Raw genomic sequence first — 57,671 nt, 5'->3', positions numbered from 1 at the left:
TCTTTTTTACGCATTACGATTTTTTCGAGCTCAGCCAGTTCACTTACGCTGACATTACCCGCAGTGAATCGATCCATTTTTAAATCGTGCCGGATTTTAGCCGCCGCTTTGGCATTGTAATTGGGCGTCGCTTTGTATCTTGCTAAAATATCATTCTGTGCACTTTGCCCTGTCCAACTGAGTAACTTTTGCGCAGTGCTCAACTCATGCCCTTCACAATTATCTAGAATGAATTGATATTTAGATTTCGCGTTACTTCCATACCCCGTGCTGCTTTCATTTTTTAAATCCAACCAAAGCCATTGAATACGGTCACAAGTACGCCACTCAGGATGAGCAAGAACCAAAGAATTGGCGTCACTTGTTCTGCGCTTCTTAACAAGATGGCGCAAACGTTCAAGAGACTCTTTGTATTCAATTTCCCCTTTGAGAGCGGGTGAAATATTCAGCCCTTTCGTTGCTTCTTTTGCTTGCTTCCAACCTTTGTTGTTAAGCACTTCCCAATACAAGCTTTCATCAAATTCTGATTGGGACTCTGAGCTAACCTCAACGACAATTCGCTCATCAAATACGGTAACGTCGTTTTGTTTTTGTGCATGTACCGGCAGAGACATCAGTGCTGCGATGGCAAGGTAGCGTTTCATTGGCAAATCCTTTCGTTGTAGGCAATGTGCGATAGCAGCACTAGGCTATCGGAGTAATAATCTTTTCCTTTGGGATACACAGAGATCCCGTTATGACGAGCACTCGGCTTGCTGGCGCGCTCCACCAACTGAGCGATAGCAGTTGCGCCTTCTGGCGGTGGATAAGGCGCTGACTCGCCTGTTGTCACGTCAACCCACGCTTTGTTACTGCTTTCTAACCAATTGCTGTAGAGCCAATTGAGCCGATGAGATCGCCCTCCCCACACAAGATGGAGCGGTACTCGGTAATTTGAGTAACTGAACTGAGGCGGAAAATTTTTAGCGGGTTGCCAACCATTCTTACTCACTTCCAACCAATCTGGTGGCAACAAATGGTGACCGTAGAGGTTTGCGTTGAGCATCGCTATGCCACTTTCCGACAACGCTTTCCACTGATTGCTGTATTGGCTGAAATCATCAAATGCGGGGAATACCCAATACGCTGGGTTGACAACCGTTCGCCTGCTGAATTCAAAACCGTAGCTACCTGGTAACAGAACCACTTCGCCTTTTCGACTTTTTAGGTGAGAGTGCTGTAGTTCCTGAATGATTTTCTTAGCGCTGGATTGATACCCATGGTTCGGCCAACGCTTACTCGCACGTAACAACGCCCAAGCAATAAGAATGTCGCCATCACTGGCGTTATTTTTGTCTGGCACATTGGGTGACTTAGACTGCCATTTCCATGAAAACAACGGGTCTTCATCTCGGCTTAAATGTTCCTGAGTCCATTTCCAAAGTTTATTGAACGTCTTTTGGTCATCGAAATACTCCGCAATGAGCATTCCGTAACCCTGGCCTTCGCTGTGCGAAATGTGTTTGTTGGCGTTATCTATAACGCGTCCATTTCGAGTAATAAAACTCGATTTGTAAGTACTCCACATACTTTTATCGCTATGACATTGCGATGATGCAAAACTAGAGCTACTCACCCAAAAAGATGAGAGCACCGACAAGACTAGAATGGATCGTTTCATCCGCATTTTCGCTCCTCAAGATAACGGGTAACAATCGAAGACATGCACCAAATAATGAGTAATGCCGCTAACGCCAACCCAACTGGGTAGCCAATGAAAATGGCTTTTATGAATTGGTGGATACTGCGTGAAAAGTCTCGCTCGCTTAACAAGCCGGACGGCGTTTGTGTTGGCTCACTAGTAAGGAATTCATCAAATTGCGATTCTGTACTTTCCAGCAATTGAATTCGATACCAGCCGTTACCATTGTTGTGTTTCACAAAAGCACGTTTTTCCGCTTCAAATTCAAAAGGCGACTCCACTACTGCATATTCTGATTCTTGTTGCCCTTGTCTTTCTTCATTTGCGATTTTCTGTTCATGAGCAACGTAATCAAAAAGTTGCTGCTTCACTTCAACCAATCGCCCCTCCTCTTGGATGCTTTGTTCACTGCTTTTCATTGGCTGACGAAGCATCACCTGAAATTCTCGTTGCTGTTTTTCAGTGTCGGTAATTAGCAAATCAGATGCGGTCTGCTGGGTTCGATGCGACACATAACTCAGCAGCCTCCATAGATTGTTCATTTGTATAGGATCAGATTTGTCGACGGTAATTTGCGCCGATTTACCATTGTTGTCCGTCAACGCCAGAAAGTCGCTAGGAGCGACTTGGTGGTTTTCCGTTGGAATAAAGTGAACCCAAGATCCCAGTTTCACGTTGGATTTTTCAGACATCGTCGCTGTGAATCGACGTTGCTGGCTACGAATGTCGATGGGACCATAAACTTCCACGCTCACCTTGTTGATCCCGGGTTTAAAATCTCGCATCGGAATATTCAAACGGTAATGCTGACTGTCGCGCCAATAACTGGATCGCAGTGTCATACTGCTGATGAACTTATCGTTCACTCGCAATATCATCGACCCTTCTCCCGGTGCAACGCGAGTGTGAGCAAGGAGCAAGTTAATTTTTGCGGTATCTTCAGTACCAAACAGGATATTGCTAGGCATCACCAATCGCAGCTCCAACGGCGAATGAGTTAGATCCGATTGGCTAGTCAATTCAGACAACTGGTAAGTCGCATCACTTTTTAGAAAACGATCTTGTGCAGTTTCAATTTTCTGAATCAGCATATGGCGCGTGTCGGGCAGGTCTCGGTTATTATTTGCAAATGCTTGCGCGGCACGTTTTACATCGAGATCGCTGTTACCGGAAACCACGAGTAACCACTCTATTCCCGTTTGCGATAGCCCTGTGCCTAAATAGGGACCAGTGATGCTTTGATAAATTGTGTTATCGATCCAACCCTGCTCTATCAGCGCTTCCTTATTACCAAATACAACTGTTGGCCCAGTTAAATCCGTACGAATTGTCCTTTGTATATTCGATATCCCTTCGGATCGATAGTCAAACTGATGATCTTCTGACCCGCTTCTTAATGCCCAACCTTGCACAATAGAGGCGGCTGTCCCTAACGCTAACGTTGGGTTGCGGTCAATTAGCGAAATCAAATGTACCTTAGAGTTGTAATTTTGATCGCTTTGCACCATCTCATCAAACGACAAAAGCGTTTGGCTTTCTAACGACGCACTTTCGGAATACGTGAGCGAGTAAAATGAATGCTCCCCACTCACAAGTGTGCTCAACGATGTAGAGTTAACCGTTGCTTTGGTGTCCTTAAGAAGGTGTTGCACTCGTAAAATTAGGTGCGGATTATCCTGAGAAACCAGTGCTGGTGGAATCTTAATACGTATAGTCTGGCGCTGACTGCGCTGCTTTAATTCAATGTTTGCTAACGTTTTATTGCCTGTCGCGACCCAAAGCAGAGTTTGGTCGATGTCGTTATTATTGGAAATCGACAATGACAACACGATTTCTTCCACCTCTTGTCCGTCTAGAATCGATATTGGAATAGAGATGGTTTGGTTTTGACCACGAAGTACAATGTCACCTTGGTTGTCGGTAGCATAGGCGAGTGGTACTTCTACCGTTTTATTTGCATGTGCCAAACAACTGGTGAACAACAACGCGAAAGCAAAAAGCCAGTTTACGTTAAAAAAATCATTAGCCTTGAAAAGCCAGTTCCCATTGAAATACCTATTCACCTTGAAACTCCTTTTTACTCTGAACCTTTGATGTTTCCACTTTTTGCTTTACGGACGTAGTCAATACTCGGGTAAGGTGTTGGCACGCCAAAGAGAAAAGCCCAACAACGGACGACAAAACGCCTTGCTTCAAACTTTCTTCATATTCCCTTCTCTGGCTCCATCGGCGGCTTTGCCCATATGCCTTAGCGTATTGAACTTGCATATCTTCAGCCTGCTGGCTAACCAAAACACAACTCACCTGAACGCCTTGCTGACCATTTTTAATCGCCACCACCCGCATATTTAGGCTGACGATTTTATAGCGTGGTTTTTGACCTTTCTCGGCTTGCCCACTCTCAGTAAAGTAAGAAACAGTGACAATATCGCCCGGCAAAATATCGTGCTCTACACTGCTTAAGGTCAGCTTCGCGCCTTTTAATGAAATGTCGTTCAGTGTGGCATTGAAGCTTTTGTCTCCATCTTTAATAACCGCTTTTTCATTCACCAGCAGCCTCGGTTCGCTTCTACGCTGCTGAGTTTCGAGCATTGCCCCTAAACACAGTACAATCAAAATCAAGTTGAAGGTGTTGAACAATATCACCAACATAAGCTGGCTTTGCTCGGCAGGAAAACTCACGTAGCGGTATATCCCCCACACCTCTGCCAGAACAACTAAACCAAAAAGACATGCCATGAAGGGCGTAAGCTTGGAGAACGACACTTTTTGCGTTGTTTCTCCCTTTGGCGTCACTACAAAACTGGGCTTCTTCGGTTTTAGCAATACAGAAAGCGTCGGTAAACAGAGGTATATCGACAGGGCAGTTTCGTAGAGTTCAGAGAAAAATGCGCGGCGCGTTTTGCCAAACAATCGTTGCGTTATCATGACGCTGATCACCAGATGGGGAACAACGTAAATCAGAAAATCTTTGGTGTTTCCGACAAATATCTGCAAATCAAACAGGAGATAAAGCAATGGTGATACAAGGAACACCGATCGGAAAATGGGGAAAAACCAGTATAGCGTTGAGTTTAGGTAACAAATACGCTGCGGAACCGATAAGCCTTTTTTAAACAAAGGGTTATTAAGCAAAAATATTTGAATCATGCCCTGAGCCCAGCGAGAGCGCTGTGTAACGTAAGCGCCAAACGTATCCGGAGACAACCCCGCTACCATAGCAATATTCAGGTACGCGCTGCTCCATCCATTGGAATGCATGTTTAACGCTGTGTCGGCATCTTCAGTGATAGTTTTGGTTGAGATACCTCCTACTTCTTCAAGCGCCACTCTGCGAATAACCGCCGCACTCCCACAAAAGAAGCAACCATTCCAGAAATCCATCCCAACCAGTGTCTTGTTGTAAAACATTTCGTTTTCTGATGGCACTTTATCTTCAATACCCAAGTTTCGTTCAACGGGTCCAGGAGTGACAAAGAAATGCGGTGTTTGGACAAAGCCGAGCTTTGGATCTTTCTGGAATAAACCTATCGTGTTCATTAGGAAATCACGCGTTGGTACGTGGTCGGCATCCAAAATCAAAAGAAGCTCACCCGATGTTTTTCCCAAGGCATGATTGATGTTTCCAGCTTTGGCCTGAACGTTCTTTTCTCGCGTGATGTAACTTGCACCAACGTCTTCACAAAATGCCTTCAGTGCTTCAGCTCTGCTATGTGCTTCACTCGCTTCCTCTGCATTCTCATTGCTTAGCTTTTGATGCGTACCGCCATCGTCCAAAACGTAAACACGGAAATTCCCTGGGTATTCCAACCGCGATGCGGCCAAAATGGTAGGACCAACAACATCCATAGGCTCGTTGTAGGTTGGGATGTAGATATCTACGGTAGGTAAATGCGCATCTTTGTTTAAAGGGACGCGTTTTCGCTCATAAGGTTTGACCGTGACAAACATCCCCATCATGTAAACCAAAATACCGTAGCATTCCGCTAAGAAAAGTAACATTGCAAACGGCAGATCTAGGCTACTTTCCCAAGGGAGTGTTTCTTGGAATCGCCAATAGATATAGCGAAACGAAATGAACGCACCAATAATGAGAATAAAAGTTGTTGCTCTCGTTGAGAGGTTTCTCGAAAGCAGCAATAGTAGAACAAACGCACTGGACGCAAGCCAAATATGCGTCTCTGTCGAAATGTTTAATGTTGCTAAAATGTACAAAGCGTAGAGTGCACAAAGCATCAGCAGGCCTTTAAAGATCTGCTTTGTTAAGCCGGGTTTCATATTAGTATTTCTCTAGAAGAATAGACGGTTTGTAATCTTCGATCCAAGTCAGGTCTTGGTTAGGGTCGGAAGTGCAATAGCGAGTAAATATGGAAATCCACTGCCCACTTTTTTTAGCGTTTTGACGGGCATAAAGGCAACGATCCCCACTCTTTTTCGTAACAGTCCAAGATTGAAAGGGACCCAGTGGATTCATTGATAATGACCCCACTTTCTCTGGGATCGTAAACGCAAACATACTCGGTGGCTGCTCTAACGGCACTTCTCCCAAAACTTGAATAACTAGGTTTTCCCCAGGCAAGTAAGTATCGTTCTTCAAACGAGTCCAAAACCATGTTTCAGATTGCCTGACTTGGCGATAACTGCGCTCAGTTTCTTGATTACCGACCAAAATTGGCAGCTCATTAGATTTAATCACCGTAGGATCATAAACACGATTCTGACGCACTTGTTGAGTGCTTTGACACCCAGTAGTTAGCAAAGTACTTACCACGCTTAGCAGAAATACTCTTTTAATGTTCATCAACATTTATCTCTTTTTTAACAACGAACCATTTTCGATTGCTCGCCGCATAAATTTATAACATGGGACGAATGTCGCTAATTCTTATAACAAAGATAATAAATGTCAAACAAATGAAAATTAAATATTGACAATCATAAATACAGTACAACGTAATATTGTTATTTATAATTCAATAATTTAGAGGTTCATCAAATTTAGTGAGAAGGATCGCAAATTGAAGGAAAGCCGTAAAAAACAGCAATTGAGCTAATAAGAAAAGAAATGAAATCTTTGGTTTGACATTGAATAGTTGTGAGATATAGAAAACTTAACTCTCTCATGAATAAGATTTACTCAGCAACTTGTCTCTATTGATTTATTTATAAGCACATTATTTCACAATCATTACATTAGCAACATTCGATACCTCAGAGGGTATTCGCATTTGAGCCCTATATAAATTTATTGGTTTATTTTGAATATTCGAGTGAGATCTCACTAATCAATTGATTAGGCATAATTTTGTAAATAATCAGAAAGTGTGATTAATATCTCAATTCTCAGTAGGGGAAAACGGATAGACGAATCAAATATTCATCTGAGTAATTTCTATATGCATGCCTTGCAACAATGAATAAAAACATTGTTTTAGGGTCAATTGGAAGCCTATTCATGCTATTTGAAACGATCCTCAAACCACCTCTAGGTGCTCATCTTTCGGTGGTTTAGCTATAGGGCTATTTTTGCTTGCTACGAGCCAATAGAACGCATTATCTGTTATCTCGAATTAAGGTTATTTACCCTCTTCGATCATTGCGATGATTTTGTATGCTTTTTCAAAGTGATCCAATTGGTGAGTTTGAATCCACCATGTGGCGGCTTCCATCAGTAATTCCGGATTGTCATTTTTATTCGCAAAAAACGCGTAAAAAGACACCCCTACATTTTCACCTTTCTGAGCAATTTTCTTATTGCATACCTGAATCAGTTTTTGCCTGAGTGAGTCGCGCATTAGGCATTCCTTAGTCTTAGTTATAATTGACTGCACTTTAGCCTATTTTTCAATATGTTATCAATATCATATTGAGAATATATTCATGTCACCCTCATCTCACTATTGATACATGAATAAATATTATATAAAAACCTCCTAATATTCTCACATTGTTCATTTTATGAGCTCAATTTATAGACTAAGTTATCCATTGCGTACTTGTTCACAAGTGCGCTTTACGACATCTTCATTGGTCGTTGTTGGATTGTAATCAATGGAATAACATCAACAATAACAAGGAGATAACATGCCTGATGAAACAAGTTCGGTCAATGAATTTGACAAATCAACGGCAAAATCCCGCAAAGTAAAACTGGATAAGCTGAACAATGTGGCGTTTACACCTTTGGAAGGGCAAGTCGCATTCATCAAAGAGCTAATAAAAAAGCCAGATGAAGCGCAAAAGTTCTTGTCTGATCCTAAGGCTTACTCAGTTGAACATGGAGTTTTGCTTCATCCTAACGTTGTGGCTAAAACCGTTAATCAGACACTTTTCGATGTCAATCTGGACATCGATTTTGCTGAGGAAGCGGGCATTCATGTGACCAAAGACATCATTGATATTCGCAACCGTTTCGAAAACAAACCCCCAACAGACTTAGCCGGTCCCGTTATTGGTGAAGGCCCAGGCTTAGCTGCGGCCGCGGCTGTTGTTGCTGCTGCGGCAGCGGTGGTCGTTGCTGCTGCTGTCGTTGTAACGATGGTGGTGACTCTTGTCAGAGCAGGTCGCGCAGCCGATTTGTATGAGTTGCAAGGGTTAGGAAGAGGCACGTTTTTACCCGGCCGAATCAAGTTCCATGATCGAACTGGAATTAGAGATGTCACAAGGCTGAGAAGCATCAACAGAGGTGCATTTATGCGCTAGGAGGCTCCATGCAACAAGCAGACATCATAACGTCACTTGTTCACTGGATGCCAATAAGATACAGCGGCTTAGTGGTCGAAACCACTAACCGCTGCAACGCTCAGTGTGCAATGTGCTATCAAAGTTCCGGTCCTAAAGGCTCGGATAGGCTAGGTCTTCACTCTATATCCATGGATAAGCTCCTCCAGGCTGTGCGTGAAGCACCCAAAATTGAAACATTAACTCGACGCTTACATATCGCAGGGGGTGAGGCATTCTTGCGCCATAAAGATGTTTTCTCGCTCGTCGAAACGGGTAGAGAAGCTGGCTTTCTCGACATCACAGTAACGACCAACGCGTATTGGGGTGAAAACGCGAAGAAAGCCCAACGAGTCGCCGACCAATTGAAAGAAGCGGGGCTTACCAGTGCAGAAATCAGTTGGGACTATTGGCATCTAGAACACATCAACCCTACCGCGGTATCAAATGCGCTTGTCGCTTTATCCAATGCGGGTATTGATATAAACCTTCGGCTGCTCACTACCAAGCAACATCATGTAGGAGAGGCTCTAGAGTTGCTCGCACCGGATGCGGTAGCGAGAGTCAATCGCATCACATCATCTCCCGTTTTCAGAACAGGACGTGCAGAGAAGCAAATCGAAAGTGAGGAGATATACGAGTCTGAAAATGCAGAATCAGGGAGTTGCCACAGTTCATTAAACTTAACCATTAATGCCGCAGGTTATGTTTCCCCTTGTTGTGCGGGCTTTGATCAAACTCAGCTTTACAAATTAGGGAACATTAACCAAGAGTCCATCGTAAACATTACGAACAGGATGAATAGAGATCCAATAATTCGAATGTTGGTGTTCTCTGGGCCAGGGACATTTCTTCCGGTATTAGAAGCCGCAGGTATCTCTGTGGGAGATAAGTTCACCAACATGTGTCAGCTGTGTTGGAAGATATTTTCTAACCCTGAGGCAGTGGAAGTTATAAAAAGTATCAGTGACGTCAGTACAAAATTAGCGCTATCTAAAATGCTGCAAAGTTTAGAAGAGCTAAAAGGAGAGGCGAATTATGGACAGAATTGAAATCACGGAGGTTAGCCCGATCAGTGCACAACCTTGGAAATGTGATACGCCCATGCAATGGCTTCGGTCATTAGTGATGATATCTCAGAGAAATTATGAAGTTGCCCCCTACGATGATTTCCTTAAATGGCTGAAAACCTACGACCAGTTTTTTCAGGAAAGTGTCGGTATTTCGAAAAACCGCAACATTCATTGTATGTACGACAGAGATGTGACTTTTTCTGGTGATAGTGTGGTGGCTAGGCTAGACGAAATTATCGACGTGAGTGCGGGTATTCACCAGGCTGGATTTGGTGTTAGCGTTACAGTTGAAGCCGCCGCTTTTCACATTGACTCAACACTCCTAAGGCGTATGCAGCAAGCGGATTCCATAGAACTGTTTTGTTTGGTTATCTTAGCAACAGACGTTAATACTCCAGAAAAGGCAAGCCATATAAAGGCAGGGCTAGAATCATTATCACGGGACAAAAACATCGCTTTTATTGCTTCGTATTCCGTGATGAGCCAACTCAATATTTTTGATGAGCAATGGCTGAATAGAGGGAATATTGAATGGTTTCAAGTAAACGAGACAATGGGTAACAACACAGACACCATGATGGCTTGTTTTCGAAGAATGAAACTGTGTGTTGACGATGATGGGTTAATTTACCCTTGTATGAGCTTGGTCGGGTTGGAAGAGTTTTGCTTAGGCGACATATACCAGCCATTGGAAGAAACCTTGTTAAGTAATCCCAAATCTCAAGATCTGATCAATCAATGGGCAACACAAGGTCCTCCTATCAATGAGCAAGAAAAGAGTATAGGCACCTCTCGGTATCCTGAAATGCCCAGTGCTTGTGCCGCACACTTGTATTCGGCGTTTGGCACTGAATGATTCCACCATCGCTTACTAACGCTTTGATCTCCGATTACCAATTGGAGATCAAAGCGCTCGAACCGCTTAACAAGGGCAGAGCGCAGCTCTATAAATTGCGTGACGCACACGGTGAGTGGGTAGTGAAGTATCAGAGCTCTCCACCCTTTACCCTTTCCCACGAAGCCGAAATATATCAATGGATTGAGCTACCCTATTGTGCCCCCAAAACCACGATTCACGGAAATGCATGGGGAAATGTCATCAATAGAGAAAGCCCCTTCGGGGAACCTACAAGCCAAGGTTATGTGTTGATTCGCCCATTTATTGAAGGTAAACACCCAGACAATACCCCCAACGATTTTTTCCTATTAGGGCAGTCTCTTGCTGAACTGCACGCTCGTTTTGACCAGATACCTACGCTAAAAACGCGTTGCTCTGAATTCGACATAAAAGCGCAAATCCAACAATGTGAGCAGTTTGTACGCTCCGATCCGACAAATGCGCTACATAAAAATGCCCTCCCTTTCAACGCACTTGCCCTTTTTGATGATCTATGGCGTGCCTACCATTCGTCTTTTTTGCAACGCGATCATAAGCTGCAACAAGAACATAAGTTACAGCAAGCTCCAAGCAAGGTCTGCATTGGTGATGCACATCGCCTTAACTGCATAGTGACGCCACAACATGAATGGCTTTGGATGGATTTTGAAGATGTGGTTTTAGCGCCAAGGGAATATGATCTTGCGACATTGATATGGTCGACACTCTCGCAACGGCTATCTTCCCCACTCTGGCATGCAGGGCTTTCAGGGTACTTAGAGCAAGTACAAAAACCAGAAGAAATAGACCTCAGTATATTGCCTTTACTTATTGCGATTCGTCAGTGTTGGTGGCTCAATTTGCACTACCAGAAGTACCAAGCGACACCCGATAAAAACATTGCGCATAAAATAGAACAAGGGTTACAACTCTTGTCATCCCTTTGCGAACAGATCTGAAAACGGCTTCCGAAGAAGCCGATAATGTAGAGATTCGCACGGCATGAGCACAAACTGCCTCGCTTGCGAATTTAAGGTCTGCTGACTTAGTTACACGTTTGGACTAAGTTCCAGTAACCCCAGTAATCGCTGAACGGGTTCACGCCCCACTGGCTAACGTTGGACTCGAACAGAGACCCGTTTGCAATCACACGATCACCTTGACGGTATTGTTTATACAGCTCCCAAGATGCCACACCTGAACATGCATCTGTAGGCGGTGTCGTTGTACCGCCATCTGGCGAAATACCCGATTTACGAGTGATCCAAGGGACAAATTGCGTGACATCTGCAAATGCCGTCGCGCTATCACACTGCGGTGATCCCCAGCTTACTGCCCCAAATACATAGAAGTCGCTGCCAGATTGTTTAACAAACGGTCCACCACTGTCACCATGACATGCCGTAGAACGCGTGTCGTAGCCACAAATGTTATCACTCGGAACCTGCCCTGAAGCGGTATTGTGACCAATAAAGTTACTGCACTGAGCGTTACTGATCACTGGTAAGTTTGTCGCTTTCAAAACTGGGCTACCCGCTCTAGAAGATCGCGTATAACGTCCCCAGCCAGAAACTTTTACATCACTGCCAGGAGATGCCAACTGCGCCTTCAATTCAGGAGTCGGTAACTTCGCAGGTTTGTACTTCGAATTCACCGATGAGGACAACCTCAATAGGGCAATATCTCGACCACGGGTGACATCACCACTCCACTGCTCGTGCACGTGAATGCGAGATACATTGTGGTATTCCCCCTGATTAGTGCGCAAGTCTGTAGCACCTATGAGAATTTGCATTTGGCTTGCTGATACTCCATCTAAACAGTGTGCGGCAGTCAGCACCCAGTTCGGCGCAATCAAGGTTCCGCCACAAAATTGGTTTTTGTTACGTGTTAATGCGACCTGATAAGGCACCGTTGAATGTGACACTTCCGAACCACCAATAATCCTTGGCTGGACACTGTCCTCTGCTGAGTTGGCTTCTGCTGCATAAGCTTGTGTAGCCCCTAATGCCCCCATCACTAAAACCGCGAGCAGTTTTTGTTTTCCTTTCATTTTGACTATCCTTTCAAACGATTGGTTATGCTCTTTCGAGCGAGTTAACGAGATTTGGATAAGCAGCCTCAATATGAAGCTGGCTTGAATGCGTTGATTCATAAATGCATCCGTTTTTAAATTGCATCAGTTCTTAAACGCATCGATCCTCAAATGCATTAGTTACAGGTTTGAATCATGTCCCAGTAACCCCAGTAATCACTGAATGGGTTGATGCCCCAATGGTTGGTGTTCGCCTCAAACAAGGTGCCATTTGCAATCGTGCGATCGCCTTGGCTGTATTGTTTGTACAGTTCCCATGAAGCAACACCTGAACAGGCGTCTGCTGGCGGTGTCGTCGTTCCACCATCCGGAGTCACGCCAGATTTTTGCGTGATCCAAGGAACAAACTTAGTCACGTTGGTGTAGGCGCTGCCCGTCGTACAATTTGCAGTTACCCAACTTGCTGCCCCAAATACGTAGTAGTCGTTGCCAGATTTCGTCGCAAATGGACCGCCACTGTCCCCATTACAGACACTGTTTTGGGGTTTATAACCACAAATAAAGTCGTCGCTTACTGGTCCTGAACCCATAACACGCTGACATTCTGCGTTTGAAATGATGGGTAAATCTGCCGCTTTAAGAACTGGGCTACCAGCATTGGAAGAGGTACTAAACCTACCCCACCCAGACCCTTTTAGCGTATTCCCAACGGAAGCAAGCTGAGCCTTTAATTGCGGTGTAGGCAGTTTGGCAATTTTGTACTTCGAGGACACTGGAGTTGAAAGCTTCAGCAATGCAATGTCACTGGTAAGCCTAGTTGCGTTATAGCGCTCATGGACATGAACCTGAGAGACATTGTGCTTTTCACCTTCTGATGTCCTAAGATCAGACACACCGATTCGAACTTGTACGCCACTTGCCGATTTACCTTGAACACAGTGAGCTGCCGTCAACACCCAATCTTGGGCAATGATGGTTCCCCCACAAAACTGAAAACCAGAAGGTGTTTGAAGTGCTACTTGATATGGAACGGTAGAATGCGCCACTTCTGAACCGCCAATAATGCGAGGACTCACTGAATTGTCGTCTGCCTGAACAAAAGCAGAACTGAATGCACCTGCAATTAATACGCTGAGAAGTTTTACTTGTACTTTCATTTTATTTCCTTAAATGTATTTATTTCCTATATACCCAGTAAAATCACTCATAATATTTTTAATAAAATCTCATCAAGCTCTTTACTGGTAGTCTCTGTACTTCACATGGAACCACTCAAATCAACTCAATCTAACCATTCACGAAAACAAGCCAGATTAGCTTTAGTGAAATAAAAACTGCCTGGAGTATAAATAAAGAATTTCAGGCATAATTATTCGCCTTAAGCGAATCAACGCTTAAGTTATTTAGTTATAATTTAGAATCAATTTTTTAGGAAAATATAACCCTAAACCCTAGGATTTGTACCCTAGAGCTGTAATTGATATTTATATCTACTATTTATATATTTAAAGTGACTAATTATTCCATTTAAATAACACCTCCTATTTTATTTAACTTATAAATTAATAGTTCAATTAAATTATCGAAAATTTAATCTAAGTACATACGAAAATCGTCAATCATTAATTTGATGTGAGTATAATCACACAATAAACACCAAATATAAGCATAAGCGGAATAGGGGTCACATATTTCTTGTATACTTAATAGTTGGCTCTTTTTAAAAAATATAAATAAATGAATTTAACTTATTGTATCTAATGACTTTAATCTCATAATTAAACTTTAAGCTCACTCTATTAAGGTAAATCTAATTTATTATTATTAAAATAAACAGAGAGAGGTATTTACAATAATCTTAGAAGAGCAAATAAAATACTAACTAAGACGTTACTTTCGAAAACCTCCGCTAGTAGCTTATATGCAGTGTTTTTCCATTTAAACATTTCAACTTTTAGCTCAATGGAATCAACATCGTATTATTATTTTAATATTTCATTTCTATTGCATTTTTTTATGAATGTAATTTAGTTTTTAAAAACTTGACTCTCTGTCCAGTTTTTGGATTTATCGCATAAATAACATTATTGCCTAACAAATTGATTACATTACTTTGCAAATCACGTCGCAAATTCTGAGTGCTGAAACATTGACCTCTCGAATAAAATATAAATAACTGATAGCTATATAAAATCTGTTATATCTCCATTAGGCTCAATATGCTCGTATCCAAAGCATATAGGGTAAGAATACATTTCTAAGAGGAACCACAATGAAACTTAAGCTACTAACCTCTACGCTAATCGCATTGTTTAGCTTCCCTACTTTTGCTGATAATTGCCCAAACTTTAGTGAACACAAGCAATACATAAACGGAGATGAAATTCAAAAAGACGGTGCTTTCTACAAAGCCAAAAATGACCCGCAAAAAGGCACGGATGTGAGCAGTTCATGGTTTTGGGAAAGCATTCCAGAGTGTCGTAGAGGCTTAACAACAGTGCTGCATGACCACCCTCAGCGATTCCGCAACGGCATCACGTCACAACGTATTCTTTCCGGTGATGGAATGACCAATTACACCGAGATAAACCCAAATATCGTGTATGTCGCCAACAAAATGGAAGGCGGCCAGCATGAGACATTGGTGAGAGCGACAGACGTTACTCTAAAGAACAAATTTTCGGTTGGACGCACCGAAACGTCTCTTAAAGCAGGCAGCCTTAAGTTCGAAGAGTTTGTTTATGGCAAACAAAGCGCTACAACTGTGAATGCGGATTCTGTGACCACATCACTGGTAGAGGCAGACAAAATGCTCATGACACCAATGGCCATCATAGGTGGGAGAAACGTAATGGCGTACATCCAATCGCTCGAAGCTCGAATTGCTGATCTTGAAAGCAAGCTCGCGCAAAAGTGATTTAGCGACAGTACTTAAACGTAAACCAGACCTCAGCTCTACCCTGAAAGCTGAGGTCTCGGGTTGTTCGACTACTTCTGAGAAAATTCGGTTTTGCAATACTCTATCAATTCGGTTAATGGCAGCTCTTTTGAAAACGCCCAGCCCTGACCATACTCCACACCCATCTCCGTCAAGATCCGATGCTGGATAGAGTTTTCTATTCCCTCTGCCACTAAAATTAAGTTTTCTTGTTTCGCAATAGCAACGATATGCTCGATCAATGATGAACGAATGGAAGCGTCTTCCATCTCTTGGATAAAGCTTCGGTCTATCTTCAGGCAGTGCGCATTCATCTTACGCAGTTGGTGCAGGTTGGAATAACCTGTACCAAAATCATCGATCGCTATTTGCATGCCTTTGTCGCGTAATACACGCAACTTATGCAGTGCAGAGCTGTCTTCCAATTCTTCACTTTCTGTTACTTCAAGTACCAAAATACCCTTAAAACTGTACTCACTTTCCTCCGTAGTGAGTTCCAAAATCGATTTCTGGTTCACATCGGTGGAGAATATGTTCACGTTCAGTTTGAAATCGATCGGCAGCCCTTCGATTTGATGAAGCTCATTGATGGCTTTCTTCATCATATTCTGCGTGAACTTCCAAGTTTGTCCCGTTTGAATAATGATCGGGATAAACTCAGTAGGGTATATACTGCCCTGACGATCAGTGAAGCGAGCCAGCATTTCTACACCAATCATTTTATTGGAGTTGAGATCAACAATTGGCTGATAAACGCAGTGGAAGCTATCTTGTTTAATGGCTTTGCGAATACGGTAGAGCTTTGAAGAGAGGTATCGCAGCCACTTAGCGTTTATCATATAGGCAAACAGCCCTATCAATAAGCTAGTTGCAATGGTGAATACTTGGAGCACAGCTGTATCACCGTCGGTTTTCTCGGGGTTAAATTGAATGGCTAAACAAAACCGGCTGACTTTATCGCAGCGTTTAACAACGTTATTTCCCTCGCCCTCTAGAAAATCGAAAGCGTTTGGCAATGGTTGTGCGAATAGCCCTTCCAATCCATCAAAATAAATCGGCTTGTTATTTCGTAGATATACCAGCTCCCATAAGAACCTATCATCAATCAATTCGCGCAGCGCACCTTCGTCCAACACGACATTGTAGTTACCCTTGCGAATCACCAGAGAATCGTAAGTATTATCCAGAATAATCAGCTTAACGTGTCTCCAAAACTTAAAGCCGGTTTTTGTTTCGAGGTGGGGCGTCGCTCCTCCCACAAACGGGGGTGATAACTTGCCTTTACCAGTGGTACAAAACAACGTTTGCTTTTCTAGATAGCCAATATCTTTGACGTAATCTGAAGTGAACAGCAACTTGCGCATCATTAGATTATGTTCTTCAGAACAGGTACGCAGATTGAGACGATTTAGGCGTGTTAAAACGTCTATAACCTCGCTGTGAACACTCCCTATCGTTTCAAGAACACTTTCTGCATCGTCGTTTTGTTCCAGCCACAAATAGTAGCTGACTGTGCCTTGTATAGAAAAATAACTTAAAAGAGAGATCATGGATGATATCGCGAAAGCTTTTAAGAAAAGGCGTTGCTCTCTTGATTTTGGTTTCATTTTGCCAACTTAGCCCGTTGTTCAAAAATAGTGCAATAGGAATATCTGCTATCACATCATAGATTTAGTCTTAGATTCTGTTGATCCAATAACCTATCCATCACTATTTTTAGCACATCGGAGTAGTTTTTTTGTCCGCAATGTTAACAAAATATGTGTATTGATATGAGCTAGGTTAATCATTCTCACTATTAACACTTCTTTGCTGGAATCTCATTTTTGAATAGCTTAATAACGATCACATACCACTCAAAGAGAGCGTTTACTCCATTGTATACTTCCATGGCATTTCAAATTGCTTAACAGTGCGTGACGCTCGATATTCCTGATGAAGCAAGTCCGCTGCGGCTAGTTGATCCTCTGTGAGTTTGTCTTTCACTGCTAGCTCTTCTTTTTCAATTCTTTTGCGTGTTCCAATTAACCTATCAGAGCCAATGGCATCCAGATAATTCAGGTAGTAACTGTACGATTTCACCAAATTGGTTTCGACTCTGGTTTTAGCAAAATTACCCGCGTACGCCTTGGCAAGAAGCGCCAGAGACGTTGCATCACCTTGATCGACCGCTTTTTCCATCCAAACAACGGCCTCATGAGTTTTATCGGTTTTAATCATCAGCTGTATGATTTTCTTAATTGCGGGGAGATACCCAGTTTCTGCTAGCTCCAGATACTGCTTTTTCACGGCTTTCATGCGATTACCTGGTAATACAAACCATTCCTCATAGCCCTGCTCTACCAGTTCTACTTCAGCGTATTGGGCAGGCAAATAACCTTGTTCTAGCGCTTTACCGAGCCAGATTTTTGCAAACTTATAGTCGTCTTCCCTATGTCGATAAAACAGCGTCAGCATGGCTTTACTGTTTCCTTTCTCTGCCGCTTTGTCTAATGCAGCAAGGTAGAGATTTTGCCACTTAATGCGCTGCTCTTCATCGCCTGCTCGATGAGTGTGTGCTAAACGCTGCATCGCCCAAACATTTCCACTGTCAGCAGACTGGAAGGTGTACTCGACAATTTCATCTTCCCGCCGCGCCGCATGCGGCAGTGTTGCCAGCTCATCTGCGTAAAGTAACGCCGCCATAGAGTGCCCTCCATCGGCAGCGTACTTCAAATAATGCAGCGCCTGCTCGTTGTGGTATTGCAACCTTAACGTACTGCCTTTTTCGAAGGCGTCTTGCGGCGAGATATCCTCGATTTCATTAATGGCAAAGCTACTCAGCGACACGCCAAGTAGCATTCCACTCAAAACACGGATCACCCCTTTCATTGCCCTACCACCGTCTCTTCTTGCTGTACGCCATCCACACTTTTAGCGGCAACCGCGGGATACTGCGCCACGCCTGAAAGTGCTTTCTGATAAGACGACAATTGCCAAACAATACGTGCAACACGCTCTTGTAGCACCGCAAGCTCCTCTTTGGCGAGATCGTAGTTTTGCTTATCGATTTGCTCCTGAATGTACGCATTCCGGCTGTATATCGGGGATAGGCTTAAAATGTATTGCTCTAACCTTTCAGCGCTTTCCTTATTCTTCGCATGTTTAGATCCACCGACTAAGTTCGCAGCCAATGTTCTCGCCGAATAAAAGCGCTCCAAATCACGCTCCAATTCCACTTTATAGGTTTGGCTTTGGGCTTCTACACGCTCTATCGCGTCTCCCACTTCAGAGTTATCAGGGAACAGCTCTTTCGCCTTATCTATCAACATAATGATATTGATGTATTGCTGATAAACGGTGATCTCAAGATCTTTGTCCATCGCATCCACCAGCGCCGAACGAATGATGTTTTGTTCATCCAGAGGCAATTCTGCCACCGACTCTTCTGTCATCTTCGACAGCAATTCTTCAGTTGGTGCCGACACGGTATTCTTCATGCCTTCGAAGGCATGACACACTTTTAACCGCTCAATTGAATAGTAATACGCCGCGCCTAGGGTCAGCGCCCACGCTAAAACAAACAAAAACATCCAAATATTTCGGCTTGTTTTTGGTGAGTTATCGCTAGGTAAGTCGGATACCGATGCACTAGGCCTTGTCACCGTTTCAATGCGATCAATGTGCTCGAAAATGGAGAAGGCGATACTTTCAAACTTCGGAAGTTCTTCCGGCTGAAAACGCTCACACAGTTCGTGCAAATCTTGTAATGCGCGTTCACAGCGATACAAATCGCGGATCTGATCCCTATTGGGCTTAATCAGCTTTAGATCCGATGTGACCTTGCTGGTCATCCACTGGATAATTTCTTGCTTGTGTCGGCTAGATAATGCCTTGTGCTCGCTGTCTTCCACATACGCGCCAAGCATAAGTTCAAGACCAGAGGCAAACCCTTTGATCCCTTCCACTTTAAAGCCCGCAACCGAGAAATAACTGGTCAGCAGAAAATCCATGCCGATTTCTGTGCCCAGCTTTACACATTCATTAAAAACCGATTCCCATTGAGTCGAACCAGAAAGAAACCCCATACGACCATTTATTTCATTGCGAATTTTCTGATAACGTTCGGAGTCCCTGAGCGACGGTTGGTCGCTCAGTATGGTGAAAATTCCATGGTCGATATAAATTCTGTTTGACACCAGAATACCTTTTTATTGATGGCGCAACGGCTGCGCCACGTACGACTAAAAAATCTAAGGGTATTACCCAATTAAAGGGGTAGCCCTAGGGCCTGTTGGCCTAATACAAGGTTCCAGACAATCGGAACGAATCAAACAACCGTTCTTTGAACGGGTTAACCGAGGCCTCTGAATACAAGCGATAAGACACATCTCCGCGATCAATCGCGAACTTGTAATCCACGCTGGTTAAGCTCCCCCCAACCACTTCACTTTTGTCTAACAAGCGGAACAATGCCCATGGTCCTTTTCGTTCCAAACTTCTCGGCGACAAATTACGCTTAGTCGGCACTAAGGTCACTTTCGATACCGAGCTTCCGCGTAGCGTGTTAGGCCAAATCAATTCCACGGTTTGTCGAGGTCCGTGGCTGTATTCCACGTACTGACCATCGATATTGATAACCGCGCGGCGCTTGTTCGACGTTAAGCGCACAGGCTCCAACGAGAACGCGACATCCAAGATGCCTTTGCGGTTAAAGAACGCACGCTGGATTTTTTTCGCTTGTTTTAGTTGTGCCAGTACTTCTGGGCGAATCAGTGATTGCTGCGCCGAGTCTTCCGATATCGAAATGCCTTCTTCAATGAACATTTTCAGCTGTTCGTTGTAGAAGCTATCCAACGTGCCGCTAGGCGAGAAAAACTCTTCGAAGTCTTCTAACGCCACATCTTTGCGCGAACCTTGATCGAACGGATAGCGAGCCGCAAATTTCTCTTGGAATACCGAATACACGTCACGCTGCCAGCGAATCTCGAGGTGCTTGATGGCCTCTTGTTTCACCACATACCAACTTTCATCGGCGATTTTCGTCACCATATTGTCGAGAGGGCTCGGCAAGCCCGACGCGATACGTTTTAGGGTATAGATTGGGTCTGCATTACTCAGGCTAATACGCGCTTTGGTGGCATCTAATGCTGCGCGGCCAACATCTGGTGCATCTTGAATGGCTTTTAAGTAATTCAGCAGTTGCACAACGGCGGTTTGCACTTCGTCGAAATACGCCGGTTGCGCACCTTGTGCATGCAGCATGGAGTTCAGCTCAGAAAACGGCGCGTGGATCATGGACGCCACTTTGTATTTTGGCGACTTCAGCAACTCTTCTTTGGCTTCTTCATTTTCCGGCAATTCACTGAACAAGCGCGTATTGTCTTCCAGTGCTTGAAGTAGGCGCGTGAAAGGTTGAGTACTGCCCGTTAAGTTATCCAGCACCAACACGGCGTTATTGATATCAACAAAGTATTTCACATCCACTTCATTCAACGCGTTACGCCACGTGTTGGTATAATCGACCACATACTGAGAGCGGATCTTATTTTTCAGGGCGATCTTGTCTGCCGCGCTGAATTCCGCCACTTGTGTTTGCCCAAGTACCCAACTGTCAATTAAAGCGAGTTCCGACACCGAATCCGATTGCTCGATGAAGTAACTATCGAAACCTTGTTTAGACAGCATACGTGGGATCATTAAGTTATCGCTGTCGATAACACGCTCCTCAAACACCACATCAAACACCGGACCTACTTGGTTACGCAGATTAATAGGCGCGCCAAGGTACGTCGATGAATTGGACTTCAAGTTACGGTAAACGCGCTGTTCAATCGACATCGCGCTCAAATCACGCTGCGCCTTCGCGATCATCCCTTCATAAGGGCGAACCGAGGCAATCGCTGCTTGATTGCCTTCCTTATACTGAGTCGCCAAATCGGTGTGGTTCATGGCGTAGTCTAAGTGCTCCAGCAAACGTTCTTGCGTGACACGATTACCCACAAACTGCTTTTGCCAGTTCTTAGAAAAGTAATCCATCACGAATTCTTTATAACGACCGCTTTTGTCGATCATCATTCGGAATACACGAAGCACTTCCAGTTGATGCTCTTCGTTTTCCGCATTCGAAAGCTCTAAAGCAATATCTTTCATCAATGACGGCAGGTAACGGCTTTCCAACAACGCCAAATACGTTTGTTCCACCTTAGGACCAATCATGTGCCCTTGGTACAAACCCATATCAGAAATGTATTCAGGTTTTTCACGGAAGAACCCAAATTCCAGCGTCGCTTCACGAATGGTATCCAACGGCTCCAAGATCTCTTTCTGATTCAGCTGTGAAAGGTCTTCTGGGTACTTATTTCTGAACTCGTTCACCTTGGCCAATACGGCATCGGCTTGATTGACGTTTTTGATGTAGTACCCATGCCAACTACCAAACAGCATAAAGGTGGCAATCAAACACACCACGCACGAAAGCAGCACAATTCTGCGTTTTTGCTTCGCGACTCGGAAGTTATCCGATGCCAAGCCAGCCTCGGGATACACAATTCGGTTAAACAGCTTTTGCGTAAAGTAAACGGTGGAATTTTTGGCATCTTGCGCACGATTTATCGCATGAGTTAAGCCGTAGCGACGTGACGCAGCATCGTCGAACGCATTCGAAGGCACCCCTTGCTGGAAAACAGAGGTAAAGTAGACACCCCGAACCAATGCCGAGGTTGAAAATTGATCGCTCCCTAACGCGTCTTGCAAGAATTCGTGAAGTACTTCTTTCAAACCCGAAATCTGACGGGTAAAGCCATAAATACTGCGACGCTCTGCGTTGTCCATTGTTTCAAGTAGCGACAAAGGCAACGACTCTTTTATACGCTCAATAAAGCGGCTGTAATCTTCGTCAAATTCGTGCAGCCATTTATCAAGGTTGTCGACGGAATCCAACGAAAAGGTAAAGCCCATCACTTCGTCGCGCTTACTTTTCGGGTAATGACGGAAGAAAGGTTCGAAGCCGTGCAGCAAGTCCATTTTGGTTAGCGTGACGTACACAGGCATACGGGTCGATAGGGTTTCCATCAACTCTCTAAGGCGTGTGCGCAGCAAACTTGCATAGGCTTTACGGCTCGATGTTGTGCCCGATGCTAACTGAGCAACATCAATGGCGATCACCACACCGTTCAGTGGGCGGCGGCTACGCGTTCGCTCCAACCATTCGATGAAGTGCATCCATAAGCGACGTTCCATTTGACCGTCGTTATCTTCATTGTTGTACCCCTGAGTTAACAGCTCACCATCAGGGTCTATCAATACGGACTCTTCACCGATCCACCAGTCAAAGCTGTATGGGTTTTCCGTCTTCTTACCTGACGCGCGCATCACTGTAGAGAACACAAAATTCTGGCCAGAGCGGTTAATCAAACTGGTTTTACCGGCGTTTTCCAATCCAATAACCAAATACCAAGGCAGTGCATACAAATGGTTGCGCTTGTTGAGGTTCTCCTTCATGTTGACCATGATTTGGTTTAACTCAACCTCTTGCCTTTCTTCGTATTGAAGAATCGGATCGGCTTTCAACTGTTCGTCGCGTTTAATACCCGCTTTAAAACGATTGAGTGCTTTCCATTGGTACATTCCCCAAAACGCCACACAGATCAGCGAGAAGATCACACTGGCGATCACGCGCGACATAATGGTCGAGAGCGGTTTGGTTTCCTGATACTCCAACATAGGACCCGCCCACCAAATAGCAACGATGATCAACACACACAATGCGACCATTAAAATCGGTATGGCCGACTTGAAGCTCTGACCCATTTTTTTAAGCAAGCCGCTGATAAACTTCCCCATGTTTCTTACCTTGTGTTATTCCGTTACGACGAATTGTTGTAATTGATTGATGAGCGATGGTTCCCAGTCTTCCACTTTGGATTTGATGACCGTTTGGTAAAGGGATTGATAGTGCTGATGCGCCATCGCTTCTAGCCCGTTGTTTGCTAATAAATCGGCGGTTAGCAGCCGCCAGTAAAATATGTCTCTTGGTTCTTTTGCTGACGCCAGCCCTTCATTAAGCATTGCCATAGCAACGGAAAGCCCCGCTTCTTTTGCCATCACAAACGCTTCTTCACGTTTATCATCCCAACTGTTAACAGACGAAGCCGATTGAACGCGCTCGTTAGAACGCAGCCAGTTTTTTGTCTCTTCATTAATGAACGGGACGCCTCCTTTAAAACTCATGGTGGCGAGTTCTGGGATACGTTCGAGAAAGTGTTGCGATTCTTCCAAAATGGCAGCAGCCCAAGTCGGTTGCCCTAGCTTTGAAGCAATTTGCGCACTCAAGTGCTGACCATCGAACCAATAAGGCGCGATGGTGAGGCTTTGTTCTACTTTGCGCCATAACGCCAAGTCTGGGTTACGTTGCAGTTGTTCGAGGTAATCACTCACGCGCTCGCCAACCATAGGTCGAAGTTGAGTTTCACCTTTATGATTGGCATCCGGTGGTGTACTAATGGTCGACCAAACCGCAAAGCGACGCACACGGATACTCAGTGCATGACCGTATTCAAACTCGGTGAGAAAATCCGCCACTTTTTGCAGCGATGCTTTCGTTGCTTTGTCATTCCCCGTATCAATAGAAACAGCGCGAGGCGATGTCGACGAGCTAGCAGAGGAAGGCGAAGCGGAAGACGTATCTTGCGTCACGGGCTGATTCGGAGACGACGGCAGATCTTGCAGCTTATTGGATTCCAGCCAACGTTCTAACTTGCGAATGAACGCAATAAAATTCTCATCATCGAGTGACAGAGATTTTGCGGTATCACTCCAAGCAATTTTTGCTTTCGCGATGGATTCGTTTTGCACCTCTGAAACAGGAATCGTCCCTTTCACCAGCTTGTCTAGTGCCGCATCAAATCGCTGCAAAATCTGGCTAAAGAACTTTCTTCTTGGCAACAATCCACGTGCACCGGGGGCTGGGAAACAGGTTTCCCAATAAGCCGCCATAAAGTCTGCTGTCACTTGAATGGAGAGGTTAAATCGGGAAACAGAATTACTGTGATGAAAACATTGGAGCAAATGCGCCAGTAACTTGAGATCCTTGGTCTTATTTTCCATCAAGGAAAGAATGCCTGTCTCCACTTCTTCCCATCGAACGTCAGCGTGCGACAAAGACCCGACTTTCATCATTTGGCTTTCAACAAAATCGAAAACCGGATCGTCTAAGACTCTTTCCCCGACTGCGCTTTCTTCAGAAATTGGGGCACTCAGCTTGGCTCGGATCGCCTTATCATGCGCCAAGTTATCATCCATGATGTTCGTGTGTTGATCGTCCATGGCTACCATCGGCAAAGCTCCCTTAACTCCGAAAGGGTTTCTTTTGAATTCGGCGTTTCAAACACTGAGCCATCAATGCGTTTTGAATTCGAACGGATGTGGATTTGTTTTTGGCGAGCCAGAGGTTTCAAAATGCTGATCGCCGCCAATCCGCGCCCCGAACGAAGCACCATGCCTTGTTCATCGAACGTCCAGCGTTGACGCTCCGACCCTAGTGAAACATCGGCGCGAGCCCCTTCTTGCTGATCTGGAAAAATGATCTCTAACCGAGAGATTTTCTTAATGCAGCTCGCCATGAGAATCACAGGTGCTTGTTCACTGTCGACTCGAGGCATGGAGTTCAACGTAAACCACAATGCTTTATCACCATTACCGTCAGTGGTTTCGTTACGAATCCAGCCATTAGGTTCGTCGCCGTTTTGAATATCTGATCGGCGCGCTTCACTTTTCACTGCTCGCTGCCAAGGTTCTGGGCGCACCAATGCCTTTGTGGTGGTTGCTTGGGTAATTGGCGTACCGAACAACCCATCAAAACACGCCAAGCGATCAACCTTGGCTGAAATGGCACGGCAAGTTTGCGCTCGCTCCAACAGCGACGTTTCTGTCACTTCTTGCGCTAATACGTAACCTGAAAACGCTAGGCTCCCTAGACAGTTAAGCAAAAGACTGGTGATCGTGAGTGTGCGTTTAACCATCAGATATTGATCTCCAGTTTGGAACATTTGTCGGCCAATGTTCGCTTGGGTATGCCTAAACTCTCCGCCGCACGAGACCGGTCTCCTTTGTACTGACGTAAACGCAGTGCAATGATTTTGGATTCGTAACTTTTTACAGCGGAGCGTAAATCCGAGATGGAAAGCAGTGTTTGTTCTTCATCTGGCACTTCATGAACATTGTCTTCATTGGCTGCTATTCCGGGTGAATCTTGAATGTAGCGACCCAATTCATCTGCCATGAGTTCATGACCGTTGTGAAGGTGTGCGCAGCCAAATTCGATCAAATGCCGAAGCTCTCGCACATTCCCTGGAAACGGGTATTGCATAAGCATATCCAGCGCTTTGAAATGAATACCGCGAACACGAGTACCGTGGGTTTGGTTGAATTGGTCGATAAAATGTTTCGCCAGAATCTCAACATCGCCCATGCGCTCTTTGAGGCTAGGGACATATAAAGGGAATTGGTACAAGCGGTAGTACAAGTCTTGTCTGAAGCTTTTTTCTTCAATTTTCTGGCGCAGCTCGACGTGCGTGGCCGCCACCAAGCGAAAATCGGAGCTCTGCTCTTTTTCAGCACCTAAAGGGCGGTAAGTTCGGGTTTCTAGCACCCGCAGTAACTTCGCTTGAAGAATGGGGGGCATGTCACCGATCTCATCCAGAAACAGCGTTCCGCCATCGGCTTGTGCAATCAAGCCCGGTTTGTTGGTGGTTGCACCGGAAAACGCCCCTTTGGTGTAACCAAATAGCTCGCTTTCTAACAAGTTTTCAGGGATGGCTGCACAGTTAATTGCCACCAGCGATTTATCACGACGAGAAGAAAGGTCATGAATAGCCGACGCTACGACTTCTTTACCTGCCCCCGTTTCACCTTGAATCAATACCGTCATATCGGATTGAGAGGCTGTGGCGATTTGTTCGCGCAGCTTTTTCATTGCCGTGCTGTCACCGACAAGCTTGTGCTTAATCGCATCCGACTGCTTTAAAATGGTTTGCGTTTTTTCAACGTAGGACAATGACTCTTTAAGATTACTCTTCGAGACAGAAGCTTCGTTCAATTCACTTAACCTTTCCCAATGACGAGTAAACAACGCCAAAAAGCGGTCGTAGTGAGATTGTCCAAGAGCGTTTTTCCAACTATCGACGTGAACCAAGTTCACCGACAAGGCCACTACTACGCCATTGCGACTAGGCAATGGAGTCACGACAATTTTTTGATCCGATCGGCAGCCTTCGATCAGTGAGGTGAAGTTGCTGTCACCCTGCCAATACACCAGGTGCTCGTGATTAATGATTTTTTGCCCGCCATTTTGCAACACATGCGCAAATGGGCATTCAAAATCGGTGACATTCCAACAAAGATCCGGCACGCGGTTTAGCGTCACCAACTGGCGACCGTCCGGTGTCACAGCAATAAAAAAGCTTTTATCGACCTGCAAGTCTTGCTCTAACGTGTCGAGCAAAACCTGCACCAGACCGGAGGCTTCTCTTGCATTGACCAGTTTGTCGGAAACGTTAAGCCAATCCGTCATGCTATTCCACCTTACCGATGAATTCGCCATCTTGAGCACAAATGCTGATGTGCGATACGGGTTCTTGATTGGCTAATTTTTCCAGCAATGCCAATGAAATCGGTGGCAACATTTGCCCCTCAATAATGGCTTCTAGCATCCGCGCACCATTTTCGGAGCGAGTGGTACGAGACAAGATTTCGTCGATAACGCTAGAGGCAATATCCACTGTTGCCTTGTAACGCTCGGTAAGCACAGATTCGAGGCGAGCCAATTTGCCGCGCACGATTTTCTCCATCACCTCTTCGCCTAATGGTAGGTAAGGCACCACTTCCATACGCGCTAGTAGAGCGGGCTTAAAGAACGCGGCAAGTTCTGGGTATAACGCATCGTCCATCTCATCGGTGCGGTCGGCGTAATCGACAATGGTTTGGAAACCAAGGTTAGATGTTAAGAAGAACACGATGTTTTGGCAGTCAATCAGACGCCCTTCTCCATCCGCTAACTCGCCTTTGTCGAACGCTTGATAGAACAAGTTAAGCACTTCTGGGTGTGCCTTTTCGACTTCATCAAGCAATACAACGGAGTACGGCATTTTACGAATGGATTCCGTTAACACGCCGCCTTCACCAAAGCCTACATAGCCCGGAGGAGAACCAATCAAACGCGATACCGTGTGTTTCTCTTGATACTCGGACATGTTAATTGTGGTAAGGAATCGCTTGCCGCCGTATAACTCTTCTGCAAGTTGCACCACGGTTTCAGTTTTACCAACACCACTTGGCCCTACAAGTAGGAATGCGCCTTTCGGTCTGCCGGGTCTTCTTAAGTCGGCACGAGCCGTTAGTAGGTGTTTGTGAATTCGCTGAATCGCCACATCCTGCCCTTTAATGGCTTTTTCAAGAATGTCGGGCAAATGAGTCAGCTTCGTCAGCTCATCGGTGTTCATTTGGTCGATCGGCACGCCTGTCCAGTCGGCAATCACTTCGGCGACTTGCTGCTCATCGACTTCTGGGTGAATAAGGCGATCATTAAACGGTGTCTGCTCGAGTTCTTCGTACATGACTTCAAGTGTTTGCTTCGTTTCCTCAAGCTCTTCTGGTGCTAATTCATCAGAAAGCAGCTTGGTACGAAGTTCGATCATGTGATTGATCAAATCGCGCTGTTTTACCCACGCACGCTCGGTTTCGTGGAATTCGGCTTGGCATTCTTCGTCTTTAGCAATAAGCGTGGCAAGGCGCTCTTCATCAATCGATTGCCCGATCTGAAGTTGGCGTTCCAGCATTTTACGCTCCAACTCGTATTGATGTTGAAGTGTTTCCAGTTCAGACATTCTGGCGGGTGGCGTGCTGAGGTTAATGGAAATACGTGCACAGGCGGTGTCTAAAACATCAATCGCTTTATCCGGTAGTTGACGGCCAGACACATACCTTGCCGACAAATGAGAAGCCGCTTTCAACGCGCTGTCTGAAATGAGTACCTGATGATTTTTCTCATACACTTCGCACAATCCCCGAAGGATATCGACGGTTTGATCTGCCGAAGGTTCGTCTAGCTTCACCAATTGGAAACGGCGGCTAAGCGCTGGATCTTTCTCGAAGTATTTTTTGTATTCTTTCCACGTTGTGGCGGCTACGGCGCACAATTCGCCCCTTGCCAGCGCAGGTTTCAACAGGTTAGCAGCGTCGCCGCCTCCTTCCTGATTGCCCGCACCGATGAGGGTGTGCGCTTCGTCGATGAACAAAATGATGGGTGTAGGTGAAGATTTCACTTCATCAATGATGGATTTAAGGCGTTTTTCAAATTCGCCTTTCACGGCTGCGCCTGCTTGAAGTAGGCCAAGATCTAAGCTCATCAGTTCGATGTTTTTCAGCTTATCCGGCACTTTTCCATCAATAATACGCAGCGCCAAACCCTCAACCACAGCACTTTTACCAACACCTGCGTCGCCCACCACAATCGGGTTATTTTTTCGGCGACGACAAAGAATGTCGATCATCAGATTGATTTCTTCATCGCGGCATAACACCGGATCCAGTTCTTGGTTTCGCGCTTGTGCCGTGACGTTGGCGCAGTATTTGTCTAGTGCGCGGTTTCCATCATTCGATACAGGGGCTTTGCCTTTTTTCCCAGAAGCCTCAACAGGCGTCTCGGAAGAATCTTTAAGAATGGTGAAGAATTCGCGACGAATGGTTTCACGGTTTAAACGATCAAATCGCTTAGATAAGGTGACAGGTAAGTAGCGATCAGGGCGCATAATAGCGGTTAAAAAGATAACGCCAGAACGAAGGTGATCAAGGTTCATTTCTGTCGACGCCAACAACCACGCATCTTGCAACAACTCAATCAGGAGCGGCGAAAAAACAGGGTACGTGTCGTGACCCGTTTCACGTGGGAATGCACCTTGCACCATGTCTTGAATTTCATGATGATCGGTATCGCTGCTGCGCAGAATTTCACGTACGTCGCTCAGTGGGTTATCCAGCAACACATGCAGATAGTGCTCAAACGTCACTTCTGAGTGTTCGTGTTCCAAACACAGTGACGCCGCTTGTTCGAGGGCTAATTTGCTCTGTTCGTTCAGTTTACTGATTAATGTTGGGAGTTCGATTCGAATCACGGCGCAACCTTTGACATTGAAAATTAAAAATAAAATCTATTGGTCTTTTTGGGCTATAACGTTTGCTCTGTAACGCATGAGCTATAGCATTTGTTTTATAAAATTTGGTTTAGCTGGCTCAGTACGTCGAGTGACTTGCTGTGCAGCAGATAGCGATAAACAAAAAACACCACAGCCCAAAGCCCGGCAAAACCTGCGAAAATCAGCCATATCGGCATTTGGCGGCTTAGTCGGTATTTGGTAGCTACCACGTGATCTGTCGCGCTGGTTAGCTCTTCTGGCTCTTTGTCATCCAGCCTTGAAAGCGTTTCATAAAGCTTGATGGCGACGCGTTCGCGTTCTTCTTTCCCGCCTTCCACCACTTTGTATTTGCCTTCAAACCCGAGCATCAGGCAGAGGTAAATAAACTCCAGCAAATCGCGATATCTTGGTGGATCGCTCAATAAGCGATTCAGAATGGTGAAGACCTTTTCCCCACCCCATGTTTCGTTGTGAAAACGAGTTAACAGCGAATGCTCCGCCCACGAGCTGTCGGCGCCCCATGGCGTGCTCATGACCGCTTCATCCAACACGGCGCAAAGCACATAGCGATAGGCCATGATCATGGCGTGTTCGATATCGGCTTGAACCAACTCCATCTCGATGGCTTTGATTTCTTCTTGTGCCTGTTTATAGATGGTTTCAATGTTTTCACATTGCGCCAAAGAGCGAATACGAAGCGACAAACCCAGCAAAGGGGTTGCCGCATCGACCATTTTGTTTTGGTTGTCACCACGCAGCTTGAACCAGTAATCCTGATCCGCATCGATGCTCTTTACTTCATCAAACAGAAGTTCGTCGTAACGGTCTTTGTTGAATTCTTCAGTGACGATCATGATTAACTCCTAATGGCCCAGAACTGCAGGTCCAACTCGTCAAACTCACCAGCAACATGGAAAGCAAACCCACTGGCGTTTTGCAGCATGCGCCACGCTTCGCTGGTTTTGTCCAATTGGTAGTAGGTGTAACCTGCGTGGTATGGCAATTGCCTTGGTGCAACGGGTAATGGGTTGACGGGAACGCCTGGAAGTTGCAATGAGATAAGCTCGCGAATTTTTTCGACCGAAGCGACTTTGGTTTGCTGCACAAACAGGCGTCGCAAATCTTCCAAAGGCATGCGCGCGCGAACGGCCAAAATGAAATCGGCAGATTCCAGCAAGCTTTGATCTTGGATAGGCGCAACCATAAGCCCGTAACGGCGTTTTTGTAGCTGAATCGACACCGCTCTTGGTTCCAGCACAATGCTGAGAGACTGGCGCAATTTGAGCATCAAAGACTGAAATGATTCGGTCGGCATTTCATGCTGGTATACCGTAAATTGAGGAGGCATACGGCTTTCGTCTGTGAACGTGGCCAGCTCACCACAGATAGCACTGAGCGATTCATATAAACGCTCTGGGTGTAAGCTTCTTAACGATGACAAATGCTGAAGTTGCGGTTGCAAACGGTTAAGTGATTGCAGCAACATAAAATCGGAGACATCGGCAACACCACCTTGACTTGGCGAACCAATTCGCTGGGCGATATTTTTTGCACGTTCGCGCATTAATCCCGACATTTCGCTGATGAATCGGTGCAAATGCGGAACACCGACAACATTGAAATGACAAGGCACAAAGTCCGGATCCAGCATGACACTGCCATCGGGTCTTTTTTCTAGAATCCTGGCAATAGCAACGGAAGCAAATGCGCTTCGATCTTGTTTTTCTAACATTAAGCGCGGCTGTACAGGTGACACATCCAAGACGGTGCTGTCCCCTTGAGGCGTATGTACATCGCGTACTTCTTGCTTACGAGCAGTGTATCGTCCGGTTCCTTGAGAATCTGGGAAGCTGATTTCAGCTAATGAATCACTGCGAAGTGGTAACGCGAGATACACAATCTGGTTAGCGAGAGAATCGTCGGTGATTTCCAGCGCTTCGGGCATGAGATCTTCTTGAGGAATTCGGAAAACGGTGCCATCGGGCATCACGCCAACCGCTCGCTCTATAGCAATTCGACCAAAGCTTAGGTATTCCGGATTCAGCGACAGCTCTGACACCCCAAATAGGTATTGGCTGGCAGATGACACTCGCTCATCTAACGCGTATTCCATGTAACGTTGTTGTTGCTGGAAATGCTGTGGCTTAATGAATAATCCTTCGCTCCAAACGACTCTATTCCGTGAATACATACTCACTCAACCTTATCTAACTTAATGTCGTAATCTTTAAACAGCATCAGCAAGTGGTACTTCCGACCTAAATTGATGATCTTCACTGCTTTTTTCCATTCGCTCAGTTCTGGCTCAGCAAACTTCGCTAACACGCCGATGTAACGGGTGTCTTCATCCACCACTACGTCGTCGACGTATTTGAATTGACCTGGTGTCAATACGTAGTCATAAACCTGTATGTAGTTGCTTTTTAGTACCTTTTTGTGATCTTCATTGATCTGATCAAAATCCGCAGACATGAACATGGAGTCATCCACCAGCTCAAAGACCTGAACTTCAACGGGGGAGGATTCGCCAAACACATTGGGGTTCACCCCTTCATCTGCCACCATGCTGAACGACACGACAGATGGTAGCTCTCTAACATCTTCACTAGAGCTACACCCTACTAGCAGCAAAACGCCCAAAAATATGGACAGCATTTGTCTCACGATCACGACTCCATCTGTTTCTCACGAAGTAAGCGGTCATACGCTTGATCGAACACTTCCCAGAACAACTTCTCAAAGCCTTGCTGACGATCGGAAGTCAGTTCTTTGTAGTAGCTTTGGTACATTTCCCACGCCCACGCATCGGTGTTCTGTTCTGGGGTTTGGTAGGAACGGCGGTAATTTTCAAATCGCTTCATCAACACTTCTGGTGAAAACGCGCGTACGATTTGCCCGAGCGCTAACGTTGTAGCCATTTGCACGACATCGTTGTGATCTTTCTGGTTTTTCAAACTTTCAGATATCGCAGAAGGCGCTGATAGGTGAACCGCACCAGGATTGGTATTGAATAAGGTTTTCACCGTGTCTTCATAAGACATACCTAAACGAAGCGGGTTATCTTCTATCGGTTGCAGGTTCTTGTTGATCACCCCATAGCGGCTGTTATCCACGTGTTGGTGCAAATCCAGTAAACCTTTCACTGCGGCTTGCAGTGCTGCCCCCATTTCTTCAGATGTCATTTGCACATCACCAGAGTGGTGCGAAGGGGTCACCGACACGCCTAACCCACGAAATAACGGGCCAGACAATAGGTGGTTGTTTTCATCGCCAAGCGGCATATCCGCCTTGAATTGTTCATTTTGGGCGATTTCTTCTTCTAATAAATCTAGGGTTTTATCGTCCATCTTGTAGCCCTCTGTTCTGAACGCGTTTTGTGCACCAGTCTCTTCTGCCAAGAGCTGATCATAGGTGTGAGTTGAAGGCTGAGATGTCTCAACCGGATTCGATTTGGCAGACACTGCTGCTGACTCCGCTCCCGTTACGGGTGAGGAGTTTGAAATGTTTGGTTCTAACTTTTCTGCATCTGGCTTTGAGTACGTAGACTCTTGCTCTGATTCCGCAGGATCTGATTTGGAAAAAAACGAAAATGGGTTAAATCGACTGCGCTTTTTCAGCTTTATTGCAGAAGAAATTTCATATTCACTGTCGGCTTGCAGGGTCGGTTTTTCACGGCTTTCCGGCTCTTCATCCGCCAGCAGCCTATTCGCTTCAATTTGGTCTTCTGACAGTTTTTCTTCTTCTTCGGCGTATAGCCTTTCGCTTTTTGCGGCAGTGTCTCCACCGTCTAATACATCGAGCGGGTCGATGTACGTAATTTCTTCAGGTACGGATAGGCTTTCTTCCGAGTCAGGATCGCCTTTCACTAGGGCGGCATCTTCTATAAACAGCTGCTCAAGGGACTGGTTGTGAGACGACATGCTAGAACGACCCACTCCACTGACCACCATCAACTCATAGACGCCAATTTTAAGGGAGTCTTTGGTGGTGATTTGCGCCATTTTCCCCACGCCAATCGGCATAGTTGCGCCGTTAACGTAGGTTTTGCCACTGAGGTCTTTGACACAAAAATGGCTGTCGTACACCAAGATTTCGCAATGGCTGCCTTGCACTTCTCGACTTTGGTCTTGCAAAACCCAAAACGCACTCGGGCTTGAACCAATCACCCCGCCCTCTTCCGTAAATTCACAGGAAGGGGTGAGCCCTGGTTCCAATTCTTTGGTGTTTGATACCATCAAATTAAGACGTTTATTCTGTTCCACTTCCATGCCTCTATTAACTAACCTGAGCTTTCTGCTGCCTAATCTGACTTTCTATTACCTAGACCAACTTTCTACTGTCGGACTTGAATCGTGACACTCTGTTTGGTGTCACCTTCACCCAAGAACGTCGACCACCCCAAAGGCATGTCGACCTTGCTGTCCAATACCATGGCAGACACCGCTCCTTCTTCGAGCTGCAGTTCCAAGTCGTACGCCATTTGCTCTCGCAGTACGAATTCCACGACTTTGCAAAGTGGCTGATACTCTTTGCCTGTTGGCAGAAAATCTCTGAACCTTTCTTGGCTCAGCCCTTTTAATACCAAGGTGAATTTGCCGTTACACTCTGTCACTCGTTCACCGATAACGGTGTTGTCGCCCAAATTCATGTTTGCCATGCCCAACTGCATTTGTTGGTTCAAGCGAATGTCCACTTTCCTTTGTACCCACTGGCGAATGTCCACGTCTTCAATATCGAAACAATGCGCAATGATCCCCGACACCACTTGCGGTGAACGGCTGCGCCCAGCCAGCATTCCGGCGTAAGAGAGCATCTTGCACCAGTTGATCGGCGTTTCGCCGCGCATGTCCGGATCCGCCAACCCGACCAAGGCAAATAACTGAGCTGAAAAGTCGTCGCTCGCGCCTTCTTGAAATCGAATGTAGTAGCGATATTTCCGCCAAATGCGGTACACCAGCGTGATCATTCGGTTATTAAAGAAGTCGAGAAACGGCCCTCTTAACCCAAACTCGCCCTCCGTTAACACTTGCTCCAGCAAGTACCCAGGCAAAGGAGATTGCGAACCGGTTAACCCTAAAAAGGTGGTTTCCAACTCCAATCGGTCGTCGTGTTTTTGGTCCAAGCCAGACACATCTGACGTAGAAAAACCTAAGCTCGGATTCGACTTAAACACGAACTGACATTGCCTTTCCCAGTCTTCATCTTCTGGATCGTGCTCACTCAGTTGCAGCAGCAATTCCACCAATTGGTAGAAGTTGAAACTTTTTACATCAATGTCGGTTAGATCGATGTCTGTTACTTCGTTTATGTCTGTCATTTCATCCCGAATTGACTCAACCATTGTCGATCTCATATCAGTGGCTGCATTCCATGCTGATTACCCCAGCTGTACTCTTCACGACTTTCTGCATTCACCACCACTAATTCATGGAATGAGTTGATGCTGGCGTACAAAGCGAAAAACTGACTCAAAACTGTGCCAAACAAATACAAATCCCCTTCGGATCCGAATGCGTTTGGGTCCATGGTGATTTTTGAGAGTAAACCTCGAACAGGCATGCCTTTAATGAGCTTGTCAAGCGGCTCGGATTCGATAGAGACAATGCCTTCCATGCGTTGGCGAGAAATGCGCGCGGCTTGTTGATCCACTAAAGAGCGAAAATCGTAGGCACGAAGTACCGAGCACAGCGCTTTCTTATCAAGAAGCGACAAGTAGTTGAGAGATAGATTTGAGATCAATGTCCACAGCAAACTGCCGTCCAATACCGGGCGTAAAGTTTGCGTGGGGATCGTAATATTTTCGAAATCGGCAAACGGAGGAGAGGTGTCGGTGCTTACGCATATATCCCCTACGCCCAACTCCGCCGGTAACTGGCGATTGGTGCACGTGAGCTCTAACGTAACCGCTTCATCCTGCAAGTAACCTGTGGTTTCATCGCCCCTTACGAACGAGATAAAATGATCGAATCCATCCTTGCGAATGCTGTCTTTTACTCGAACACGGTAGTAAAGAGCGAGACGCTTACGTGCCAATTCAATTTCATGCTGAAAGCTTTCAAACGGGGTGTAAACTCGGCGCTGACCACGGATTCGACCGTCGGAGGTTTCTTGCCAACCTTCGACATGATCAACACTGAAAATTTCATAGTGCCTTGGGTAACGGCTGGATGGCGACAAACGGTATTCAGGGCGCTTGCCCGTTAAATCAATCGGATCGGCATCGTGTTTAAACAAGTTCACAATAGGTGTGGCGTACAACGTAAAGCTTTCACTGGTCACTTGCGTGCTGCCAGGCAAGGTTTGGGTGAAGTTAAAGCGAATCGTAAATTTGCCTGCTACATGATCCGGAATGTAACGCCCGATATGCTTAAGTTCGAAGAAATGAAAGGACTCTGGAAACGCCAAGTATTCTTGAAATATGCGATAACCCTGATAAACATTTTTTGGGTATGGCAGTAAGCCGTCGTTATCAAACCCGACGACATCAAATACATCGGTTGGCACCTTAACGCTGCCACCTTCATATTCGACTTCAATGGAATCGATATAATGCCCAAGCCACAGATACAGATTCTGCGCACTGTAGGTGTCGCCACCCAAATAGAAACGCAGCGAATCCAGCTCGATCGACTTAACCGAATCGTCCTTATTGATCATCGACATCTCAAGCGAGACTTTACTGGCGTCTTTAGTGTGCACAGCAGAGACGCGATCGCACACTAACGGGTAAATCTCGACATCTCGACATGTGCGAAACTGGCACGCTGTATCTAACACGGGAATAGAATCCACTGTTGTGGATTTCTTGATTATCTGGCGTGTGCTGAAGTTACCTTTAGGGCTGAACTTTAGGATGCTCATGCTGGGAATTGGGCGAAGGTAGTTCGGCCAAAGCATGTTGATGATGGAGTGAGTTAACTCTGGAAATTCATCTTCGACTTTCTCTCTCAGCTTACCGGTTAGAAACGCGAAGCCTTCGAGTAAGCGCTCGACATCTGGATCGGTGTTCCGACCATTCAAAAAGCGAGAAAGTTGAGGATGAATCTCGGTAAATTGTTTCCCTTGGTCTTTTAAAAACGCCAGCTCATCTCTGAAATATTTGTCTTGTGCCACTAGGTTACTACTCGGTATTTTCTATTATTATCAAGGAGTAAATTAATTTTTACTCTTTCATGAACGGCGGAGGTGTCTATGGTTGCTGCCACGCTAAATCGCAAATTAAGCGGTTCCGCTTCGTCTTGAATCACAAGAACGTCGACTTCTTTCAACCTTGGCTCAAATTCCTCTAAGCATCGCTTAATAGACAGCTTCACTCGAATGGAAAGGTCCAGCATCGCCATGGTGGCATCGTTAAAATCCACTAAGCCCAGATTCGGAGAGCTCAATGACTCTCCGATTCTGGTATTCAGAATGTTAGACACATTCCGTTTAATGGAACGAAGCACCTCAGCGGAATCGGGTCCTTTCGAAAGTGACATGGGTTTAGCGTCAGCCTCTAAACGCTCAAAGAGGCTGACACCATAAACACTTTCTTCTGGGGCGATGTATCCCATTAGGCTTGATCCAAGCGTCCTACTAGAGACAACTCAAAGTTCGCACCCATGTACTTGAAGTGAGGACGAACCGACAGCGATACCTGGTACCAGCCTGGCTCGCCTTCAACGTCATGCACTTCGATAGCGGCTGCACGAAGTGGACGACGGCTGCGCACGTCTGCTGGCGGGTTCTCTTGGTCGGCAACGTATTGCTTGATCCAACCATTGAGTTCACGCTCAAGATCTTGACGCTCTTTCCAAGCACCAATTTGCTCGCGCTGAAGCACTTTAATGTAGTGCGCAAGGCGGTTGATGATCATCATATAAGGCAGCTGAGTACCCAACTTGTAGTTGGTTTCCGCTTCTTTGCCTTCTTTGGTGTTCGGGAAGATCTTTGGTTTTTGGATAGAGTTTGCAGAGAAGAATGCTGCATTATCGCTACCTTTACGCATGGTTAGCGCGATAAAGCCTTCTTCAGCCAATTCGAATTCTTTACGGTCTGTGACCAGAACTTCGGTTGGGATTTTAGATTGCAGTGCACCCATTGACTCGTAAACGTGAACTGGCAAGTCTTCAACAGCACCACCACTTTGTGGACCAATGATGTTCGGACACCAGCGGTATTTCGCAAAGCTGTCGGTTAGACGAGTAGCAAAAGCAAACGCTGTGTTACCCCATAGGTAGCTTTCATGTGAGTTGCTCACATTTTCTTCGTAAGAGAAGGACTTAACCGGGTTTTCCGTTGGATCGTAAGGGACACGAAGAAGGAAACGCGGTGCAGTCAAACCTAGGTAACGCGCATCTTCCGATTCACGCAAAGAACGCCATTTGGTGTACTTAGGGCCTTCGAAGGTAGACTTAAGATCTTTCAGGTTAGGCAGCTCTTCAAACGAGTCGATGCCGAAGAACTCAGGACCCACACTTGAAATGAACGGTGCGTGAGCCATCGCACCCAACGAGCCCATGTATTGAAGTAACTTCATGTCTGGTGTTGATGGTGTGAAGGAATAGTTACCAATGATGACACCTGTTGGCTCACCACCGAACTGACCATAACCAGAAGAGTAAACGTGCTTGTACAAGCCTGATTGCGTCGTTTCTGGTGCGAATTCAAAATCGTCCAACAGCTCTGCTTTCGTAACGTGCAATAAGTCGATTTTGTTGTTTTCATTAAAATCGGTGCGGTCTACCATTAACTTCAGACCACGCCATGATGATTCTAGGTTTTGGAAACCGTCATCATGAAGAATTTCATCAACTTGAGCGCCTATTTTTTTATCGAGTTCAACCAACATTTGATCAACCAGCGCTTTGTTTACTGGTTCTTCTGTGCGGTTGGAACCAACGAGGTTCTCGATAAACGCCGCCACACCTTTTTTAGCAATATCGTATGCTTCTTCATTCGGTGCGATGCGCGTTTGCGCCATGATTTCGTCAAGTAAATTGCCTTGCTGCTGCTCAATCGTTCTTTCTACAGCGACTTCATTTGTTGTCATCGGAATTATCCTTTCGTTCCTGTTTTTCACGCTGGTTATTCATTTCCCTGATCAGACGTTTCTTTCTCATCAGTTGCCACAAGATCGAGTTCCGCCAACAGCTTCTCTCGTGAATCATCAGAAGCAAGCAGCTCTTGTAAACGAGAACGGAATGCAGGCACATTACCTAGCGGACCTTTAAGAGCCAGCAGTGCTTCACGCAATTCGATCAGTTTGTTTAGTTCAGGAACTTGCTTAACGATGGAGTCTGGTGAGAAGTCTGCAAGAGACTCAAATGACAATTCGACTGGCAAATCAGCGTCGTCCTCATCCACTAACTTGCTTGAAACCGAGGTAGAAAGCGTTAACTTGCTTTCCTTCATGACGGATTCGAAGTTGTTTTTGTCGATGCTGACGGGTTTGCGTTCCTCTAAAGGGGTTTCTTCACCGTGTCCTTTAAAGTCTCCAACCACCAATGTCTTCAACGGCAATTCCACTTCCGCCTGAGCGTCGCCCGTCGCAGGAATGTATTTGATATTGATTCTTTCTTTCGGGGCAACACTGCCTTCTTTGGACATATTACGGTCTCCTTCGTCTGTCCCAACTGCTGTTAATGTTGAATTTATTACGAGCAAGCGCTTATTTGAGCGAGCCTGATTGTGCACTTAAACTTTGCATAGTCAGTCTTATGCTCACGACTTGGAATTAACCGCTGTTCTTCAGAAACACCACTGCTTCCAAAAAGAAATTTTTCAATAACGAAGCTTTCCAATAACAACGACTTTCAGTTCCAAATCAGGCTAAATAGCAATAAACAAACACCATTTCGCTCTGACAATCAGAGCAAAAATTATTAAATTCTGCTTGTGAGCTTCTAATTAGGGGAGTCAAGTTCGACAGGATGACGTATAAGAAAGGTACAAGAAAGCGCGTACATTTTATGCACGATATATCTGTATACACCATTAAAGCCTAATAGAATAAATTTTTAATTTTTTAGTCTAGAAATCCACTAGCCAAAGTGAAAATGTAATTAAATTCTCATCTTTAAGAATATTTTTTATATTTTTAAGAACAACTAGCACTTTTTATTCTCTGTTCTTAATCATTCAATTTACGTATTTAACCTACTATATCAGGATAAAGTAAAACCGTTACTGTCATCACAAAAACAAGATGATAAATTTCTCATTTAAAAGACAACACCATCCCTAAGTGTATAAAATACAATCATTAATCATCAAACCTAACAGCTAGGTTTCAATGCAATATATGGCTATAAATTTCATTTAATATCAGCAAGTAACGATCAAGTCAGTCTGTCTTTGTTTGATATGGAATATTTGATATTCCTTATTCTCTTGTACTATAAAATGTATTAATTTGCCAAAACAAATCAGCACTTCATCCATCATTCATATATTCGAGACAGCCTATATTTTATGGGAACGTATAAAATCAAAAATGAGACATTCCCGCAAACAAAGAAATTGATGGGTATATTAATTATTGTATCAACATCACAAAACAAAAATATCGATAAAGAACCGTGAAATATATATTGATGTGACTCTGATCCAGGCATTAATCCGCTATTCAAGCAATAAATTGCCCGCAATATAGCAATCTATTGCTTGAACAATAACTAAAAATCCATAACTTGCTGTTTTTAAATATAAATATTAATTGGCATATTGTTTGCTGTATTACTGCTTGTCTATCGACACTAATTCGCGCAAAAAGCGCTTCATAATTTATTGTTATTTATTTGTTGCTATGAAAAGGATTTAGCCGCTTACCTACGTAAACCTACATATTGAGTTTAAGTTGGGAAGCGACTGGACCAGTAACATTCAACTCTACAAGAGGATTAAATATGCCAACTCCATGTTATATCTCCATTGAAGGTGAAACACAGGGGCTTATTACTGCTGGCGCACTGTCTACCGATTCAATCGGTGATGCGTTTGTTGAAGGTCATGAAGACCAAATGCTGGTTCAAGAATTTAACCACAACGTGACGGTTCCAACTGATCCTCAGTCTGGTCAGCCATCAGGCCAACGTGTTCACAAACCATTCCAGTTCACTGTGGCGCTGAACAAAGCAGTACCGCTACTGTATAACGCCCTAGCTTCTGGTGAGAAGATGAGCTCTGTTGAACTTAAGTGGTACCGCACTTCAATCGAAGGTAAGCAAGAGAACTTCTTTACCACCGTATTAGAAAGTGCGTCAATCGTAGACATTCACTGTGAAATGCCTCACTGCCAAGATCCAACTAAGTCTGACTTTACTCAGAACGTTACGGTGTCTCTGTCTTACCGTAAGATCAACTGGGACCACGTAAACGCAGGTACATCTGGTTCAGATGATTGGCGTAAACCAGTCGAAGCATAATCAAGCAATCGACCAACACCGTATTCGCACCAATGATTTGCTCCCCATTTTGTTGGTGCTCTCCCCCTACGGATTAGGTTGTTCGCATGATGGCAAAGTCACATTGCGTGGCTTTGCGTTTTTCCATTTGTCTGCATCTTTAATGCAGATTTTTAACAAGTTCGATCGCTAAACGGAATGACTGCATGGGCAAATTAAGCTTCTCTCTGGATGTCGAAGGCTTAGCTCCAAATACTTTGATTGTTCGCGAATATCAAGGACAGGAGTCTCTATCACACGATGGAGAATGCCATGGTTTTTGCTACCAGATTGAGTTAGCTAGCCGCTCTATGGATATTCAGCCGAATCAAGTGGTCGACAAAGATGCGTGCCTAATCGTCACTCAAAATGGTGAAGTCACACAAACCGTTCACGGTATTGTTCGTGCTTTTTTTAAAGGTGACACAGGTCGACAACATACTTTTTATACGCTCACATTAGTGCCAGCCATAGAGCGACTTTCTTTAAGACAAAATAGCCGCATTTTTCAAAACCAATCTGTACCCGATATTCTCTCAGTGCTTTTTCAGGAAATGGGCATCAACGATTATGCCTTTTCCCTGAAACGGTCCTGCCAGCCAAGGGAGTTTTGCGTTCAATACCGCGAAACCGATTTAGCCTTTATGCATCGGCTCGCGGCAGAAGAAGGCTTGGTGTATCGCTTCAATCACGAAAAAACTAAACACACGATTGTATTCAGCGACGATAGCCAAACCTACGACGCATTACCGGCCTCAATCACTTACAACGCCATCGCTGGAGCGCAAGCTGATACGCCTTATGTTTTTGGATTCGCTGAAAGAGTGCGTTCAGATGTCACCAACGTCATGTTTCAGGAATACAGCTTTAAGAAGCCCACCTATTCGTTCAAACAAGAACAGATAGGACAAGACATGAGTTATCAGCGTGACGGATACGAGCATTATGATGCCCCCGCGCGCTACAAAGATGATGAAAGTGGTCAAGCCTTTAGCCAATATCGTCTAGAATTCCTCCGACGCGAATCGCATACCGCAGAAGGAAAAAGTAACCATGCGGGCTTACATGCTGGTGTGAAGTTTACGCTCACCGATCACTTAGACCCTAAATACAATCGCTCTTGGATTGTTGTAAAGGTGACGCATTCTGGCACTCAGCCTCAAGCGCTAGAAGAAGAAGGTGGCAGTGGTGCAACGACTTACAGCAACCAATTCACTGTTATACCAGCCAATCGTCAATGGCGAGCGACGCCATTACCCAAACCACAAGTCGATGGCCCAGCTATGGCGATGGTTGTTGGCCCCGACGGTGAGGAAATATTTTGTGACGAACACGGCCGTGTGAAAGTGCACTTCCCTTGGGATCGCTATTCAAACGGCGACGAACACAGTTCTTGTTGGGTGCGAGTTTCCCAAGAGTGGGCAGGAAGCCAATTTGGTGTAATGGCAATTCCCCGAATCGGGCACGAGGTTATTGTGTCTTTTTTGAATGGCGACCCTGATCAGCCGATCATAACGGGAAGAACCTATCACGCTATTAATACGCCTCCTTATACATTGGCAGACAACAAAACCAAGACAGTTATTCGTACAGAAACACACCAAGGGGAAGGGTTCAACGAGCTTAGCTTTGAAGACCAAGCCGACAATGAAAAGGTCTACTTGCATGCCCAAAAAGATTTGGAACGAGAAGTTCAAAACGACAGCCTTAGCCACATAAAACACGATGAGCACGCAACAGTCGACAACGATCAGTTTACGCACATCAAAAACGCTCGTCACTTAGCCGTTGACGGGGAAAGCCGAACTAAAGTCACTGCCGATCAATCATTGGTCGTCGATGGATCTATCCATCAGAAAGCAGGAAGCAATTGGGCAAGTGAAGCCGCAACTGAAATTCACCTAAAATCCGGCGTTAAAATTGTGTTGGAAGCCGGGAGCGAACTCACCCTAAAAGTAGGCGGCAATTTTGTAAAAGTAGACCCCGCAGGCGTGCATGTTGTTGGTTCTAAGATCAACCTGAATTCAGGAGGCAGCGCAGGTAGCGGCGGTGGATTTGGTGGGCAAGGTGCTGAGTTGCCATTGGAGTTAGAAGGGTTGGCTGCGCCAGAGGTGCAAGAATTCTCTCCTTTCAACGCATCTCAACAAAGCCTAGATGCAAATGTCAAAACATCCATCCCGGTGACCCCTGTAATGATGCAAAGGATCCAGAGTGATAGCTCTTCGGATATGGCAATCACCGAAATTTGCCAAAAGCAACCTGATGGCTCATGCCCGCTAGCAAACTGTCCATGTCGGAATTGAGCAATATGACCGAGATAGTCACCATGCCGGAAGCAAATAACGCGAATGTGCGCCCCACTCTGCTGGAACTGAATCAGAGCAACTTGAAACACTACATCATTGCATCTTATAGTGGCTCAACCGCTCAAGAAATATATGCGTTTTCGGAGACTTCCGAAATAGAGCCTCTTTATGCAGAAAGTGAACTCCAAGAATTCGTATCCATCAGCCCAATAGTCGCTAGAGTTGAAACCAAAAGCACCCTATTTAGACGCCTAGCGGAGGGGACACCCCCAGATTTTGATTGGTCTTGGATTCTTGTATCTGTTCCAACATCAATGTTATTCGATCATCTCCTTCGCCAATTGAGAAGTAGCCTCACCCTCTCTTTTGATGGGGCGAGAAGGGGAGTCTTTCATTTTTACAACCCACGAGTCGCTCACTATTTCTTTGGTGAGTCCGATCCGTCCGATACGCAAACATGGCTTGGTGAAATTAGGCAAGTCACCTGGATTTCACCATCAGACTCTCCAAGCAATGGTTCAGTCTGCTTTTTCGATGGCTCAGCAGAAAACCTCGACGTCGCAATCTCGAAAGTGAATACACAAAAAGTGCTTTCACCTTCTCAACAAATCGCTCTGGAACGCCTTCATGACGACAAAATTATTGGCGAATACTTGTCCAAACAATCAATAACCCATTGTGATGCTCAACAATGGAAGCGATACCGAAAACTTTACATTCTCTCTGAAAATCTAAATCTCAGCCAACCCGATGACATCGCTCAGTTCTTCCAACTATGCGATCACTATGAAACGCAACCTGAAAACATTGAACATCTAATGCATTTAAAACCATTGGATTCGAGTTCCAAATTTCACGCTCTAGAACAAAAAATGATTGAGGATAAGCACTATGTCGGCGAATAAGCTCAGCTCAAAACCTGCCTGTGAGTCAAAGAAAGTATTCGTTGAAGTAACTGGTACTCAGCACAATCCAGAGCAGTCAGTTATGTTCTACGACGAAGGCGATTTGGTACGACAGGAATGGTTAGAACAGCAAATAGAAATCGAAACACTCGATAACACGACGATTCATAGTTGGGATTGGTCTGGTCAAAACGCGCAAATTAACGCTTGGTTAGCAGTGTCTAAGGAAACCGGTCAGATAAATCTACCCTTATACCCAGACATACAACCCAAAGAGAGGCAATCCAAAGAACAACATTACTTGCTTCACTCCATTGTTCCACTCGCTCTTTTGCCAACTTTTGACAAAGATCTGAGTTACAAAGACAGAGTTGCCCCAGTCCGAAATGGGTATCTCTATATTTTTTACAACAATCGAGCATGGCGAGAAATTGAAGTTCGCAGGCAAGAGGATGGCTCTGTTAAGTTCAGAGACATCGATCTGTATAAGCACCGGGAAGCAACGGATCAGCCCTTCAAAATCGAAGAGAGAGAACCTGAAGGCTTACCCATCAGCGATATTTGGGTGCCTGCAAAATCAAATGGCAACCGAGCAACAGTTCATTTTGCCTATTCTGAGGTTCAATGGAGTGCACAGTATTTAAATCACCTAGAATCCAACGAATATGATCGCTCACGTCGTTTGTCTGCCTTTCATGAACTGAATGTGAAAGACTCTGTTGATGTTCTTCATGCCAAAGCATTGCCTGAGATGAGAGCTCGCCAGCCGGAGATTGAACTGTTTTGTGCTGAACCCAGATACCTAAGTCATGACCTATCTGGAAATTGGCTTAATACTCAATACCAACAAATAAAAAACAAATTCAAAACCATCGCCGCTGATGGAAAAAGTGCGTTGGATGTCCTCAGATACAATGAATCTTTCCAATACGAATATGGGATGAAACATGCGGCTCTGGAGGCGATTGTTTCGCCAGAAAATTCTAGCGAAGATGCATGGAAGACCGACGCTCTTCAAGATTGTTTGGCTGACGCACGCGAGCGTAAACTCCGAGCCATTGTTCTAGACGACCCTTTATTTGACCTTAGGCACAACGCCTTTACTGTGATGTATGGCATTGGTTATTTGCAGCAAGTCTATACGGATATGTCCAAACAAGAGTATTTCCAATGCGCTGAGCTGGTTCAACGATTCGTTTTACCAAAGAAATTTGGTAAGCAAGAGAATCCATTCTACGAACATAAAGACGAGTTCGATACATTTTTTGGGGGGCGATTCCATCGCACAATGAGAACCATTGAACGACAGATCTGCGTGCGAGATGTGAAAGAAATTCAAGAAGCAGTAGAGCTGAAAATGAACGCGACACGCACGGCGCAGGTACTACGAGATATCAGCTCGCTAAATGGGGTGAACGCTTCTGCAGCCCACGTCATTGCTGGGTATGGCTTAACCGCATTAAGTATGGATATCGACAACCTTGATCCAATGACGGTTCCTGAGGATAAAAAGCCTGTGAGCTTCATGCCGACGGTAAGCCATATCCTCAAAAGCGGCAGCCCTCACCCGCTCCATAAAGTTTTATTCCCATCTACGGAATTGGTTTCGTTAGAAGATAAATACACACCTCCAGAACCGTTCAATTCAGGAACAGGATTCGCGACCCCTGAATCCCTCGCGCAATGGGAAAGTGAACATTTTATCATTGAGGATGACGCCCTCAAGGTCATAGACTTAGCATTCATGGCGAAGGCCAATGACAATTCCGAAGGTCCTTTCGCTACAGTACGCCGAATTTCAAACACAACCGATGGCATTTTGCGAGGCTACTTCGACGCAGTACTCGCGTTATCTAAGAGTATTAGTGAACACGCTAAAGTGGTGGAGTTCAATTCAGCTTATGCACCCGTACTCGCATTGTTAAAGTCCACAAACTCAAAACTTTGGGGGGAGGCACTGTATGTCCCTGTTGGCGGTTCAGAATTGAAAGGGGCAGTGGTTGGCGTACATGGTCATGGGTTGAGCTACGGTGTGTTGGATGTGGAGCGTAAACATATAGAAAGCAACAAAAATAAAACCCCCATGGGTCGTTTATACGATAAAGATGGAAAGCTGATTGCATCTACCGGGAAAAAATCGTTTCATTCAAACGATGTGATATCCGGAACTAAAAGTGTTGGTAAAAAGCTACCGCTTAAAGTGGTTGTAGTACCGGAAGGATCAGAAGTTGCTGAAGCGTTAAATAGGAAAGCCACGCAAAGAACATTGCAAGATATTGGTAAGAAAGGTGCGACTGGGAGTAACATTTATGAAGCATTGAAAGTCCCCTACTTTATCACGGTGATTGAAACTATAAATTTGATCAATAATTTGCAACACTTTAAAAACATGATTGATAAGAAGAATGGCTTGCACTCTATCGCTAATGCGTTTAGCGCTACTTTAGATTTAGGTGTCGCGCTGGCGCACTCGGCAAATTTTTACACATCTAATGCGTCTTCCTTTGCCATCAATAGCGCTAAGACTTTTATACGTTTTCCACCAAGCCTTGTTGCCCGCTTTACCTTTAAAAATGGTACATCGTCCCTAGTCAGTAATATTAGCCGGTTAGGTACCATTGGACTAATAGGTGGTTTGTTGACTGCTGGTATTGCCGCTTGGGACAGCTACCGCCTCTTCGAATCAAGCGATACCGATGCGGGTTTGGCAATGGGTATGGTCGCAATGGGCACGCTGGTCACCACACTCGCAACAGGGTTGTTTACCTCGTCTGCCACTTTTCTGGGCCTTGGTCCCATAGCTTGGATTGGGGTCGGGATAGCGGTGCTCGGGTTCGTGCTTTACACCATTTTTAAAGACACACCAATTGAGGTGTGGTTAAAAAACGGTCCTTTTGGCAAAGATCCCTCTAAAAAGTACAAACACTTACAAGATCCAAAAACCGCATTTAATCGGTTTATTGGATTGATATTCAATATTTCTATCAAATCGTACGCAATTGAAAAGAAAACGGAATTCCCCGCCTCTATTACCGAGGAAGTAACAGCATTAGGAGCGACGCATGTGATATGGGTGAACACCAATCTCGCGTCTCTATTTAATAAAGAAAAATTGATAATAGAGTTTTTTGCTAGGCAAGGAATCTGGCGAAAAACGAAAGAGACCAGCCGGATGGGGATTGATTACTCCGCCGAACTTTCGGAGGTGCGCTCAAACAACCTAAGGGTACTAAAAAAGGTAAATACGTTTGACGGGTATGCCTTTTTTGTAAAACATGATCTTCCTTTAAAAAGTACAAGCTTAGAAACCAACATGTTCAAGAGCAAGGCTTATACTCACACCTATTTTCGAGCATTTAACATTCGCGTCCGGCTTAGAGCGAACGATACAATTTACCCTGGACCGGAATTGGATGAAGCGTTTGATAACTCAAAAGTCAGCAGTTTTCCAGCCTTTACTAAAAAGGATGAAGACTGGCTCAGAGGGGTTGCCATTGTGCGACCAGAAGAAAACCGGAACCGATAGAGAAAACGTAATAAATGACAAATTCTATATATAACTCCGAGAGTTACACCAAGCAGAAACCCAACACTCACACGTCTTTTTTTTCCAAAGGGCAAACATTGGGATTCTCCAAGGGCAGTTCGGTGGTTTCAGTCTCGTGTATCGAAAACTTAAAGCCTTCAGATTTTCGTGAAATGGAGAAAGACAGCTCAAGAGACATGTTTTGGGATGAAAGAGCACTACAACAGGAATCTTTATCCGCTTGGTCACAGCTCTATTTTTTTCTGGCCACAATCGCTAAGGGTTTTCTTTATTTTGTGGTTCCTGGTATAACTTTATTTTCTATTCCCCCATTTTTTAATCCCGATATACCAATCACTGTCGATTTATTTATTTACTCAGCTATAAACATCTCATATTTCTTTGTCCCCTCTGCGGTTATTTACTTTCATTTTGTACTGGTTTCTAGGGGGTACTTGTTCTTAGCGCCGTTTCTTAAGAGTAAACGGTCTTTTGATCTAAGCCGCGAAACTGGCATGGTCACACTCTATAAGAAAGGCAACAAAGTTCGCTTCACCCATCCATTCATTGAATTTGACTGCGTATTGATGTCTGCCCCCTCTCACCAAGGGCACTTAAGCTACAGCCTGTTTTTGGTGCATCGTTATATGGGGTACTCGTTTGGCGTGCCCATCGGAACATTGATAGGACCAAATCAACCTGTTGGCGAGTACTACCGCCTATGGAACATGATTCAACGCTATATGGACGTGAGCCAGCCGATACCAGATATCATGATTCTTGAACCTGCAAGACCAAAAGACCCTGTCACTGCAGCACACGACGAACAAACAAGCAGAAAGCCAAGGTATTGGCGTGATATGACGGATGAAGAATTTGAGGCGGCCCTATCCAAATTAAGAACAGAGCAACGTGAGCTGCCTACAACAGGACCAAGTATTGAAATTTTTGAGTAGCAGTAGCTGCGGCATATTTGAATGACAAATTCCATATATAACTCTGAGAGTTACTCCAAGCAGAAACCCAACACTCACACGTCTTTTTTTTCCAAAGGGCAACCGTTGGGCTTTTCCAAAGCCAGCTCGGTGGTTTCGGTCTCATGCATCGAAAACTTAAAGCCTTCAGATTTTCGTGAAATGGAGAAAGACAGCTCAAGAGACATGTTTTGGAATGAAAAAGCACTGCAGCAAGAATCTTTGTCCGCTTGGTCACAGCTCTATTTTTTTCTAGCCACAATCGCTAAGGGCTTTCTTTATTTTGTGGTTCCTATTGTGACTTTATTTTCTACTCTCCCATTTTTTAACCCTGACATTCCAATTACTATCGAATTGTTTATTGAGACAATTGTTATCGTCTCTTACTACTTTGTCCCCTCTGCGGTTATTTACTTTCATTTTGTACTGGTTTCCAAGGGGTACTTGTTCTTAGCACCGTTTCTTAAGAGTAAACGGTCTTTTGATCTAAGCCGCGAAACTGGCATGGTCACACTCTATAAGAAAGGCAACAAAGTTCGCTTCACCCACCCATTCATTGAATTTGACTGCGTATTGATGTCTGCCCCTTCTCACCAAGGGCACTTAAGCTACAGCCTGTTTTTGGTTCATCGCTATATGGGCTACTCGTTTGGCGTACCTATCGGAACCTTGATAGGGCCAAATCAACCTGTTGGCGACTACTACCGACTATGGAACATGATTCAACGCTATATGGACGTGAGCCAACCGATACCAGACATCATGATTCTTGAACCTGCAAGACCAAAAGACCCTGTCACCGCCGCACACGACGAACAAACAGGCAGAAAACCAAGGTACTGGCGTGATATGACGGATGAAGAGTTTGAGGCGGTCCTATCCAAACTAAGAACAGAGCAACGCGAGCTGCCTACAACAGGACCAAGTATTGATATTTTTGAGTAGCAGTAGCTGCGGCATATATGAATGACAAATTCCATTTATAACTCCGAGAGTTACACCAAGCAGAAACCCAACACTCACACGTCTTTTTTTTCCAAAGGGCAGCCGTTGGGCTTTTCCAAAGCCAGCTCGGTGGTTTCGGTTTCATGCATCGAAAACTTAAAGCCTTCAGATTTTCGTGAAATGGAGAAAGACACCTCAAAAGGCATGTTTTGGGATGAAAGAAACCTACAACAGGAATCTTTATCCGCTTGGTCACAAGTCTATTTCTTTTTAGTAGCAATGGCTAAAGTTGGACTTTATGTTGTGGTTCCTGGTATGACTTTGTTATTAGCACTCCCGTTTTTTAACCCCGACATTCCAATTACTGTCGATTTGTTTATTGAGACAATTACTATCGTCTCTTACTACTTTGTCCCCTCTGCGCTTGTTTATTTGCACTTTATACTGATTTCTCGGGGGTACTTGTTCTTAGCGCCGTTTCTTAAGAGTAAACGGTCTTTTGATCTGAGCCGTGAAACTGGCATGGTCACACTCTATAAGAAAGGCAACAAAGTTCGCTTCACCCACCCATTCATTGAATTTGACTGTGTATTGATGTCTGCCCCTTCTCACCAAGGACACTTAAGCTACAGCCTGTTTTTGGTGCATCGCTACATGGGTTACTCGTTTGGCGTGCCCATCGGAACATTGATAGGGCCAAATCAGCCTGTTGGCGAGTACTACCGCCTATGGAACATGATTCAACGCTATATGGACGTGAGCCAACCGATACCAGACATCATGATTCTTGAACCTGCAAGACCAAAAGACTCCGTCACTGCAGCGCATGACGAACAAACAGGCAAAAAGCCAAGATACTGGCGCGATATGACGGATGAAGAATTTGAGGCGGCTCTATCCAAATTAAGAACAGAGCAACGTGAGCTGCCTACAACAGGACCAAGTATTGATATTTTTGAGTAGATCGAGACTTACTGTAATTAACAGCTAAAGAAATAACCGAGACCATGTATGCCAAATAAAATCAATAAAGTCTCTAAAGACCTATGGATAGGTGCTGAGCACCGAGGGTACGCGCCTGAATTTAAAAACACTATAAGACGCCGAGGGGTTGGCTTTAGTACTGGTTTTGGTACCAGCCATATTATGGAGGATGTTTTAAATCCTCCTGAAAAGGAAATAGAACTCAAAGATGAATTTGAGGAGATAGACGGCGGTTTTTACGATTCATCTTATCTTTTACACTCAGCAGGTACGCACGGTGACTTTATCGACATGAGAGTAAACAGCGTGCATAATCGACAGACGCTAACTCGCTTCGCTCAGTTTTTTATGTTTCCGATTTTCTTAATCACATACTTAATTATCAGATTAGCGAGAAACGATACACCTTGGTTTTATCTACATCCAATGGAATCAGGGGTGGTGGTTTTCATACTATTGCTATGTTTTGTCGAACTATGCCGACCTATTCGAACCCCTGTTCGTTTCCATCATAAAAACCAAGAAGTATACGTGTTCCATAAAAAAGCCTTGTATCGCATCCCATGGAAAGAGTGTGAAATGGCCTGCATGTACGCCCCACATCACGTAGGCAACGGTGCATTTTCCGATGCCTATAACTTAAATCTTTGGCTTTATCCTAAACACTGTATAAAAGGTCCGTGTGGTGCTGAGCCTGTCGCTTTAAATTTAACAACGAGTGTAGACGGACATTCTGATGTTTATATCTATTGGGAGTATGTGAGGCGTTTTATGTCTATGGGTGAGAAAGGCGTGTTAACAGGAAATATGCAAGAGCCCGTTCTTTTCAAAATCCCCAACCCCAATTGGAGTGTAAAAGCAAAAATCATAGGCTGGATACTTTCTCCGGTATTTTATGGATTGCTGCCCTTTATTTCCCCTTCTCAATTCGCTATCCGATTTAATCCCATTAAAGATCGCTGGCCGGAAGAAGTGCATAAATGGACAGGAAAAACAGTGAATTGGCATTAAAGGTATGCTCACGAACCAATAAATCCTTGATCTTTAGCCGATGGGTACATTCAAAAGTTTGATTAAGAAAACAGTATCAAAAACGACCGAAATAACTTTGTTACTTCGGTCGCATTTTCAAACCCAGCAACCTGAATCCCTCCTAAAACCTCATGCTTTAAATTACTCTCCTACCAATTAAATCAAGGCTGAACCATAGGCTAGAAAAATGTATAACAAAATCAGGCTTTTTATCATTGAATGCGTTGACCCTATGGATTTGCTTAATGAGCGTTCAGAGGCAGAAGCACTAGAGCAGGTGTGTAAAATTTTTGGGCATAAAGTGGCTAAGTTCATCGCTTATTCTGAAAAAGATCTCATCAAGTATTGTCGCTACATCTCCTCCATTGATTCTAGCCACGGTCCTAGAGGGGAAGAAGATATGCCTTTGTGTATTCATATTTCTGCTCACGGCAACAAAAAAGGTATTGAATTTGGTAGCGATTTTCTCAGATGGCGAGAGATGTTTGAGGCCATGAAACCCATTTTTACCGACATGAATGACTACGATGGTGAAGTCTTTGTATCACTCTCATCTTGTGAAGCGGGTAATCAAGGGTTAGACAGGTTGATTGCTGAAGAATGGGAGCATAGCGAAAAAATAGACCCTCCCAGCTACATATTTACCACCAGTGATGATGGCGGCGTCCGTTGGGATAATGCGGTTGTTTCTTGGACTGTTTTTTATCATCGGATCGCCAATCTACGAACGATTAAAAAAGGGCACGTTCAAGACGTAATAGACGACATAAAACAATGCATCGATACTAATATCTCCTATTTCCGGTGGGACAGTACCAAATCAGATTATCTCTACTACCGCTCAGATAACGATAAAATGTAGATTTAGTGTGCTTGCTCATATTGCCTAAAAACAAAAACCGATTTGTATTAACAAATCGGTTTATAAGCGGGTTTGCAAAACATATCACTTCACTGAAACACACTTGTTATTTTCAAACTTACGATCAGTCAAAGGTGGAAACAGTTGGTAGTTCATGCTCTTCTCGTTTGTTTTGGAAACCGGAGGTGAGGATTCCAACTCACAACTTTGTCCATCAATGCAGCAGGGTTTATCCGAAACCTCACCATTCGTAACTTGGCACAATAACCCTGTGCCTAGCGGACCAGGATCTAGGCAACCTGACTTTTGTGCGACTGTAAGTGCAGAAGGTTCGCATGGGGCACATGCAGGGGCAAAGCACTTACCTTGCGCAAAATCGACACCCTTACAGGTTACTTTTTGATTTCTTTCAACAAACTTCGATTCTTTTAAAAGGTAGGAAGTGGTTTTAAGCCTGCTTTGCAGTTCAGTAATGACTTCATTTTCAGACAACCCCGTTTTCTCTGTTTGGACGTCGGTACTTTGGCACCCTGCCAATACAAAAATAAGAGTGAATAGGAAGTAAATACGTGTCATCAGATTATTCCTTTGTTAATTGATGAAATGGTTGATTGAGGTTTCTTCTTTGCCAAAATGGAGAGTTGAATTGTGTCACTTTTTCATACTCCTCATTTTTCTTTGGCAAATATGAAAGAAAGCTATCCTGCATAAGTGCTTCATATTCCTTTAGGTATTGGGGCTGACCAATAAACCAATGGGTAATGGCTTTCGAGGCATAAAATGCACTTCCAAGAGCAGACGTAATGCCGTATGAAGATAGCGGGTCATAACTACAAGATGCATCCCCAACAGCCAACCAGTTATTGCCTACGCTTTTTGCGATACAAGATGAGTAAGCTGGGGTGATTTTCATTTGAGCGTTATCGTTTAAATCGCAGCTATCCAAATAGAGGGCTAACGAAGCATGTTCATATGCCAGCTCGACAAGTTCAGAAAATGTCTTGGGCATATCCAAATCATTGTCGGTGAAATAGCACAATGTCGCTTTGTTATTAGAAAACGGAGCTAGGTACCACCACCCATTTAAGCTGCTATGAATTACCGCTTCTTGCCTAGCTATAGCCCCTGAACCGCTGTGATTTAGATGTGCGCAGCAAGCTACCAAGCTATCGCCCTTTTTCTCTGCAATGTTCAACTTCCGGGTGAGCGTTCGGGCACGCCCCGTTGCATCAACAATAAAATTGGATTCCACCACATACTGGCTGGTATCAGGCTGCATGAAATGAAGCTGCCACCCATCACTTTGCTCTGAGAATTCAGTTAGACGAGATTGCCAAAAGATATCGACACCAGCTTCTATAGCCGCACTTATCAAACTCGTATCAAACTTTTCTCTGTTCAGGATCCAGCCTGTCCCGTATGGGCTGGTGATCAAACTCCGTTCATGATGACCTAATTTATCCCAATCGATTTGATATCCTTGAAGTTCAAAGTGTGCGTCTTTAATAAAACTATCGAATAATTTCAGCTCTGCCAGAATAGGCTGCATGGTTCCATGAACACACTCACCAAAACTCTGTTTTTGTGCGGTTTGTTTATCGAATACAGCGACTTTGATGCCTTGTTGCGCCAGTGCAAGTGCTGCGGATAAACCTGCAACACCTGCACCAAGAACCACAACTTGATAGTGTGATTCCTTCATTGCTAATTCAACTTTTCGCGACTTGGGATGATTCTAGGCGCGAGACCTAATTCAGACACTTCCTTATCTTCTTCATTTAGCTTTTCAATGTCTTCCTTTGTCTTGGATAGGCTGTTTGTGCTGTGCAATATTTCTTCAGGCGACAGGGTTTCTAAATTAAGCAATTGTCGATAACTTGCGTCGTGAGCCAAATAACGCACATTTACTTGTGATTCAACCCAAGCACTTTTCACTTCTTCACTCTCTATATCGAAGTCATCAATAGGCTTCTTAACAACAATCCCAATTTTGTCCCAGTTATCGACCATGGTAACTCTCGGGTTCTGTCCGCCTTCGCGTAAGAATCGCAACCAGTCTTGGCGGTAACTGAAGAACTTGTGACGCTGTGCAGCAGATAGATCTGTGTTTTGAGTTTGCTGGAAAGAACGCTGGCTCAACACTTGATTGGGAACACGCGCAGACCAGAAAGTGATCGTTGGTAAGTATTGCGCTGTATCGTAGTCTTGGTTCGAGCGGCAGCTCCCTTCATCCGATTGCCAAGGCACGCCCATAAAACGCGTTAGTGTGCCGGGACCACTAACATTAAACATATCTTTTAACGCCACTTCGGGTGTTAAAATGGGACCAAAATAATCTTGTACTTCCTCTCCCCTGTTTATAACGTTTAGGCGCATTCTGTCGACGCTATCAGACACATTCCACATAGACTCACGACGCAAAAACCACGTTAATTCGATGCCGGGATGGAACGGCCCACCGAGGCACTCTTGCAGGTTAGTTTTGGTAAGTATATGCGCGCGTTCTTTTACAGAGAGAATTGTTTCCAGTGGGTCATTGATGCCATCTAGCGGTGTAGGGTTTTCTTTGGGATTAGTATCTAGCTCAAATTCACCTATCGCCCAATTGTGCATGTGTTGATATTGAGTGGAAGTTAGACTCAACCCCACAAGAGGTGAATCTGGCGCGTCACCGTAGCTGTCCCCAAAAATGGGGGGAAGTTTATCGGCTTGCACTTGCACTTGTGCTTTCTTGATGGCTTCGTTAAATGTACCTGCTAAGTCCAATTTTAAACTTTCATCCAATTCAGAAATATTCGGTGAATTAAGTAGCTTCTCAACTTCTTCAGCTCTCTGTGCCACGGTGAGCTCTGGTGTGATACGGAATTGTTTGAACACCGCCTCTCGTAAAGCTAGGTTGTCAACACTTGAAGATTTCAGTTTCTCTAGAATGGAAGGCTTGGTGAAGTTCGCAGGTGCATTGTCACCAAATGCCATAAAGTAGCCCAAGTTGACACCTTGGTTCTCTACTAAGCTATTAAGAATAGGGAAGATATCGCGATAAAACTGCGTTTTTTGAGGCTTATCATTAAGCAGATCGTTTACAACATCATACATAGTAACGACACCGGGCATGCCCGGAGCAAAGTTTGGCGGCGTTACAGCTACCATGGCGGGTTCAGCGTCATGCCTTTCGCCATCAATAGTGATTGTAGCTCGAACTGTGCCGTCACTGATGTCATCATGCCAATTGTCGTTATTCGCAAACGTCGTGATGGGGCTATTGTTGTAACTGTCTGATTTGCCGCGTCCACCCAGTACCAGTAAGCGCCCTTCGCAATCGGTTCTCAATTCGCCTAAATAGACCGTTCTTTCTTGGCTTGTTCCACCAAAAAAGGTGCCGTCGTTAAATAGATAATCTTTCCCACACCTGTCACGACCTTGAATATTTCGTACGCTTGGCTCAATCAGTAACTTGTCTTTTCGTTCCTGAAGATCGGTAACAAAGGCGTTGCGTAACTCACAATTTTGAGAGAGCTTTCCTAAGTCCATAGCGTTGTTAAATTGGTAGTTAATGGACTTTCGATTCGCTATATGAACTTCCCACTCTATCGTTGCTTCTTTAGCGGTCACTTCTCGTACAATTTGATCGCAATCATCTATCTCGAATATTCGAAAACGCGCCGCTTGGCGCTTTACTTTTCCTTGGCTGTCTTTGAAATTGAGTTCTTGATCTGAACGATTGTTTAAACTGTAAGTTTCGTAGCATTCGCTAAAATTATTGCCTGTAAAATTTGGGTTTATGTCCTGATACGGAACTTCTGGACCAACAAAAAACTCAGACTCAGAGTTTCCTAGCCTTGCGATGCCAATCGCTGGGTAGACGTAGTACTTTGGCATATTAATAGTATCCTTTATGTTTATGCTGACTATTTACGTTTATTCATAGCATGAGCTTCAGTTGAAATCGCAATTATCCCAACTATGTTCACACCTACTTTAATTTTTATTTGATCGACAACAAGCATGGCAAAAAGGAAAGTAATCGTTGAGCTCACTTTGGTGTCAGTTTCAGTTTTTGATAAGTAACCAAATAGAAAACGAAGCAACTCGAACACTTCAGAATCTATTGCTAGTGCGACAACAAACCAAGTGTGACACCGATCCAGGCACATTCTCGCTACTCAAGCAATTATTCGCCCACACACAAGCAACTATTCGCTTTACCCCATGACCAAATCTATCTAACTATTTGTTTTATATTTAAATATAATTCTGGCACACCCCTTGCTCAATACTCTTCAGTTTCTGGCGCGACACTACGCTCAGGCACTCTTCACTTATCAAATGTCTTATTTAATAACTAAGGGGGCAGCCCCCTGTTTATGAGGATTGACTATGCCTACTCCATGTTACATCTCTATCGAAGGCGAGACTCAGGGGCTCATTACCGCTGGTGCTCTTTCTACCGACTCCATTGGTGACGCCTTTGTTGAAGGGCACGAAGACCAAATGCTTGTGCAAGAATTCAATCACAACGTAACCGTGCCAACCGACCCACAATCGGGTCAACCTTCTGGTCAACGTGTTCATAAGCCGTTCCAGTTTACGGTGGCACTGAACAAGGCAGTACCTTTGTTGTACAACGCACTAGCATCTGGCGAAAAGATGAGCACCGTTGAGCTGAAGTGGTATCGCACTTCAATTGAAGGCAAGCAGGAGAACTTCTTTACCACGGTATTGGAAAGCGCTTCGATTGTAGACATTCACTGTGAGATGCCTCACTGCCAAGACCCAACCAAATCTGACTTTACTCAGAATGTGACCGTCTCTTTGTCTTACCGCAAGATCAATTGGGACCATGTAAACGCAGGCACTTCAGGTTCCGACGATTGGCGTAAACCTGTTGAAGCGTAATTTAACCCCATACCTTTCGAGCAAAGCCACCAAACGGGGCTTTGCTTTTGTCGTTACATGTACTTTGAATTAACGGATTGATTGCATGGGCACCTTAAACTTCTCATTGGATGTCGAAGGACTGGCTTCGGATACCTTGATTGTGCGCGAGTATCACGGGCAAGAATCCCTGTCGAACTATCAGGGCTGTCATGGCTTTCGCTATCACATTGAACTCGCCAGCCGCTCTATGGACCTCACGCCTGAACAAGTGGTGGACAAAAACGCTTGGCTGTCGGTGATTCAAAATGGGGAAATCACTCAGCGTGTTCACGGCATTGTCC

45 protein-coding genes and 1 pseudogene (1 of these 46 running past the window's edge) are annotated in these 57,671 nt (G+C 44.7%); 17 read left to right on the top strand and 29 right to left on the bottom strand.

The window, feature by feature from the left end:
- The 6 genes from VPNCDNU1_RS18135 to VPNCDNU1_RS18110 all read right to left on the bottom strand — a co-directional run.
- Positions 1–644 carry the beginning of a hypothetical protein gene (locus VPNCDNU1_RS18135; protein WP_104401623.1) on the bottom strand. The gene continues 814 nt to the left of window position 1, outside the view, so 644 of the gene's 1,458 nt are visible here — the first part of the coding sequence; it begins with the start codon at positions 642–644; its stop codon lies beyond the left edge, outside the window.
- Positions 641–1,660, bottom strand: coding sequence for a glycosyl hydrolase family 8 (locus VPNCDNU1_RS18130; protein WP_104401622.1), 1,020 nt, complete (start codon positions 1,658–1,660; stop codon positions 641–643). Before VPNCDNU1_RS18130 ends, VPNCDNU1_RS18135 begins: the two co-directional genes overlap by 4 nt.
- Positions 1,657–3,744: a cellulose biosynthesis cyclic di-GMP-binding regulatory protein BcsB gene (locus VPNCDNU1_RS18125; RefSeq protein WP_104401621.1), complete on the bottom strand. Its 2,088-nt coding sequence runs from the start codon at positions 3,742–3,744 to the stop codon at positions 1,657–1,659. The genes VPNCDNU1_RS18130 and VPNCDNU1_RS18125 overlap by 4 nt, the downstream gene beginning before the upstream one ends.
- Entirely contained in the window at positions 3,737–5,959 is a 2,223-nt protein-coding gene (bcsA, locus tag VPNCDNU1_RS18120) for a UDP-forming cellulose synthase catalytic subunit (protein WP_104401620.1), read from the bottom strand. The genes VPNCDNU1_RS18125 and bcsA overlap by 8 nt, the downstream gene beginning before the upstream one ends.
- Before the next feature lies 1 nt (position 5,960).
- Positions 5,961–6,482, bottom strand: a complete 522-nt coding sequence (locus VPNCDNU1_RS18115) for a hypothetical protein (protein WP_104401722.1) — start codon at positions 6,480–6,482, stop codon at positions 5,961–5,963.
- Between the two features lie 775 nt (positions 6,483–7,257).
- On the bottom strand, positions 7,258–7,476 hold the full coding sequence (locus VPNCDNU1_RS18110) for a DUF6500 family protein (protein ID WP_104401619.1): 219 nt from the start codon (positions 7,474–7,476) through the stop codon (positions 7,258–7,260).
- Between the two features lie 289 nt (positions 7,477–7,765).
- On the opposite strand from VPNCDNU1_RS18110, the gene VPNCDNU1_RS18105 reads away from it, so the two are divergent.
- Genes VPNCDNU1_RS18105 through VPNCDNU1_RS18090 form a run of 4 tightly spaced genes read left to right on the top strand, consistent with a single transcriptional unit; the run spans position 7,766 to position 11,310 of the window.
- Positions 7,766–8,383 carry a hypothetical protein gene (locus VPNCDNU1_RS18105; protein WP_104401618.1) on the top strand — a complete coding sequence of 206 codons (618 nt, stop codon included), beginning with the start codon at positions 7,766–7,768 and terminating at the stop codon, positions 8,381–8,383.
- An 8-nt stretch (positions 8,384–8,391) separates the two neighbouring features.
- On the top strand, positions 8,392–9,453 hold the full coding sequence (locus VPNCDNU1_RS18100; protein ID WP_104401617.1) for a radical SAM protein: 1,062 nt from the start codon (positions 8,392–8,394) through the stop codon (positions 9,451–9,453).
- On the top strand, positions 9,440–10,330 hold the full coding sequence (locus tag VPNCDNU1_RS18095) for a hypothetical protein (protein WP_104401616.1): 891 nt from the start codon (positions 9,440–9,442) through the stop codon (positions 10,328–10,330). Before VPNCDNU1_RS18100 ends, VPNCDNU1_RS18095 begins: the two co-directional genes overlap by 14 nt.
- A complete protein-coding gene (locus tag VPNCDNU1_RS18090) occupies positions 10,327–11,310 on the top strand; it encodes a phosphotransferase (RefSeq protein ID WP_104401615.1) in 984 nt (327 codons plus the stop codon). Before VPNCDNU1_RS18095 ends, VPNCDNU1_RS18090 begins: the two co-directional genes overlap by 4 nt.
- Positions 11,311–11,396: 86 nt before the next feature.
- On the opposite strand, the gene VPNCDNU1_RS18085 is transcribed toward VPNCDNU1_RS18090, so the two are convergent.
- Together VPNCDNU1_RS18085 and VPNCDNU1_RS18080 are read right to left on the bottom strand one after the other, a co-directional pair.
- On the bottom strand, positions 11,397–12,506 hold the full coding sequence (locus VPNCDNU1_RS18085) for a S1 family peptidase (RefSeq protein ID WP_237324164.1): 1,110 nt from the start codon (positions 12,504–12,506) through the stop codon (positions 11,397–11,399).
- 56 nt (positions 12,507–12,562) lie between these two features.
- On the bottom strand, positions 12,563–13,543 hold the full coding sequence (locus tag VPNCDNU1_RS18080) for a S1 family peptidase (RefSeq protein ID WP_104401614.1): 981 nt from the start codon (positions 13,541–13,543) through the stop codon (positions 12,563–12,565).
- Between the two features lie 1,115 nt (positions 13,544–14,658).
- Here VPNCDNU1_RS18080 and VPNCDNU1_RS18075 point away from each other — a divergent pair.
- Complete coding sequence (locus tag VPNCDNU1_RS18075; RefSeq protein WP_104401613.1) at positions 14,659–15,303, top strand: hypothetical protein; 645 nt, start codon at positions 14,659–14,661, stop codon at positions 15,301–15,303.
- Positions 15,304–15,374: 71 nt separating this feature from the next.
- Here VPNCDNU1_RS18075 and VPNCDNU1_RS18070 read toward each other — a convergent pair whose 3' ends face one another.
- The 17 genes from VPNCDNU1_RS18070 to tssB all read right to left on the bottom strand — a co-directional run bounded on the left by VPNCDNU1_RS18070 (position 15,375) and on the right by tssB (position 39,083).
- Positions 15,375–16,931, bottom strand: coding sequence for an EAL domain-containing protein (locus tag VPNCDNU1_RS18070; RefSeq protein WP_104401612.1), 1,557 nt, complete (start codon positions 16,929–16,931; stop codon positions 15,375–15,377).
- 262 nt (positions 16,932–17,193) lie between these two features.
- Entirely contained in the window at positions 17,194–18,195 is a 1,002-nt protein-coding gene (locus VPNCDNU1_RS18065) for a sel1 repeat family protein (protein ID WP_104401611.1), read from the bottom strand.
- Entirely contained in the window at positions 18,192–19,502 is a 1,311-nt protein-coding gene (locus VPNCDNU1_RS18060) for a type VI secretion system ImpA family N-terminal domain-containing protein (protein WP_104401610.1), read from the bottom strand. The genes VPNCDNU1_RS18065 and VPNCDNU1_RS18060 overlap by 4 nt, the downstream gene beginning before the upstream one ends.
- A gap of 100 nt (positions 19,503–19,602) precedes the next feature.
- Positions 19,603–23,148 carry a type VI secretion system membrane subunit TssM gene (gene tssM, locus VPNCDNU1_RS18055; protein WP_104401609.1) on the bottom strand — a complete coding sequence of 1,182 codons (3,546 nt, stop codon included), beginning with the start codon at positions 23,146–23,148 and terminating at the stop codon, positions 19,603–19,605.
- A 15-nt stretch (positions 23,149–23,163) separates the two neighbouring features.
- Complete coding sequence (gene tssA, locus VPNCDNU1_RS18050; RefSeq protein WP_104401608.1) at positions 23,164–24,639, bottom strand: type VI secretion system protein TssA; 1,476 nt, start codon at positions 24,637–24,639, stop codon at positions 23,164–23,166.
- Positions 24,633–25,325 (bottom strand): type VI secretion system-associated protein VasI, encoded by a 693-nt coding sequence (gene vasI / locus VPNCDNU1_RS18045; RefSeq protein ID WP_167404829.1) that lies wholly within the window; start codon positions 25,323–25,325, stop codon positions 24,633–24,635. The genes tssA and vasI overlap by 7 nt, the downstream gene beginning before the upstream one ends.
- Positions 25,325–26,875: a sigma-54 interaction domain-containing protein gene (locus tag VPNCDNU1_RS18040; protein ID WP_167404828.1), complete on the bottom strand. Its 1,551-nt coding sequence runs from the start codon at positions 26,873–26,875 to the stop codon at positions 25,325–25,327. The genes vasI and VPNCDNU1_RS18040 overlap by 1 nt, the downstream gene beginning before the upstream one ends.
- A 1-nt stretch (position 26,876) precedes the next feature.
- Positions 26,877–29,474 carry a type VI secretion system ATPase TssH gene (gene tssH / locus VPNCDNU1_RS18035; RefSeq protein WP_104401605.1) on the bottom strand — a complete coding sequence of 866 codons (2,598 nt, stop codon included), beginning with the start codon at positions 29,472–29,474 and terminating at the stop codon, positions 26,877–26,879.
- Between the two features lie 95 nt (positions 29,475–29,569).
- The gene (gene icmH, locus VPNCDNU1_RS18030; protein WP_101110150.1) at positions 29,570–30,349 is read right to left on the bottom strand and encodes a type IVB secretion system protein IcmH/DotU; all 780 of its coding nucleotides are present in this window, start codon (positions 30,347–30,349) and stop codon (positions 29,570–29,572) included.
- A gap of 2 nt (positions 30,350–30,351) precedes the next feature.
- Positions 30,352–31,686, bottom strand: coding sequence for a type VI secretion system baseplate subunit TssK (tssK, locus tag VPNCDNU1_RS18025; protein ID WP_101110151.1), 1,335 nt, complete (start codon positions 31,684–31,686; stop codon positions 30,352–30,354).
- 2 nt (positions 31,687–31,688) lie between these two features.
- Complete coding sequence (gene tssJ, locus VPNCDNU1_RS18020; RefSeq protein WP_370693370.1) at positions 31,689–32,150, bottom strand: type VI secretion system lipoprotein TssJ; 462 nt, start codon at positions 32,148–32,150, stop codon at positions 31,689–31,691.
- Positions 32,151–32,161: 11 nt separating this feature from the next.
- The gene (gene tagH, locus VPNCDNU1_RS18015; RefSeq protein WP_167404826.1) at positions 32,162–33,757 is read right to left on the bottom strand and encodes a type VI secretion system-associated FHA domain protein TagH; all 1,596 of its coding nucleotides are present in this window, start codon (positions 33,755–33,757) and stop codon (positions 32,162–32,164) included.
- A 71-nt stretch (positions 33,758–33,828) separates the two neighbouring features.
- Complete coding sequence (gene tssG, locus VPNCDNU1_RS18010) at positions 33,829–34,812, bottom strand: type VI secretion system baseplate subunit TssG (protein WP_167404832.1); 984 nt, start codon at positions 34,810–34,812, stop codon at positions 33,829–33,831.
- A 32-nt stretch (positions 34,813–34,844) separates the two neighbouring features.
- Complete coding sequence (gene tssF, locus VPNCDNU1_RS18005) at positions 34,845–36,608, bottom strand: type VI secretion system baseplate subunit TssF (protein ID WP_104401604.1); 1,764 nt, start codon at positions 36,606–36,608, stop codon at positions 34,845–34,847.
- A complete protein-coding gene (tssE, locus tag VPNCDNU1_RS18000) occupies positions 36,608–37,048 on the bottom strand; it encodes a type VI secretion system baseplate subunit TssE (protein ID WP_101110155.1) in 441 nt (146 codons plus the stop codon). The genes tssF and tssE overlap by 1 nt, the downstream gene beginning before the upstream one ends.
- The gene (gene tssC / locus VPNCDNU1_RS17995) at positions 37,048–38,526 is read right to left on the bottom strand and encodes a type VI secretion system contractile sheath large subunit (protein WP_101110156.1); all 1,479 of its coding nucleotides are present in this window, start codon (positions 38,524–38,526) and stop codon (positions 37,048–37,050) included. The genes tssE and tssC overlap by 1 nt, the downstream gene beginning before the upstream one ends.
- Before the next feature lie 35 nt (positions 38,527–38,561).
- Complete coding sequence (gene tssB / locus VPNCDNU1_RS17990) at positions 38,562–39,083, bottom strand: type VI secretion system contractile sheath small subunit (protein ID WP_101110157.1); 522 nt, start codon at positions 39,081–39,083, stop codon at positions 38,562–38,564.
- A 1,298-nt stretch (positions 39,084–40,381) separates the two neighbouring features.
- Between tssB and VPNCDNU1_RS17985 the strand changes: the two genes are divergently transcribed.
- The 10 genes from VPNCDNU1_RS17985 (at position 40,382) to VPNCDNU1_RS17940 (ending at position 52,452) form a co-directional block, all read left to right on the top strand.
- Positions 40,382–40,900: an Hcp family type VI secretion system effector gene (locus VPNCDNU1_RS17985; protein ID WP_104401603.1), complete on the top strand. Its 519-nt coding sequence runs from the start codon at positions 40,382–40,384 to the stop codon at positions 40,898–40,900.
- On the top strand, positions 40,872–41,072 hold the full coding sequence (locus VPNCDNU1_RS17980; RefSeq protein ID WP_104401602.1) for a hypothetical protein: 201 nt from the start codon (positions 40,872–40,874) through the stop codon (positions 41,070–41,072). Before VPNCDNU1_RS17985 ends, VPNCDNU1_RS17980 begins: the two co-directional genes overlap by 29 nt.
- A 13-nt stretch (positions 41,073–41,085) precedes the next feature.
- Positions 41,086–43,221: a type VI secretion system Vgr family protein gene (locus VPNCDNU1_RS17975; protein WP_104401601.1), complete on the top strand. Its 2,136-nt coding sequence runs from the start codon at positions 41,086–41,088 to the stop codon at positions 43,219–43,221.
- Between the two features lie 5 nt (positions 43,222–43,226).
- The gene (locus VPNCDNU1_RS17970) at positions 43,227–44,129 is read left to right on the top strand and encodes a DUF4123 domain-containing protein (protein WP_167404825.1); all 903 of its coding nucleotides are present in this window, start codon (positions 43,227–43,229) and stop codon (positions 44,127–44,129) included.
- Entirely contained in the window at positions 44,116–47,655 is a 3,540-nt protein-coding gene (locus tag VPNCDNU1_RS17965; protein WP_104401599.1) for a toxin VasX, read from the top strand. The genes VPNCDNU1_RS17970 and VPNCDNU1_RS17965 overlap by 14 nt, the downstream gene beginning before the upstream one ends.
- Before the next feature lie 14 nt (positions 47,656–47,669).
- Positions 47,670–48,611, top strand: a complete 942-nt coding sequence (locus VPNCDNU1_RS17960; RefSeq protein WP_104401598.1) for a hypothetical protein — start codon at positions 47,670–47,672, stop codon at positions 48,609–48,611.
- Positions 48,612–48,632: 21 nt separating this feature from the next.
- Positions 48,633–49,574: a hypothetical protein gene (locus VPNCDNU1_RS17955; protein WP_145959464.1), complete on the top strand. Its 942-nt coding sequence runs from the start codon at positions 48,633–48,635 to the stop codon at positions 49,572–49,574.
- A gap of 21 nt (positions 49,575–49,595) precedes the next feature.
- Complete coding sequence (locus tag VPNCDNU1_RS17950; RefSeq protein ID WP_104401596.1) at positions 49,596–50,537, top strand: hypothetical protein; 942 nt, start codon at positions 49,596–49,598, stop codon at positions 50,535–50,537.
- Positions 50,538–50,585: 48 nt separating this feature from the next.
- Positions 50,586–51,569 carry a DUF6708 domain-containing protein gene (locus VPNCDNU1_RS17945; protein ID WP_104401595.1) on the top strand — a complete coding sequence of 328 codons (984 nt, stop codon included), beginning with the start codon at positions 50,586–50,588 and terminating at the stop codon, positions 51,567–51,569.
- Positions 51,570–51,777: 208 nt separating this feature from the next.
- Positions 51,778–52,452, top strand: coding sequence for a hypothetical protein (locus VPNCDNU1_RS17940; RefSeq protein ID WP_104401594.1), 675 nt, complete (start codon positions 51,778–51,780; stop codon positions 52,450–52,452).
- Between the two features lie 84 nt (positions 52,453–52,536).
- On the opposite strand, the gene VPNCDNU1_RS17935 is transcribed toward VPNCDNU1_RS17940, so the two are convergent.
- The 4 genes from VPNCDNU1_RS17935 to VPNCDNU1_RS17920 are packed head-to-tail and all read right to left on the bottom strand — an operon-like array spanning position 52,537 to position 56,606.
- Positions 52,537–53,028 (bottom strand): hypothetical protein, encoded by a 492-nt coding sequence (locus VPNCDNU1_RS17935; protein ID WP_104401593.1) that lies wholly within the window; start codon positions 53,026–53,028, stop codon positions 52,537–52,539.
- A gap of 4 nt (positions 53,029–53,032) precedes the next feature.
- The gene (locus VPNCDNU1_RS17930; RefSeq protein WP_104401592.1) at positions 53,033–54,154 is read right to left on the bottom strand and encodes an NAD(P)/FAD-dependent oxidoreductase; all 1,122 of its coding nucleotides are present in this window, start codon (positions 54,152–54,154) and stop codon (positions 53,033–53,035) included.
- Between the two features lie 2 nt (positions 54,155–54,156).
- Positions 54,157–56,331, bottom strand: coding sequence for a LodA/GoxA family CTQ-dependent oxidase (locus VPNCDNU1_RS17925; protein WP_104401591.1), 2,175 nt, complete (start codon positions 56,329–56,331; stop codon positions 54,157–54,159).
- A 29-nt stretch (positions 56,332–56,360) separates the two neighbouring features.
- On the bottom strand, positions 56,361–56,606 hold the full coding sequence (locus VPNCDNU1_RS17920) for a hypothetical protein (RefSeq protein WP_104401590.1): 246 nt from the start codon (positions 56,604–56,606) through the stop codon (positions 56,361–56,363).
- Between the two features lie 223 nt (positions 56,607–56,829).
- Between VPNCDNU1_RS17920 and VPNCDNU1_RS17915 the strand changes: the two genes are divergently transcribed.
- Complete coding sequence (locus VPNCDNU1_RS17915) at positions 56,830–57,348, top strand: Hcp family type VI secretion system effector (RefSeq protein WP_101110170.1); 519 nt, start codon at positions 56,830–56,832, stop codon at positions 57,346–57,348.
- An 85-nt stretch (positions 57,349–57,433) separates the two neighbouring features.
- Positions 57,434–57,671 (top strand): annotated as a pseudogene (locus VPNCDNU1_RS17910) (type VI secretion system tip protein VgrG); the annotation flags it as partial.

This window comes from Vibrio penaeicida (assembly GCF_002933855.1).
Lineage (GTDB): Bacteria > Pseudomonadota > Gammaproteobacteria > Enterobacterales > Vibrionaceae > Vibrio > Vibrio penaeicida_A.
This window is presented reverse-complemented; position numbering and strand designations above follow the sequence as displayed.

Excerpts from the sequence above, each read along its gene's own strand:
- VPNCDNU1_RS18130 (WP_104401622.1), bottom strand. The coding sequence starts at position 1,660 with ATGAAACGATCCATTCTAGTCTTGTCGGTGCTCTCATCTTTTTGGGTG.
- bcsA (WP_104401620.1), bottom strand. The coding sequence starts at position 5,959 with ATGAAACCCGGCTTAACAAAGCAGATCTTTAAAGGCCTGCTGATGCTT.
- VPNCDNU1_RS18115 (WP_104401722.1), bottom strand. The coding sequence starts at position 6,482 with ATGAACATTAAAAGAGTATTTCTGCTAAGCGTGGTAAGTACTTTGCTA.
- VPNCDNU1_RS18110 (WP_104401619.1), bottom strand. The coding sequence starts at position 7,476 with ATGCGCGACTCACTCAGGCAAAAACTGATTCAGGTATGCAATAAGAAA.
- VPNCDNU1_RS18105 (WP_104401618.1), top strand. The coding sequence starts at position 7,766 with ATGCCTGATGAAACAAGTTCGGTCAATGAATTTGACAAATCAACGGCA.
- VPNCDNU1_RS18100 (WP_104401617.1), top strand. The coding sequence starts at position 8,392 with ATGCAACAAGCAGACATCATAACGTCACTTGTTCACTGGATGCCAATA.
- VPNCDNU1_RS18095 (WP_104401616.1), top strand. The coding sequence starts at position 9,440 with ATGGACAGAATTGAAATCACGGAGGTTAGCCCGATCAGTGCACAACCT.
- VPNCDNU1_RS18090 (WP_104401615.1), top strand. The coding sequence starts at position 10,327 with ATGATTCCACCATCGCTTACTAACGCTTTGATCTCCGATTACCAATTG.
- VPNCDNU1_RS18085 (WP_237324164.1), bottom strand. The coding sequence starts at position 12,506 with ATGAATCAACGCATTCAAGCCAGCTTCATATTGAGGCTGCTTATCCAA.
- VPNCDNU1_RS18080 (WP_104401614.1), bottom strand. The coding sequence starts at position 13,543 with ATGAAAGTACAAGTAAAACTTCTCAGCGTATTAATTGCAGGTGCATTC.
- VPNCDNU1_RS18075 (WP_104401613.1), top strand. The coding sequence starts at position 14,659 with ATGAAACTTAAGCTACTAACCTCTACGCTAATCGCATTGTTTAGCTTC.
- VPNCDNU1_RS18070 (WP_104401612.1), bottom strand. The coding sequence starts at position 16,931 with ATGAAACCAAAATCAAGAGAGCAACGCCTTTTCTTAAAAGCTTTCGCG.
- VPNCDNU1_RS18065 (WP_104401611.1), bottom strand. The coding sequence starts at position 18,195 with ATGAAAGGGGTGATCCGTGTTTTGAGTGGAATGCTACTTGGCGTGTCG.
- tssM (WP_104401609.1), bottom strand. The coding sequence starts at position 23,148 with ATGGGGAAGTTTATCAGCGGCTTGCTTAAAAAAATGGGTCAGAGCTTC.
- tssA (WP_104401608.1), bottom strand. The coding sequence starts at position 24,639 with ATGGTAGCCATGGACGATCAACACACGAACATCATGGATGATAACTTG.
- vasI (WP_167404829.1), bottom strand. The coding sequence starts at position 25,325 with ATGGTTAAACGCACACTCACGATCACCAGTCTTTTGCTTAACTGTCTA.
- VPNCDNU1_RS18040 (WP_167404828.1), bottom strand. The coding sequence starts at position 26,875 with ATGACGGATTGGCTTAACGTTTCCGACAAACTGGTCAATGCAAGAGAA.
- icmH (WP_101110150.1), bottom strand. The coding sequence starts at position 30,349 with ATGATCGTCACTGAAGAATTCAACAAAGACCGTTACGACGAACTTCTG.
- tssK (WP_101110151.1), bottom strand. The coding sequence starts at position 31,686 with ATGTATTCACGGAATAGAGTCGTTTGGAGCGAAGGATTATTCATTAAG.
- tssJ (WP_370693370.1), bottom strand. The coding sequence starts at position 32,150 with ATGCTGTCCATATTTTTGGGCGTTTTGCTGCTAGTAGGGTGTAGCTCT.
- tssG (WP_167404832.1), bottom strand. The coding sequence starts at position 34,812 with ATGACAGACATAAACGAAGTAACAGACATCGATCTAACCGACATTGAT.
- tssE (WP_101110155.1), bottom strand. The coding sequence starts at position 37,048 with ATGGGATACATCGCCCCAGAAGAAAGTGTTTATGGTGTCAGCCTCTTT.
- tssC (WP_101110156.1), bottom strand. The coding sequence starts at position 38,526 with ATGACAACAAATGAAGTCGCTGTAGAAAGAACGATTGAGCAGCAGCAA.
- tssB (WP_101110157.1), bottom strand. The coding sequence starts at position 39,083 with ATGTCCAAAGAAGGCAGTGTTGCCCCGAAAGAAAGAATCAATATCAAA.
- VPNCDNU1_RS17985 (WP_104401603.1), top strand. The coding sequence starts at position 40,382 with ATGCCAACTCCATGTTATATCTCCATTGAAGGTGAAACACAGGGGCTT.
- VPNCDNU1_RS17980 (WP_104401602.1), top strand. The coding sequence starts at position 40,872 with ATGATTGGCGTAAACCAGTCGAAGCATAATCAAGCAATCGACCAACAC.
- VPNCDNU1_RS17975 (WP_104401601.1), top strand. The coding sequence starts at position 41,086 with ATGGGCAAATTAAGCTTCTCTCTGGATGTCGAAGGCTTAGCTCCAAAT.
- VPNCDNU1_RS17970 (WP_167404825.1), top strand. The coding sequence starts at position 43,227 with ATGACCGAGATAGTCACCATGCCGGAAGCAAATAACGCGAATGTGCGC.
- VPNCDNU1_RS17965 (WP_104401599.1), top strand. The coding sequence starts at position 44,116 with ATGTCGGCGAATAAGCTCAGCTCAAAACCTGCCTGTGAGTCAAAGAAA.
- VPNCDNU1_RS17960 (WP_104401598.1), top strand. The coding sequence starts at position 47,670 with ATGACAAATTCTATATATAACTCCGAGAGTTACACCAAGCAGAAACCC.
- VPNCDNU1_RS17955 (WP_145959464.1), top strand. The coding sequence starts at position 48,633 with ATGACAAATTCCATATATAACTCTGAGAGTTACTCCAAGCAGAAACCC.
- VPNCDNU1_RS17950 (WP_104401596.1), top strand. The coding sequence starts at position 49,596 with ATGACAAATTCCATTTATAACTCCGAGAGTTACACCAAGCAGAAACCC.
- VPNCDNU1_RS17945 (WP_104401595.1), top strand. The coding sequence starts at position 50,586 with ATGCCAAATAAAATCAATAAAGTCTCTAAAGACCTATGGATAGGTGCT.
- VPNCDNU1_RS17940 (WP_104401594.1), top strand. The coding sequence starts at position 51,778 with ATGTATAACAAAATCAGGCTTTTTATCATTGAATGCGTTGACCCTATG.
- VPNCDNU1_RS17935 (WP_104401593.1), bottom strand. The coding sequence starts at position 53,028 with ATGACACGTATTTACTTCCTATTCACTCTTATTTTTGTATTGGCAGGG.
- VPNCDNU1_RS17930 (WP_104401592.1), bottom strand. The coding sequence starts at position 54,154 with ATGAAGGAATCACACTATCAAGTTGTGGTTCTTGGTGCAGGTGTTGCA.
- VPNCDNU1_RS17925 (WP_104401591.1), bottom strand. The coding sequence starts at position 56,331 with ATGCCAAAGTACTACGTCTACCCAGCGATTGGCATCGCAAGGCTAGGA.
- VPNCDNU1_RS17920 (WP_104401590.1), bottom strand. The coding sequence starts at position 56,606 with ATGTGCCTGGATCGGTGTCACACTTGGTTTGTTGTCGCACTAGCAATA.
- VPNCDNU1_RS17915 (WP_101110170.1), top strand. The coding sequence starts at position 56,830 with ATGCCTACTCCATGTTACATCTCTATCGAAGGCGAGACTCAGGGGCTC.